The 54,372-nt window shown below is 70.1% G+C and carries 55 protein-coding genes (1 of these 55 only partly in view); 15 read left to right on the forward strand and 40 right to left on the reverse strand.

Annotation, left to right across the window (positions count from 1 at the left end; all coding sequences use genetic code 11):
• Window positions 1-256: 256 nt before the first annotated feature.
• The 14 genes from ACY0MJ_RS11065 to ACY0MJ_RS11130 all read right to left on the reverse strand — a co-directional run bounded on the left by ACY0MJ_RS11065 (window position 257) and on the right by ACY0MJ_RS11130 (window position 16,562).
• Window positions 257-1,666, reverse strand: coding sequence for an enolase C-terminal domain-like protein (locus tag ACY0MJ_RS11065; RefSeq protein ID WP_462638516.1), 1,410 nt, complete (start codon window positions 1,664-1,666; stop codon window positions 257-259).
• Window positions 1,659-2,510 carry a sugar phosphate isomerase/epimerase family protein gene (locus ACY0MJ_RS11070; protein ID WP_462638517.1) on the reverse strand — a complete coding sequence of 284 codons (852 nt, stop codon included), beginning with the start codon at window positions 2,508-2,510 and terminating at the stop codon, window positions 1,659-1,661. The genes ACY0MJ_RS11065 and ACY0MJ_RS11070 overlap by 8 nt, the downstream gene beginning before the upstream one ends.
• A 10-nt stretch (window positions 2,511-2,520) precedes the next feature.
• On the reverse strand, window positions 2,521-4,056 hold the full coding sequence (locus ACY0MJ_RS11075; RefSeq protein WP_462638518.1) for a tripartite tricarboxylate transporter permease: 1,536 nt from the start codon (window positions 4,054-4,056) through the stop codon (window positions 2,521-2,523).
• A gap of 35 nt (window positions 4,057-4,091) precedes the next feature.
• Window positions 4,092-4,655, reverse strand: a complete 564-nt coding sequence (locus ACY0MJ_RS11080) for a tripartite tricarboxylate transporter TctB family protein (protein ID WP_462638519.1) — start codon at window positions 4,653-4,655, stop codon at window positions 4,092-4,094.
• A gap of 13 nt (window positions 4,656-4,668) precedes the next feature.
• Entirely contained in the window at window positions 4,669-5,679 is a 1,011-nt protein-coding gene (locus ACY0MJ_RS11085; RefSeq protein ID WP_462638520.1) for a tripartite tricarboxylate transporter substrate binding protein, read from the reverse strand.
• Window positions 5,680-5,888: 209 nt separating this feature from the next.
• Entirely contained in the window at window positions 5,889-6,956 is a 1,068-nt protein-coding gene (locus ACY0MJ_RS11090) for a dihydrodipicolinate synthase family protein (protein WP_462638521.1), read from the reverse strand.
• A gap of 1 nt (window position 6,957) precedes the next feature.
• Complete coding sequence (locus tag ACY0MJ_RS11095; protein ID WP_462638522.1) at window positions 6,958-7,995, reverse strand: NAD-dependent epimerase/dehydratase family protein; 1,038 nt, start codon at window positions 7,993-7,995, stop codon at window positions 6,958-6,960.
• A gap of 74 nt (window positions 7,996-8,069) precedes the next feature.
• Window positions 8,070-9,752, reverse strand: a complete 1,683-nt coding sequence (locus tag ACY0MJ_RS11100) for a cation:proton antiporter domain-containing protein (RefSeq protein ID WP_462638523.1) — start codon at window positions 9,750-9,752, stop codon at window positions 8,070-8,072.
• Between the two features lie 95 nt (window positions 9,753-9,847).
• Complete coding sequence (locus tag ACY0MJ_RS11105; RefSeq protein ID WP_462638524.1) at window positions 9,848-10,930, reverse strand: TRAP transporter substrate-binding protein; 1,083 nt, start codon at window positions 10,928-10,930, stop codon at window positions 9,848-9,850.
• 161 nt (window positions 10,931-11,091) lie between these two features.
• Window positions 11,092-12,171 carry a TRAP transporter substrate-binding protein gene (locus tag ACY0MJ_RS11110; protein ID WP_462638525.1) on the reverse strand — a complete coding sequence of 360 codons (1,080 nt, stop codon included), beginning with the start codon at window positions 12,169-12,171 and terminating at the stop codon, window positions 11,092-11,094.
• Between the two features lie 137 nt (window positions 12,172-12,308).
• Window positions 12,309-13,391, reverse strand: a complete 1,083-nt coding sequence (locus ACY0MJ_RS11115; RefSeq protein ID WP_462638526.1) for a TRAP transporter substrate-binding protein — start codon at window positions 13,389-13,391, stop codon at window positions 12,309-12,311.
• Window positions 13,392-13,558: 167 nt separating this feature from the next.
• Window positions 13,559-15,442, reverse strand: a complete 1,884-nt coding sequence (gene dxs / locus ACY0MJ_RS11120; protein WP_462638527.1) for a 1-deoxy-D-xylulose-5-phosphate synthase — start codon at window positions 15,440-15,442, stop codon at window positions 13,559-13,561.
• Between the two features lie 8 nt (window positions 15,443-15,450).
• Window positions 15,451-16,338, reverse strand: coding sequence for a polyprenyl synthetase family protein (locus tag ACY0MJ_RS11125; protein WP_462638528.1), 888 nt, complete (start codon window positions 16,336-16,338; stop codon window positions 15,451-15,453).
• Entirely contained in the window at window positions 16,335-16,562 is a 228-nt protein-coding gene (locus tag ACY0MJ_RS11130; RefSeq protein WP_462638529.1) for an exodeoxyribonuclease VII small subunit, read from the reverse strand. The genes ACY0MJ_RS11125 and ACY0MJ_RS11130 overlap by 4 nt, the downstream gene beginning before the upstream one ends.
• A gap of 139 nt (window positions 16,563-16,701) precedes the next feature.
• On the opposite strand from ACY0MJ_RS11130, the gene ACY0MJ_RS11135 reads away from it, so the two are divergent.
• From ACY0MJ_RS11135 to ACY0MJ_RS11145, 3 genes are read left to right on the forward strand one after another with little or no spacing between them, the layout of a single operon-like run.
• Window positions 16,702-17,847, forward strand: coding sequence for an aromatic ring-hydroxylating oxygenase subunit alpha (locus ACY0MJ_RS11135; RefSeq protein ID WP_462638530.1), 1,146 nt, complete (start codon window positions 16,702-16,704; stop codon window positions 17,845-17,847).
• Window positions 17,848-18,510 (forward strand): 3-isopropylmalate dehydratase small subunit, encoded by a 663-nt coding sequence (leuD, locus tag ACY0MJ_RS11140; protein WP_462638531.1) that lies wholly within the window; start codon window positions 17,848-17,850, stop codon window positions 18,508-18,510. It begins immediately after the preceding gene.
• A 10-nt stretch (window positions 18,511-18,520) separates the two neighbouring features.
• Window positions 18,521-19,408 carry a sulfurtransferase gene (locus tag ACY0MJ_RS11145; protein WP_462638532.1) on the forward strand — a complete coding sequence of 296 codons (888 nt, stop codon included), beginning with the start codon at window positions 18,521-18,523 and terminating at the stop codon, window positions 19,406-19,408.
• 99 nt (window positions 19,409-19,507) lie between these two features.
• Here ACY0MJ_RS11145 and ACY0MJ_RS11150 read toward each other — a convergent pair whose 3' ends face one another.
• A complete protein-coding gene (locus ACY0MJ_RS11150; protein WP_462638533.1) occupies window positions 19,508-19,921 on the reverse strand; it encodes a hypothetical protein in 414 nt (137 codons plus the stop codon).
• Window positions 19,922-19,930: 9 nt separating this feature from the next.
• Between ACY0MJ_RS11150 and ACY0MJ_RS11155 the strand changes: the two genes are divergently transcribed.
• Window positions 19,931-20,332, forward strand: a complete 402-nt coding sequence (locus tag ACY0MJ_RS11155) for a hypothetical protein (protein WP_462638534.1) — start codon at window positions 19,931-19,933, stop codon at window positions 20,330-20,332.
• Window positions 20,333-20,439: 107 nt separating this feature from the next.
• Here the strand turns inward: ACY0MJ_RS11155 and ACY0MJ_RS11160 are convergent, their stop codons facing one another.
• The 16 genes from ACY0MJ_RS11160 to ACY0MJ_RS11235 all read right to left on the reverse strand — a co-directional run bounded on the left by ACY0MJ_RS11160 (window position 20,440) and on the right by ACY0MJ_RS11235 (window position 35,571).
• The gene (locus tag ACY0MJ_RS11160; protein WP_462638535.1) at window positions 20,440-20,940 is read right to left on the reverse strand and encodes a hemerythrin domain-containing protein; all 501 of its coding nucleotides are present in this window, start codon (window positions 20,938-20,940) and stop codon (window positions 20,440-20,442) included.
• Between the two features lie 33 nt (window positions 20,941-20,973).
• Entirely contained in the window at window positions 20,974-21,138 is a 165-nt protein-coding gene (locus tag ACY0MJ_RS11165) for a hypothetical protein (RefSeq protein WP_462638536.1), read from the reverse strand.
• A gap of 81 nt (window positions 21,139-21,219) precedes the next feature.
• The gene (locus ACY0MJ_RS11170; RefSeq protein ID WP_462638537.1) at window positions 21,220-22,038 is read right to left on the reverse strand and encodes an alpha/beta hydrolase; all 819 of its coding nucleotides are present in this window, start codon (window positions 22,036-22,038) and stop codon (window positions 21,220-21,222) included.
• A 22-nt stretch (window positions 22,039-22,060) separates the two neighbouring features.
• The gene (locus ACY0MJ_RS11175) at window positions 22,061-22,558 is read right to left on the reverse strand and encodes a hypothetical protein (protein WP_462638538.1); all 498 of its coding nucleotides are present in this window, start codon (window positions 22,556-22,558) and stop codon (window positions 22,061-22,063) included.
• Between the two features lie 144 nt (window positions 22,559-22,702).
• The gene (locus ACY0MJ_RS11180) at window positions 22,703-23,410 is read right to left on the reverse strand and encodes a tyrosine-protein phosphatase (protein WP_462638539.1); all 708 of its coding nucleotides are present in this window, start codon (window positions 23,408-23,410) and stop codon (window positions 22,703-22,705) included.
• Window positions 23,411-23,412: 2 nt separating this feature from the next.
• The gene (locus tag ACY0MJ_RS11185) at window positions 23,413-25,803 is read right to left on the reverse strand and encodes a DNA/RNA helicase domain-containing protein (protein ID WP_462638540.1); all 2,391 of its coding nucleotides are present in this window, start codon (window positions 25,801-25,803) and stop codon (window positions 23,413-23,415) included.
• On the reverse strand, window positions 25,800-26,147 hold the full coding sequence (locus ACY0MJ_RS11190; protein WP_462638541.1) for a nucleotide pyrophosphohydrolase: 348 nt from the start codon (window positions 26,145-26,147) through the stop codon (window positions 25,800-25,802). Before ACY0MJ_RS11190 ends, ACY0MJ_RS11185 begins: the two co-directional genes overlap by 4 nt.
• A 66-nt stretch (window positions 26,148-26,213) precedes the next feature.
• Window positions 26,214-26,528 (reverse strand): helix-turn-helix domain-containing protein, encoded by a 315-nt coding sequence (locus ACY0MJ_RS11195; RefSeq protein ID WP_462638542.1) that lies wholly within the window; start codon window positions 26,526-26,528, stop codon window positions 26,214-26,216.
• Complete coding sequence (locus ACY0MJ_RS11200) at window positions 26,512-26,823, reverse strand: type II toxin-antitoxin system RelE/ParE family toxin (protein WP_462638543.1); 312 nt, start codon at window positions 26,821-26,823, stop codon at window positions 26,512-26,514. The genes ACY0MJ_RS11195 and ACY0MJ_RS11200 overlap by 17 nt, the downstream gene beginning before the upstream one ends.
• 113 nt (window positions 26,824-26,936) lie before the next feature.
• On the reverse strand, window positions 26,937-28,148 hold the full coding sequence (locus ACY0MJ_RS11205; RefSeq protein WP_462638544.1) for a formate dehydrogenase subunit gamma: 1,212 nt from the start codon (window positions 28,146-28,148) through the stop codon (window positions 26,937-26,939).
• Window positions 28,132-28,365: a hypothetical protein gene (locus tag ACY0MJ_RS11210; RefSeq protein WP_462638545.1), complete on the reverse strand. Its 234-nt coding sequence runs from the start codon at window positions 28,363-28,365 to the stop codon at window positions 28,132-28,134. The genes ACY0MJ_RS11205 and ACY0MJ_RS11210 overlap by 17 nt, the downstream gene beginning before the upstream one ends.
• A complete protein-coding gene (gene fdh3B / locus ACY0MJ_RS11215) occupies window positions 28,362-28,979 on the reverse strand; it encodes a formate dehydrogenase FDH3 subunit beta (protein WP_462638546.1) in 618 nt (205 codons plus the stop codon). The genes ACY0MJ_RS11210 and fdh3B overlap by 4 nt, the downstream gene beginning before the upstream one ends.
• A 1-nt stretch (window position 28,980) precedes the next feature.
• Window positions 28,981-31,944 carry a formate dehydrogenase subunit alpha gene (locus ACY0MJ_RS11220; RefSeq protein ID WP_462638547.1) on the reverse strand — a complete coding sequence of 988 codons (2,964 nt, stop codon included), beginning with the start codon at window positions 31,942-31,944 and terminating at the stop codon, window positions 28,981-28,983.
• A 20-nt stretch (window positions 31,945-31,964) separates the two neighbouring features.
• Complete coding sequence (locus tag ACY0MJ_RS11225) at window positions 31,965-32,171, reverse strand: formate dehydrogenase (protein WP_462638548.1); 207 nt, start codon at window positions 32,169-32,171, stop codon at window positions 31,965-31,967.
• 209 nt (window positions 32,172-32,380) lie between these two features.
• On the reverse strand, window positions 32,381-34,204 hold the full coding sequence (locus ACY0MJ_RS11230) for a sensor histidine kinase (protein WP_462638549.1): 1,824 nt from the start codon (window positions 34,202-34,204) through the stop codon (window positions 32,381-32,383).
• Window positions 34,189-35,571 (reverse strand): sigma-54-dependent transcriptional regulator, encoded by a 1,383-nt coding sequence (locus ACY0MJ_RS11235; RefSeq protein WP_462638550.1) that lies wholly within the window; start codon window positions 35,569-35,571, stop codon window positions 34,189-34,191. Before ACY0MJ_RS11235 ends, ACY0MJ_RS11230 begins: the two co-directional genes overlap by 16 nt.
• 135 nt (window positions 35,572-35,706) lie before the next feature.
• On the opposite strand from ACY0MJ_RS11235, the gene ACY0MJ_RS11240 reads away from it, so the two are divergent.
• On the forward strand, window positions 35,707-36,288 hold the full coding sequence (locus tag ACY0MJ_RS11240) for a DUF488 domain-containing protein (RefSeq protein WP_462638551.1): 582 nt from the start codon (window positions 35,707-35,709) through the stop codon (window positions 36,286-36,288).
• The gene (locus ACY0MJ_RS11245) at window positions 36,285-36,578 is read left to right on the forward strand and encodes a hypothetical protein (RefSeq protein WP_462638552.1); all 294 of its coding nucleotides are present in this window, start codon (window positions 36,285-36,287) and stop codon (window positions 36,576-36,578) included. Before ACY0MJ_RS11240 ends, ACY0MJ_RS11245 begins: the two co-directional genes overlap by 4 nt.
• A 4-nt stretch (window positions 36,579-36,582) precedes the next feature.
• Here the strand turns inward: ACY0MJ_RS11245 and ACY0MJ_RS11250 are convergent, their stop codons facing one another.
• A complete protein-coding gene (locus ACY0MJ_RS11250; RefSeq protein ID WP_462638553.1) occupies window positions 36,583-36,834 on the reverse strand; it encodes a hypothetical protein in 252 nt (83 codons plus the stop codon).
• Between the two features lie 73 nt (window positions 36,835-36,907).
• Between ACY0MJ_RS11250 and ACY0MJ_RS11255 the strand changes: the two genes are divergently transcribed.
• Window positions 36,908-37,180: a hypothetical protein gene (locus ACY0MJ_RS11255; RefSeq protein WP_462638554.1), complete on the forward strand. Its 273-nt coding sequence runs from the start codon at window positions 36,908-36,910 to the stop codon at window positions 37,178-37,180.
• A 207-nt stretch (window positions 37,181-37,387) separates the two neighbouring features.
• On the opposite strand, the gene ACY0MJ_RS11260 is transcribed toward ACY0MJ_RS11255, so the two are convergent.
• Window positions 37,388-39,460, reverse strand: a complete 2,073-nt coding sequence (locus ACY0MJ_RS11260) for an ATP-dependent helicase (protein WP_462638555.1) — start codon at window positions 39,458-39,460, stop codon at window positions 37,388-37,390.
• Between the two features lie 22 nt (window positions 39,461-39,482).
• Here ACY0MJ_RS11260 and ACY0MJ_RS11265 point away from each other — a divergent pair, with 22 nt between their 5' ends.
• Together ACY0MJ_RS11265 and ACY0MJ_RS11270 are read left to right on the forward strand one after the other, a co-directional pair.
• Entirely contained in the window at window positions 39,483-40,388 is a 906-nt protein-coding gene (locus tag ACY0MJ_RS11265) for a DUF72 domain-containing protein (protein ID WP_462638556.1), read from the forward strand.
• A gap of 71 nt (window positions 40,389-40,459) precedes the next feature.
• The gene (locus tag ACY0MJ_RS11270; RefSeq protein WP_462638557.1) at window positions 40,460-40,951 is read left to right on the forward strand and encodes a DUF4019 domain-containing protein; all 492 of its coding nucleotides are present in this window, start codon (window positions 40,460-40,462) and stop codon (window positions 40,949-40,951) included.
• Here the strand turns inward: ACY0MJ_RS11270 and ACY0MJ_RS11275 are convergent.
• The 3 genes from ACY0MJ_RS11275 to ACY0MJ_RS11285 form a co-directional block, all read right to left on the reverse strand.
• Window positions 40,936-41,517: a DUF4142 domain-containing protein gene (locus tag ACY0MJ_RS11275; protein ID WP_462638558.1), complete on the reverse strand. Its 582-nt coding sequence runs from the start codon at window positions 41,515-41,517 to the stop codon at window positions 40,936-40,938. The genes ACY0MJ_RS11270 and ACY0MJ_RS11275 overlap by 16 nt on opposite strands.
• A gap of 38 nt (window positions 41,518-41,555) precedes the next feature.
• Entirely contained in the window at window positions 41,556-42,140 is a 585-nt protein-coding gene (locus tag ACY0MJ_RS11280; RefSeq protein ID WP_462638559.1) for a DUF4142 domain-containing protein, read from the reverse strand.
• 62 nt (window positions 42,141-42,202) lie between these two features.
• Entirely contained in the window at window positions 42,203-43,735 is a 1,533-nt protein-coding gene (locus ACY0MJ_RS11285) for a hypothetical protein (RefSeq protein WP_462638560.1), read from the reverse strand.
• 214 nt (window positions 43,736-43,949) lie between these two features.
• Here ACY0MJ_RS11285 and ACY0MJ_RS11290 point away from each other — a divergent pair, with 214 nt between their 5' ends.
• On the forward strand, window positions 43,950-44,303 hold the full coding sequence (locus ACY0MJ_RS11290) for a thrombospondin type 3 repeat-containing protein (protein ID WP_462638561.1): 354 nt from the start codon (window positions 43,950-43,952) through the stop codon (window positions 44,301-44,303).
• Window position 44,304: 1 nt separating this feature from the next.
• Here the strand turns inward: ACY0MJ_RS11290 and ACY0MJ_RS11295 are convergent, their stop codons facing one another.
• Complete coding sequence (locus ACY0MJ_RS11295; protein WP_462638562.1) at window positions 44,305-45,138, reverse strand: ZIP family metal transporter; 834 nt, start codon at window positions 45,136-45,138, stop codon at window positions 44,305-44,307.
• A 54-nt stretch (window positions 45,139-45,192) separates the two neighbouring features.
• Entirely contained in the window at window positions 45,193-46,038 is an 846-nt protein-coding gene (locus tag ACY0MJ_RS11300) for a dienelactone hydrolase family protein (RefSeq protein ID WP_462638563.1), read from the reverse strand.
• 60 nt (window positions 46,039-46,098) lie between these two features.
• Here ACY0MJ_RS11300 and ACY0MJ_RS11305 point away from each other — a divergent pair, with 60 nt between their 5' ends.
• Window positions 46,099-46,332, forward strand: coding sequence for a 4-oxalocrotonate tautomerase (locus tag ACY0MJ_RS11305; protein ID WP_462638818.1), 234 nt, complete (start codon window positions 46,099-46,101; stop codon window positions 46,330-46,332).
• A gap of 75 nt (window positions 46,333-46,407) precedes the next feature.
• Here the strand turns inward: ACY0MJ_RS11305 and polA are convergent, their stop codons facing one another.
• Window positions 46,408-49,236 (reverse strand): DNA polymerase I, encoded by a 2,829-nt coding sequence (gene polA / locus ACY0MJ_RS11310; RefSeq protein ID WP_462638564.1) that lies wholly within the window; start codon window positions 49,234-49,236, stop codon window positions 46,408-46,410.
• A gap of 34 nt (window positions 49,237-49,270) precedes the next feature.
• Between polA and ACY0MJ_RS11315 the strand changes: the two genes are divergently transcribed.
• The 4 genes from ACY0MJ_RS11315 to ACY0MJ_RS11330 are packed head-to-tail and all read left to right on the forward strand — an operon-like array spanning window position 49,271 to window position 52,107.
• A complete protein-coding gene (locus ACY0MJ_RS11315; RefSeq protein WP_462638565.1) occupies window positions 49,271-49,579 on the forward strand; it encodes a hypothetical protein in 309 nt (102 codons plus the stop codon).
• A gap of 1 nt (window position 49,580) precedes the next feature.
• The gene (locus tag ACY0MJ_RS11320) at window positions 49,581-50,552 is read left to right on the forward strand and encodes a homoserine kinase (RefSeq protein ID WP_462638566.1); all 972 of its coding nucleotides are present in this window, start codon (window positions 49,581-49,583) and stop codon (window positions 50,550-50,552) included.
• A 29-nt stretch (window positions 50,553-50,581) separates the two neighbouring features.
• Window positions 50,582-51,370, forward strand: coding sequence for a BPSS1780 family membrane protein (locus tag ACY0MJ_RS11325; RefSeq protein ID WP_462638567.1), 789 nt, complete (start codon window positions 50,582-50,584; stop codon window positions 51,368-51,370).
• A complete protein-coding gene (locus ACY0MJ_RS11330) occupies window positions 51,367-52,107 on the forward strand; it encodes a FecR family protein (protein ID WP_462638568.1) in 741 nt (246 codons plus the stop codon). The genes ACY0MJ_RS11325 and ACY0MJ_RS11330 overlap by 4 nt, the downstream gene beginning before the upstream one ends.
• Before the next feature lie 50 nt (window positions 52,108-52,157).
• Here the strand turns inward: ACY0MJ_RS11330 and ACY0MJ_RS11335 are convergent, their stop codons facing one another.
• A protein-coding gene (locus ACY0MJ_RS11335; protein ID WP_462638569.1) for a UvrD-helicase domain-containing protein crosses the window boundary here: on the reverse strand, window positions 52,158-54,372 show its 3' portion. The gene runs 164 nt beyond the window's last position; only the last 2,215 of its 2,379 coding nucleotides appear in the window; its start codon lies beyond the right edge, outside the window — the gene reads right to left on this strand; the stop codon is at window positions 52,158-52,160.

Here is a 54,372-nt window from a genome sequence, read left to right on the forward strand (position 1 = left end):
TCCCGAGCTCAGTCCGCTTTTCCGTTGTGCCGGAACGACTTGGCGCACCCTGGCGGATTTATCCCGGACAGCAGTGCCTTCTGCTGCGGAAGACGGCTGCGGGCGTTCGAAGAGTGGAACGCAGAGTGCGCAAAGGTTACGCAGAGAACGCAGAGGAAAACCATTCAAGGATGTTCTCTGCGTCCTCTGCGTAACCTCTGCGTCCTCTGCGTTCTCCTCCTTCGCCGCTCCGGACCTCGATCCGGCCGCCGCCCGCCTACAGGCGCTGCATCGCCGCGAAATCCGGCAGCGCCCCGCTCGCGAATCCCGGCGCCGCCAGCGAGCCGATCGCCAGCTCGCCTTCGCGGATGCGCACGCGCACCGCGCCGTGGCTGCGCTCGTACAGGTCCGGGTGCGCCTGCAGGAAGGCGTCCTGCTCCGCCTGCGGCAGCGCCGCCATCCCGTTCACGTAGTGGTGGCCGTTGCGCTCCACGTGCCGGATGCCCAGCAGGTTCACCAGCGCGAGGTCCTGCTGCACCGACAGCCCCGCCTGCGTGGTGAGGTCCTCGGCCGAGAGGAAGTAGCGCGGCGCGCCCTCTTCCCGGTTCCAGGCGGCGCAGCGCGCCGCGTTCAGCACCGACTTGTAGAAGCCCTTGCAGGTCTTGGAGGAGATGCCGTCGTAGCCGCGCTCGCGCGCCTGCACGAAGCTTTGCAGCTCGCCGTCGGATTCGTCCACGATCACCGGCTTGCCGAGGGCCGCCGCGCGCAGGTCGACTTCCAGCGCCAGCTTGCGCGCGATCGGCTGCTCGATGAAGAGGATGGAGTCCCACAGGCGCGCGAGCGCGGGCCGGCCCTGGATGCCGCGCACCAGTTCCTGCACGCCTTGGGCGCTGTCGTACTGCTCGTTGCCGTCCAGCGAGGCGTAGTAGGGATGCGGCGCGCGATCGAGCACGCCCGCGATCCGCTCCAGCCGCTGCAGGTCCGCGGCCACCTGGCCGCCCACCTTCAGCTTGAAGTAGCGGTGGCCGTAGGCCCGCACCACCTCCTCCAGCGTCTCCGGCAGGCCGTCGCCGACGCGCTCCTGCTGGTCGGCCGCCGTGATGGCGTCCACCAGGCCCACGGTGTGGCGGGCGTGGATGTGCGTGGCCGGCTCCAGGGTCGCGAGGAAGGCGTCGAAGTCGAATCCGGCGAAAGCGGGATGCGCGCCACCCATGCCGGGCAGGTTCGCGCGCATCGCGTCGTAGAAGGACACGCCCAGCGCGCGGCACAGCGCGTCGAGGACGGCGCGGTCGACCAGCGCCGGCCCGTAGCTGGCCAGCAGCGGGTTGAAGCCCTCGCCCGCGGCGGCGCGCGCATGCGCGTCGTGGTGGCGGGCGAAGTGGCCGAAGGCCGTGGCCGGCCGCGCGTCCGAGAGGTAGGCCGAGCGCGCCATGCGCAGCACGCTGCGCAGCTGCTCGAAGTTGTCCTCGTTCGTGAGCGCCAGGTTCTTGTCGAACCACTTCGGCGCCATCAGTTCGGCGGCCGCGCCCCAGGCCGTGCGGCCATCGGCGAGTTCGACCTGCACGCGGGCGAAGGCCTGCGGCGCCTCGCGCAGCGTCACCACGCCGAAGCGGAAGGGCATGCGCAGCTGCACCGGCCGTTCGTACAGCTCGATGGCGCGCAGGGAAAGGAGGGGAGCCTCAGTCATTCGCATGCAACCCGGAAAGCACGCCGCGCAGGTAGCCGAGCGAAAAGGCGGCGCAGCCGGGACCGTCGGGCACGTAGTCGAAGGGTTCGACGCCGACGATGCCCGGGAAGTGCCCCTCGGCCTCCAGCCAGGCGAGCGCGTCCAGGATGGGCGCGAAGTCCAGCGCGCCCTGGCCCGGTCCGCGCCGGTTCGGGTCGTTCACCTGCACGTGGCCGATCACGCCGCGCGGGATCCACTTCGTCATCACTTCGTCCACCGGCAGCGACTCGGTCTGGCCGGCGGCGCTGCAGTCGATCATGGTGCGCAGCGCCGGGCTGCCCACCTCGTCGACCATGCGCACGCATTCCTCCACGGTGTTGAACAGGTCGGTCTCGCGCCGCGACAGCGGCTCCAGGCAGTAGGTGACACCGCAGCGCTGCGCCGCCTCCGCGGCCGCCCGGAGGCACTCGCGGGCGCGCTCCCAGGCCTGCTCGCGCGTGCTGCCCTCGGGCACCTTGCGCTGCTTGGGCGAGCCGTGAACGAGGTAGCGGCCGCCGAAGCCCGCGCACAGTTCCACCAGGCGCACCATCACGTCGCTCGTGCGCCGGCGCAGCGCCGCATCCTCGGAGACGATGGACAGGCCCGCGGGCGCCACCAGCAGCCAGTGCAGGCCGAAGATCGCGAGGCCGTGGTCTTCGGCGACCCGGCGCGCCTGCGCCACCTCGGCATCGGTGAGCTTCGTCGGATCCTCGGCGAGCGTGAAGGGCGCGAGCTCCAGGCCGTCGTAGCCCAGGCCGGCCGCCAGCTGGCACTGCTGCGCGAAGGGCAGCGGCTGCAGCACTTCGTTGCAGAGCGCGAATTTCATGGCAGCGAGCTTACGCGCGGCGCGCGAACAGCAGGCGCAGGCCGCCGGCGATGCCGAACTTCAGGCGGGTGACGCCCTTCTTGAACGCCGGCACGTACAGGAGGATGGTGAAGATCGTCACGGCGGCGAAAGCCATGGCGATCGGCCGCGTGAAGAAGGGACCGAGGCTGCCGTCCGACAGCACCAGGCCGCGGCGCAGGCTCTTGTCCAGCAGCGGGCCGAGCACCAGGCCCAGCACCAGCGGCGCCATCTCGTAGCCGCGCTTGCGCAGGAAGAAGGCGCCGACGCCGATGGCGATCATCACGTAGATGTCGAACAGGCGCGAGGCCGTGGCGAAGGCGCCGACCGTGCACAGCAGGAACACGATGGGCATCAGGATGCCGCGGCGCACCTTCAGCACGTGCAGCAGCGGCCGCACGCCGAACAGGCCGAACAGCAGGATGGTGATCGAGGCGAGCGTCGTCATCGCCACCACGTGGTAGACGAAGTGCGGGTGCTCGATCATGAGCATCGGGCCCGGCTGCACGCCGTGGATGATCATCGCGGCCATGAGCACGGCCGACGGCGCGGAGCCGGGGATGCCCAGCGCCAGGCAGGGAATGATGTGGCCCGGCACCGAGGACATGTCGCCGGTCTCGGCGGCCATCAGGCCGTCGATCGAGCCCTTGCCGAACTGCTCCTTCTCCTTGCTCACGGCCTTGGCCGCGGCATAGGACATCCAGGCGCCGGCGTCCTCGCCCACGCCGGGCAGCAAGCCGGTCAGCACGCCGATCACGCCGGAGCGCAGCACCGTCCAGCGGTACTTGATGATCTCGCGCCAGCGCGGCAGCACGGAGTCGTTCAGGTCGGCGATCTTGCGCTCGATGGGATCCGACAGCGTCGTCAGCACCTCGGCCAGGCCGAAGGCGCCGACCAGTGCCGGGATCAGCGCGATGCCGCCGGAGAGCTCGTCCCAGCCGAGCGTGAAGCGGTTGTAGGCGTACAGGCTCTCCTGCCCCACCTGCGCGATGAACAGGCCCAGCAGGCCCATCAGCCAGCCCTTGAGCGGGTCGCCGCCGACGATGCTGCCGGACATGGTGACGCCGAACAGGGCGAGCCAGAAGAATTCGAAGGCGCCGAACTGCAGCGCGACCTCGGCGAGCAGCGGCGTGAACAGCGCCAGGCAGACCACGCCGATCAGCGTGCTGATGAAGGCGCCGGAGGTGGCGATGCCGATCGCGCGGCCGGCCTGCCCCTGCTGCGCGAGCGCGTAGCCGTCGGCGCAGGACGCGGCGTTCGCGGCCGTGCCGGGGATGTTCAGCAGGATCGCTGTGCGCGAGCCGCCGTACAGGGCGCCGACGTAGGAGCAGATCAGCACCAGGATCGCGTCGTTGGTGCCCAGCTTGATGGTGAGCGTGGTCAGCAGCGCGATCGCCAGCGTGGCCGACAGGCCCGGCAGGATGCCCATGATGATGCCCACGAACGCCCCGCCCAGCCCGTACAGCAGGGTCATGGGGTTCATGAAGCTGACGTAGGCAGCGCCGAGGTCTTGCAGTCCTTGCAACATTCGAGGGCCTTGGAGGCGGGTACTTCAGGAAGCGGTCAGGGCAGGCGGACCAGGAACACGCGCTCGAACACGAGCCACGTGATCACCGAGGCGCACACGCCGATCAGCAGCGCCTTGCCCCAGGCGCGCGCGCCCAGGCGCCGCTCGGCCGGGTCGCGGCTGATGCGCTGGAACACGAGGATGGAGGCCGTGACGTAGATCGTGGAGGCCAGCCAGAACGGCAGGCCGTGGCCCACCAGCACGATGGCGTAGCCGGCGCACAGCGCGATCGCGATCCACACGCGCTTGCGCTCCTCGCGCTGGTCGGCGCTGGCCGGCGGCAGCGGCTGCACGAGCGCGCCACGGCGCCAGCTGCGCAGGCCCAGCACCGCGCCCAGCAGGATCATGGCGATCCCGAGCAGGCCGGGCAGCAGGCCCGGCACCGTCACGGGGTTGATGTGCTGGTGCTCCAGCCGGTCCATCGTGATGGAACCGACCAGGACCACGATGCCGAAGACGATCCAGCCCACCGCGTCCTTCAGGTCGGAACGCGGCGGCCTCGTTTCCGGGTCCAGGCCCTGGTCAACGGAGTGCTCGGGGACGAGCGCGGGATCGGTCATCGTCTCGCTTCGCTCAGGGCTTGGGGATGCCGACCGTGTCGGGCGAGACCTTGGTCTTGCCGCTGGCGTGCAGGTTCCACACGTTGGTCTGCACCGCCGGCCACACGGCCTTCTGCGCCGCCTCGCCGTACAGCGGGTTGAACAGGGCGCCGCGGCTGGTGGCGTACTTCTTCAGCGCCGGGCTCTTGCTGATGTTCTCGGCCCAGATGCGCTCGACGGTCTTCACGACTTCGTCCGGCACGCCCTTGGGGATGAAGATGCCGAAGTAGTTGGCCGGGGCGGTGAAGCCCGGGATCACGGTGGAGAGCGCCGGGATGGTGCCGTAGCCTTCCAGCTCCAGCGGCTTGTCGCTCACGGTGGCGAGCGGGCGCAGGCGCTTGCCGCGGATCATGTCGGCCTGCTCCACGGCCAGCTGGGTGGTCATGTCGGTCTCGCCGGCGACGGTGGCGACCACGGCGGGGTTGCCGCCGTCATAGGAGACTTCCTTGTACTTGACGCCGGTGGCCTTGACGATCTGGTCCATGGCGGCGTGGGCGGCGGAGGTCACGCCGGCAGTGGCCACGCTGATCTGGCCCGGGCGCTTCTTCATGTCGTCCAGCAGTTCCTTGGCGTTCTTCCAGGGGCGCTGCGGGTTCACGCCGATCACCTGGATGTTGGCCACGTTCAGGAACAGGTGCCAGTCCTTCTGGATGTTGGTGTCGACCGCGCCCAGCGCCTGGTAGGCGCCCAGGTCCTGCGCGGCGCCAGCCGTCCAGGTGTAGCCGTCCTTCGGGGCGTCGAGGGCGCTCTTGGTGCCGATGGCGCCCGAGGCGCCCGGCTGGTTGACGATCACGATCGTCTGGCCCAGCGCCTTCTCCAGTTCCGCCGCGGTCACGCGGGTGACCTGGTCGGTGGAGCCGCCGGCCGCCCAGGGCACGATCAGGTTGATCGGCCGCGTGGGCTTCCAGTTCTGGGCCGCCGCGGGCAGCGACACGGCCACGACCGCAGCGGCGGCCAGGGTCTGGAGGAAGAAACGCTTTTGCATGAAGGTGTCTCCGAGGGGGTTAATTCTCTAAACAGTTAATTAGCGCACTTTAAGGGCACGGCTGCCCGGCTGTCAACGCGGGATGTCCGGGGGAGCGGTGGGGTTCGGTGGGGTTCGCTGCGCTCACCGCCACCCTACGGGCGCGGGCTCTCGTAGGGTGGCGACGGCCGCAGGCCGTCGGACGGTGAGCGCAGCGAACCCCACCGACCTCACGCGAGCCAGCGTTCCTTGTTCTCGGCCACGAACGCGTCGTCCGTCAAGTGCGGATAGTCCTTCTGCACCCGCGAGAGCTCCGCCGCCTGGCCTTCGCTCAGGCCCTCGTGCGGGTCCAGGCACCAGGTGCCCTGCAGGATGCCTTGCCGGCGCAGGATCTCGTGGCAGCCGGCGATGCAGCCGTGGAAGTCGTGCGCCACGTCGAAGAGCGCCGCATTGCAGTCGGTCACCTGGCTGTCCAGCGCGAGCAGGTCCAGCGGCACCTGGCCGGCGTCGACCGCGGCGTGGATGCGCTCCAGCAGCTGCACGGCCGCGCGGGTCCACACGCTCCAGTGCCCCAGCAGGCCGCCGCGGATGCGCACCGTCACCGGCTCGCCGTCGCGCACGAAGCGGAAGGGCGCGACCAGGTCGTTCACGATGTGGTCGTCGTTGCCCGTGTAGAGCGTGACGCGTTCCTCGGCGCGCGCGGCGACCACGCCGCGGATCACGTCCAGCGTGCGGTAGCGGTTGAACGGCGCCATCTTGATCGCGACGACGTTGTCGATCTCGGCGAAGCGGCGCCAGAAATTCATCGGCAGGTGGATGCCGCCCACCGCCGGCTGCAGGTAGAAGCCCACCAGCGGCATCACCTCGGCGACGGCGCGGCAGTGCGCCACCAGTTCGTCCTCGCTCGCGCCCTTCATGGCCGCGAGGCTCAGGAGCGCGCCGTGGTAGCCCAGGCCGCGGGCGATGCCCGCTTCGCGCACCGCCTGTTCCGTGCGGCCCGCGAGGCCCGCCACCATGAACAGCGGCCGGCGGCCGCCCAGCGGCTCCCATTCCTGCGCCGTCTGCATCGCCAGCTCCAGCACGGGCTGGTACAGGCCGACATCGCGGATCGCGAACTGCGTGGAGTGCACGCCGACGGCCACGCCGCCGGCGCCGGCATCGAGGTAGTAGCGCGTCATCGCGCGCTGGCGGCGCGCATCGAGGTGGCGTTCGGCGTCCAGCGCCAGCAGGTGCGCCGGGATGGCGGCGCCACGGCGCAGGACGGCCAGGCTGTCGCGCGGCAGGTCGGACCAGTGCATGTCAGTACTTTCCGTCGCGGGCTTCGTAATGGGTCGGCTTGTTCAGCGAGGCGCCGCCGCGCTGCACCCAGTCGGCCGTCCAGTCCAGCATGCGCTGCAGGTCCACCTGCGGCGGGCCGAACAGGCGGAAGGCTTCGCTGCAGTCCACCAGCCAGGCGCTGGGCGCCTCGTGGCCGTGGAACACCGGGTTGACGCCCAGGCGCTCTCCGAAGCCGCAGGCCAGCTCACGGATGCTCACCTTGGGGCCGCTCAGGTTCAGCGCGCTGGTGGGCGTGGTGCAGTGCGCGAGCGAACGCAGCGCCCAGTCGTTGGCCTCGCCCTGCCAGATCACGTTGGCGTAGCCCATGGTGAGGTCGATCGGCTCGCGCCGCAGCACCTTCTGCGCGACGTCGTGCAGCACGCCGTAGCGCATGTCGATCGCGTAGGACAGCCGCAGCAGCCGGCCCGGCGTGCCGAGCGCGTGCGAGAAGTGCTCGAACAGGCGCTCGCGCGCGACGCAGGAGTTGGCGTACTCGCCCGAAGGCGCCGTCGGCGCAACCGATTCCGGCGCGCCCTCGCCTTCCACGTCCACGAAGGGGTACACGCAGGCAGTGGAGAAGGCCACGATGCGCGAGCGCGGGAAGCGCTCGGCCACCAGCGCCGGCACGTGCGCGTTCATCGCCCACGTCAGCCATTCGCTGCCGGTGGAGCCGAACTTGCGTCCGGCCATGAACACGATGTTGGGCACTTCCGGCAGCGCCGCGATCGCCTCGCGCGACAGCAGGTCGGCGGCGATGCATTCCACGCCCGCGGCCTCCAGCTTCTCGCGCAGGCCGGCCTCCGAGAAGCGCGCGACGCCGATCACCCGGCGGCCCGGCACGGCGCGCTTGGCCATGCAGGCCAGCGTCGGCCCCATCTTCCCGCCCACCCCCAGCACCATGATGTCGCCCGGCGCGCGTTCCAGCGCCTCGACCAGCTGCGGGGAGGGGCGGCTCATCAACTCTTCCAGCGCCGCGAGGTCCGCGATGCGCGCCGGCAGGTCCTTGGCAGATTCCGTCATCCCGCGACTATTCACCAAATGGTGAATTAATGCAATACCCTCGCCCCCTCCCGCGAGCGGGAGAGGGAGGAATTTCAGGCGCGGCAGCGTTCCAGCACGTGGCGCGACATCGCGAGCGCCAGCTCCTGCTCGCCCACGAACACCTTGCCGGCGACCTCCTCCTCCAGCCGCCGGGCCTCCTCCGCGTTGTGCGAGCGCACGACGATCTCGATGGCGGGGTTGAGCAGCCGCGCGTGGCTGACCATCTGCCGCACGCCGATGGTGTCGGGAATGGCGATCACCAGCAGCCGGGCGCGCGCCACGTGCGCCTGCACCAGGACCTCGGGCCGGCTGGCGTCGCCGCTGACGGCCGGGATGCCGTGGGCGCGCAGGGATTCCACCAGCTCGCGGTTGGCCTCGGCCACCACGAAGGGCAGCCTCGCCTCCTGCAGCGCGGCCGCCACCTGGCAGCCGACGCCGCCGTAGCCGACCAGCACCACCTGGCGCGAGAGGTAGCGCGGGTCCGTCGTCATGGGCAGTTCGGCCAGCGGATCGTCGCGCGCCGCCAGCTGGCGGGCAAGCCGCGAGCGCGCCAGCAGCCACTGCTGCACCGGCGCGATGGCGCGGAACACCAGCGGGTTCAGCGCGATGGAGATCAGCGCGCCGGCCACGATCAGGCTCTGCGCCTCGCGCGGCAACACCCCCAGCGCGCCGCCCAGCGTGACCAGGATGAAGGAGAACTCGCCGATCTGCGCGAGGCTGGCCGACACCGTCAGCGCCGTGTGCAGCGGATAGCGCAGCAGCAGCACCAGCGCCGCCGCCGCGAGCGACTTGCCGACCAGGATCACGCCCAGCACGGCCAGCACCCGCCCGGGCTGCTCCACCAGCACGCGCGGGTCGAACAGCATGCCGACGGACACGAAGAACAGCACGGCGAAGGCGTCGCGCAGCGGCAGCGTCTCCTCGGCGGCGCGATGGCTGAACTGCGACTCGCGCAGCACCATGCCGGCGAAGAAGGCGCCCAGCGCGAAGGACACGCCGAACAGCAGCGTCGCGCCGTAGGCGATGCTCACGGCGGCCGCGACCACGCACAGGGTGAAGAGCTCGCGCGAGCCGACCTTCTGCACCTGCCACAGCAGCCAGGGGAACAGGCGCCGCCCGACCAGCAGCATCAGCGCGACGAACAGGCCCACCTGCAGGAGCGTGCGGCCCAGCTGCAGCCAGACGGCGCCGGCGGCCACGTTCGCGCCGCCCAGCGCGCCCGCCAGCGGCGGCATCAGCACGAGCACCAGCACCATGGCGAGGTCCTCGACGACCAGCCAGCCGATCGCGATCCGCCCGTTGAAGGTGTGGAGCAGCCCCAGCGTGTCGAGCGCGCGCAGCAGCACGACGGTGCTCGCGCAGGACAGCGCCAGCCCGAAGACCAGCGCGGCCGGCAGGCTCCAGCCCCACCAGCTCGCCATGCCCATGCCGAGGGCGGAAGCGGCGGCGATCTGCACGATGGCGCCCGGCACGGCGATGCGGCGCACGGCCAGCAGGTCGCCCAGCGAGAAGTGCAGGCCGACGCCGAACATCAGCAGCATCACGCCGATCTCGGCGAGTTGCGAGGCGAGGTGGGTGTCGGCGACGAAGCCGGGCGTGAACGGGCCGATGAGCACGCCGGCGAGCAAGTAGCCCACCAGCGCCGGCAGGTGCATGCGCGCCGCGGCAAAACCCAGCACCAGCGCCAGCCCGAGGCCGGCGGCGATGGTGGTGATCAGGGGCAGGTTGTGGTGCATGCGCCCGGATCATGATAAATGCCGCATGGCGCGGCGACCGCCGGCCCGCGCAAAAAAAAGGCCCGCCGAAGCGGGCCCTTTCCGGCGCGGACGCCTCAGACCTTCACGGTCGTCATGTACGTGTCGTAGCGGTACTCGGAGAAGCGGCTCCACAGGATCTGGTCGCGCTGGAAGGCGCGCATGTCCTGGTGGATCTTCTTGAACTCGGGCGACTTCGCCTCGTGCTCGGCGAACACCTGCATGGAGGCCTTGAAGCCGGCGTCCATGATCTCCTTGGAGAAGGGCATCAGCTTGGTGCCGGCGGCCACCAGGCGCTTGAGCGCCGGCGGGTTCACGGCGTCGTACTTGGCCGTCATGTCGCGCGCGGCGACCTTGGTGGCGGCCGCGAGGATCGCCTTGTTCTCGGCGGACAGGGCGTCGTAGGCCTTGATGTTCACGAAGAACTCCAGCTCGGCGCCGCCTTCCCACCAGCCCGGGTAGTAGTAGAACGGGGCGACCTTGTTGAAGCCCAGCTTCTCGTCGTCGAAGGGGCCGACGAACTCGGTGGCGTCCAGGGTGCCCTTCTCGAGCGCTTGGTACACGTCGCCGGCCGGCATGTTCTGCGCCACCACGCCCAGCTTGGCCATCGCCTCGCCGAACAGGCCGCCGCCCATGCGCATCTTCAGGCCCTTCAGGTCGTTGACGGTCTTGATCTCCTTGCGGTACCAGCCGCCCATCTGGGTGGTGGTGTTGCCCGCGCTGAAGCTCTTCATGTTGTACTTGGCGTAGAACGCGTCCATCAGCTTGCGGCCGTTGCCGTGCTCCATCCAGGCGTCCATCTGGCGCGCGTTCAGGCCGAAGGGCACCGCGCAGCCGAAGGCGAAGATCGAGTCCTTGCCGGTGAAGTAGTACGGCGCGGTCTGGCCCATCTCGATGGTGCCGTTCTGCAGCGCGTCCACGTTGGCGAAGGCGGGCATCAGCTCGCCGCCGGCATGGATGGAGATCTCGAACTTGCCGCCCGAGAGGTCCTTGACGGTCTTCTGCAGCATCTCGGCGCTGCCCCAGATGGTGTCCAGCGACTTCGGGAAGCTGGAAGAGAGGCGCCAGCGCACGGCGGCCTGGGCATGCACCGCGGGAGCGATGCCGGAAGCGAGCACGCCGGCGATGCCGGCGCGCTTCATGAGGGAACGACGATCCATGGGAAGCTATCTCCTGACTTTTTCAGCCCGAGCATGATGAGCCTGCCAGCCGCCCGAAGCTTGCAGAAGCCTTGCATCCTTCCCTCGTGCAGGTACCTGAGGCCTCGTTCCGGGCGAAAAAAAAGCCGCACGACGTGCGGCTTTTGGCATGAGGTCGCGCTCTACAGCTTCTGCGCCTGCATGAAGCGGTCGAAGGTGCCCTCGGTGAAGCGGAACCAGAGGTTCTGGTCGGCGCGGAATTTCGAGTAGTCCGCGTAGATCTTCTTCCAGTCGGGGTTCTTGTCGTTCAGCTCCGAGTAGACCTCCATCGACTCCTTGAAGGCCGCCGACATGATCTGGTTGGAGAAGGGACGCAGCTTGGTGCCCTGCGCCACCAGCTGCTTCAGCGCCGCCGGGTTGCGCGCGTCGTAGCGGGCCTGCATCGCGATGTGGGCCTCGGCGGCGGCCGCCTCGACGATCGCCTTGTTCTCCGACGACAGCGCGTTGTACGCCTTGTCGTTGATGAAGAAGTCCAGCTGCGGGCCGCCTTCCCACCAGCCGGGGTAGTAGTAGTTGGGCGCGACCTTGGCGAAGCCGAGCTTCAGGTCGTCGTACGGCCCCACCCACTCCGCCGCGTCCAGCGTGCCCTTCTCCAGGGCCTGGTAGATCTCGCCGCCGGGGATGTTCTGCGGCACGCCGCCCATGCGCTCGATCACCTTGCCGGCGAAGCCGCCGACGCGGAACTTCAGGCCCTTGATGTCGGCGACGGTCTTGATTTCCTTGCGGTACCAGCCGCCCATCTGCGCCCCGGTGTTGCCGCCGGGGAAGTTGATCATGTTGTACTTGGCGTAGAACTCGCGCATCAGCTTCAGGCCGTTGCCCTCGACCATCCACGCGGTCATCTGCCGGCTGTTGAGGCCGAAGGGGATCGCGCAGCCCAGCGCGAACACCTCGCTCTTGCCGAAGAAGTAGTAGGGCGCCGTGTGCGCCACTTCGATCGTGCCCTGCTGGACCCCGTCGACCACGCCGAAGGCGGGCATCAGTTCGCCGGCCGCGTGCACCGAGACGTCGAACTTGCCGCCGGACATGGCCTTCACCTTCGCGGCGAACACCTCGGCCGCGCCGAAGATGGTGTCGAGCGACTTGGGGAAGGACGAAGCCAGGCGCCAGCGCAGCGCCTGCTGGGCGTGCACGGCCGGTGCGATGCCGGTGGCCAGCACTCCCGCGATGCCGGCCTGCCTGATGAGGGAACGACGATCCATGAACACTCCTCGGATTGAGAAAAAACGTTGAATGGCTTGACCCCGCCGGCCGACCAGGGATCGGCCGGGCAAGGTCGCCCATTCTCATGACTGACAGTTTCCTGTCAGCCCCGTGTTTTCCCGTGGAGTGCGCGGGTTCAGGCCAGCTTCTGCGCCTGCATGAACCGGTCGAAGGTCATCTCCGTGAAGCGGAACCAGAGGTTCTGGTCGGCGCGGAATTTCGAGTAGTCCGCGTAGATCTTCTTCCAGTCCTCGTTCTTGTCGCTGATCTCCTGGTACAGCGCCATCGCCTCCTTGAACGCGAGGCTCATGAGGTCGTTGGAGAAGGGACGCAGCTTGGTGCCCTGGGCCACCAGCTGCTTCAGCGCCGCCGGATTGCGCGCGTCGTAGCGGGCCTGCACCATGATGTGGGCGTCGGAGGCGGCGGATTCGATGATGGCCTTGTACTCGTTCGGCAGCGCGTTGTAGGCCTTTTCGTTGACCAGGATGTCCAGCTCCGGGCCGCCTTCCCACCAGCCGGGGTAGTAGTAGTAGGGCGCGACCTTGGCGAAGCCGAGCTTCAGGTCGTCGTACGGTCCGACCCACTCCGCCGCGTCCAGCGTGCCCTTCTCCAGGGCCTGGTAGATCTCGCCGCCGGGGATGTTCTGCGGCACGCCGCCCATGCGCTCGACCACCTTGCCGGCGAAGCCGCCGACGCGGAACTTGAGGCCCTTCATGTCGGCGGCGGTCTTGATCTCCTTGCGGTACCAGCCGCCCATCTGCGCCCCGGTGTTGCCGGCCGGGAAGTTGAGCATGTTGTACTTGGCGTAGAACTCGCGCATCAGCTTCAGGCCGTTGCCCTCGTGCATCCACGCCGTCATCTGCCGGCTGTTCAGGCCGAAGGGGATCGCGCAGCCCAGGGCGAAGACCTCGCTCTTGCCGAAGAAGTAGTACGGCGCCGTGTGCGCCACTTCCACCGTGCCGCCCTGCACGCCGTCGACCACGCCGAAGGCCGGCATCAGCTCGCCGGCCGCGTGGGTGGAGATCTCGAACTTGCCGTTGGACAGCGCCTTGACCCGGGCCGCGAAGAGCTCGGCGCCGCCGTACAGGGTGTCGAGCGACTTCGGGAAGCTGGAGGCCAGCCGCCATCGGATCGAGGCCTGCGCGTGCACGGCCGGTGCGATGCCCGAGGCGAGCACGCCGGCGATGCCGGCGTTCCTGAGTAGCGATCTGCGATCCATGGTGTCTCCTGGAATGGGATCAGGCTGCCCATTCTGGGAGTGACAGCTTTCTGTCAGGAAAGGGGTTTTCCCGGGGAGTCGCTGGGGTTCGCTTCGCTCACCGCCAGCCTACGAGGTTGGATGCCCGGGGTTCGTAGGCTGGCGGTGAGCGCCAGCGAACCCCAGCATCAACCAACCACCTTCAGGTTCGGCGCCCGTTCCAGCAAGTCACCGAAGCGCCCGCGGATCGAGGCCTCGATGCCCGCGGCGTCCAGCCCCTGCAGGGCCAGCAGCCGCGCCGGGTCGCCGTGCGGCGCGTATTCGTCGCGCAGGCCCAGCTGCAGCACGGGCTTGGTGACGGACGCCTGCGCCAGGGCCTCCAGCACCGCGCTGCCAGCGCCGCCCATGATGGCGCCCTCTTCCACCGTCACCAGCGCCTCGTGCGTCGCGGCGACCTGAAGCAGCAGCTCGGTGTCGAGCGGCTTCGCCCAGCGCATGTTCACCACGGTCGCGTCGAGCCGCTCCGCCGCCTGCAGCGCGGGATAGAGCAGCGTCCCGAAGGCGAGGATCGCCAGGCGCTGGCCCTTGCGGCGGGTCTCACCCTTGCCGAAGGGCAGTGCCTGCAGGCCGGGCTCCACCGCGATGCCGACGCCCGCGCCGCGCGGATAGCGCACGGCCACCGGGTGGTCCTGCTGGAAGGCCGTCGTCAGGAGCTTGCGCGTCTCGTTCTCGTCGGCCGGGCAGGCGATGCTCACCTGCGGGATGCAGCGCAGGTACGCGATGTCGTAGGCGCCCGCGTGCGTGGGCCCGTCGGCGCCGACCAGGCCGGCGCGATCGAGCGCGAACACCACCGGCAGGTTCTGCAGCGCCACGTCGTGGATCAGCTGGTCGTAGGCGCGCTGCAGGAAGGTCGAATAGATCGCCACCACGGGCTTGAGGCCCTCCGCGGCCAAGCCGGCGGCGAAGGTCACGGCGTGCTGTTCGGCGATGCCGACGTCGAAGTAGCGGTCGGGGAAGCGCTGGTGGAATTCCACCAGGCCCGAGCCTTCGCGCATCGCCGGCGTGATGCCGACCAGGCGCTGGTCCTGCACCGCCATGTCGCACAGCCACTTGCCGAACACCTGCGTGAAGGTGGGCTTGGGCGGCGTCGCGGGCTTCACGAGGCCCACGGCGGGATCGAACTTGCCCGGGCCGTGGTAGGCCACCGGATCCGCCTCGGCCAGCTTGTAGCCCTGCCCCTTCTTCGTCACGACGTGCAGGAACTGCGGGCCCTTCAGCTGGCGGATGTTCTCCAGCGTCGGCACCAGCGAGTCGAGGTCGTGGCCGTCGATGGGGCCGATGTAGTTGAAGCCGAACTTCTCGAACAGCGTCGCCGGCACCACCATGCCCTTGGCGTGCTCCTCGATGCGCTTGGCCAGCTCGAAGAGGGGCGGCGCCACGTTCAGCACCTTCTTGCCGATGTCCTTCGCGGCCGCGTAGAAGCGTCCGCTCATGAGCTGCGCGAGGTAGCGGTTCAGCGCGCCCACCGGCGGGCTGATCGACATGTCGTTGTCGTTGAGGATCACCAGCAGGTCGGTGTCGGCCACGCCCGCGTTGTTGAGCGCCTCGAACGCCATGCCGGCGGTCATCGCGCCGTCGCCGATCACCGCGATGCAGTGGCGCTGCTCGCCCTTCTGCTTCGCGGCCACCGCCATGCCCAGCGCCGCGGAGATGCTGGTGGAGGAATGCGCCGTGCCGAAGGCGTCGTACTCGCTCTCGGCGCGCTGCGGGAAGCCGGCCAGGCCGCCCAGCTGGCGCAGCGTGCCCATGCGCTCGCGCCGGCCGGTGAGGATCTTGTGCGGATAGGTCTGGTGGCCCACGTCCCAGACCACGCGGTCGCGCGGCGTGTCGAAGACGTAGTGCAGCGCGATGGTGAGCTCCACCGTGCCCAGGTTGGAACTGAGGTGGCCGCCCGTGCGGGCGACGGACTCGAGCACGTAGCTGCGCAGCTCGTCGGCCAGCTGGGGCAGCTGGGCCCGCGCGAGCCGCCGCAGGTCGGCGGGGTCGTTGATGGATTCGAGCAGCGTTGGCATGGAATTCTTCAGTTGTCCCGGTGCACCACCGTCTCGGCCAGCGCCCGGAGGGCCTGCGTGCGGGCCAGCCCGGTGCTCGCAAGAGCGGCGCGCGCCTGTTCCAGCAGTTCGGCGGCGTAGGCGCGCGCGCGGGGCAGGCCCAGCAGCGACACGTAGGTGGGCTTGTCCTGGGCCGCGTCCTTGCCGGCCGTCTTGCCGAGGGTAGCCGAATCCGCGGTGACGTCGAGGATGTCGTCCACGACCTGGAAAGCGAGCCCCAGCGCGCGGCCGTAGGCCTCGAGGCCCGCGGCGGCTGCAGCGTCGGGCTCGCCGCACGCGGCGCCCATCATCACGCTGGCCTGCAGCAGCGCGCCGGTCTTCAGGCAGTGCATCCGGCGCAGCTCGGATTCGGTCAGCGACTTGCCCACGGCCGCGAGATCGATCGCCTGGCCGCCGGCCATGCCCGCGTGGCCCGCGGCCTGCGCGAGCAGGCGGCACAGGCGCGCCTGCACGCGATCGGGGATCTTCCCGCCTCCGGGCGCCAGCAGCTCGAAGGCCAGGGCCTGCAGCGCATCGCCCGCCAGCAGCGCGGTCGCCTCGCCGAAGGCCACGTGCACCGTCGGCTTGCCCCGGCGCAGCACGTCGTTGTCCATGCAGGGCATGTCGTCGTGCACGAGAGAGTACGCGTGGATCAGTTCGACGGCGCAGGCCGCGCGCAGGGCCGCTTCCTCGTCGCCGGCCACCGCCTCGGCAGCACCGAGCACGAGCAGCGGACGCAGGCGCTTGCCGCCATCGAGCACGGAGTAGCGCATCGCGGCGCCGAGCTGCGCGGGCGCGTCCGCGGGCACCCACGCGGACAGGGCCTGCTCCACGCGTTCGAGTCGTTCGGACGACCAGTCCCGCAGGTCGACGCTCACTCGTTCGCCCACGGCTTCAGCACGCCGGCGTCGAGCACCTTCACCTGCTCCTCGACGGCCTGCAGCTTGTCGCGGCAGAACTTCAGCAGTTCGGCGCCCCGCTGGTAGCCGGCGAGCAGTTGCTCCAGCGGCAACTGCCCCGATTCGATGAGGCCCGTGAGCTTCTCGAGTTCTTCCATCGCCGCTTCGTAGCTGGCGGGGGCCTGGGGGGACGTTGGGGACATGCAATTTCTCGGCAATCTGTACTGGATTTTAGGCGACGGCCCCCCAAGTGGACCCGGGGGTTAGAATCGCCCCCTTTTCGCTGTCGCGCTTCGAGCGTGGCCCTGCCCCTTCATAGGGGGAGTCTCTAGGTCAGGTGAAATGTCTGATTTAAGTCTTCAGCTACAGCAGGCCGCAAGCCAACTTCCCGTTTCCAGCTACTTCGACCAGGCGCTGTTCACGCGCGAGCAGGAGCTCATCTTCGAGCACGGTCCCCGCTACCTGGGGCACGAACTCGCGGTGCCCCAGGTCGGCGACTACTACGCCCTGCCGCAGGAAGGCGAGGGGCGCGCGCTCGTGCGCACGCCGCAAGGCGTCGAGCTGATCTCCAACGTCTGCCGCCACCGGCAGGCCGTGATCCTGCGCGGGCGCGGCTCCGTGAACGAGAAGCCGTCCTCGGGCGGGAACATCGTGTGCCCCTTGCACCGCTGGACTTACAGCGCCGGCCAGGGCGCGAAGGCCGGCACGCTGCTGGGCGCGCCGCACTTCGCGACCGACCCGTGCCTGGACCTCGACAACTACCGGGTGCAGAACTGGAACGGCCTGCTGTTCGAGGCCAACCGGTTCGACGTCAACCGCGTGCTCGCGCGCCTGGGCCCCAAGGCGGACCTGGACTTCTCGGGCTACGTGTACGACCGCACGGAACTGCACGAGGTGGACTACAACTGGAAGACCTTCATCGAGGTCTACCTGGAGGACTACCACGTGGGGCCGTTCCACCCGGGACTGGGCAACTTCGTCACCTGCGACGACCTGCGCTGGGAGTTCGGGCGCCACTACTCGGTGCAGACCGTGGGCCTCGCCGGCAAGCTCGGCAAGCCCGGCTCGGACGTGTACCGCAACTGGCACGACGCCGTGCTGCGCTACCAGGACGGCCGCCTGCCCAAGCACGGCGCGGTGTGGCTCACGCTGTACCCGAACGTGATGGTGGAGTGGTACCCGAACGTGCTGGTGGTCTCCACGCTGGTGCCCAAGGGCCCGCAGAAGACGCTGAACGTCGTGGAGTTCTTCTATCCCGAGGAGATCGCGGCCTTCGAGCGCGAGTTCGTGGAAGCCCAGCAGGCGGCCTACATGGAGACGTGCGAGGAGGACGACGAGATCGCGCTGCGCATGGACGCGGGCCGCCGGGCACTGATGGAACGCGGCGACAACGAGGTCGGCCCCTACCAGAGCCCGATGGAAGACGGCATGCAGCACTTCCACGAGTGGTACCGCGAGCGCATGGGCCCGCAGCCGCTCCTGCGCTGAGTGCCCTCCTTCCCGCAGGGCCGGCACAGCGGCACCGTGGTGCCGCTGGACCGGCGCAACGTCGACACCGACGCGATCTTTCCCAAGCAGTACGGCCGCTCGACCGCGAAGAGCGGCTACGGCCCCGTGCTGTTCGACAACTGGCGCTACCTCGACCCGGGCGACCTCGACAGTGATCATTCGCTGCGGCGGCCCGACCCGGACTTCGTGCTGAACCAGCCGGCGCTGCGCGGCGCGACCGTGCTGCTGGCCGGCCCCAACTTCGGCTGCGGCTCCAGCCGCGAGCACGCCGTGTGGGCGCTGCGCGACTACGGCTTCCGCGCCGTCGTGGCGCCGAGCTTCGGCGACATCTTCCGGCAGAACTGCGCGCTCAACGGCGTGGCGCCCATCGCTCTGGCGGAGCACGAGGTGCGCGCGCTGTTCGCGCTCGCGCAGGCCGGCGTGCTGTCCGTCACCATCGACGTGAACGAAGGCCTGCTGTGGGCCGGCCCGCGGTCCTTCCGGTTCCAGCTCACGCCGCGCCAGCGCCTGCTGCTGACGCAGGACGTCGACTGGATCGGCGCGACGCTCGCCCAGCGCGAGCGCATCGCCGCCTTCGAAGCGGCGCGCCTGGCGCGCCAGCCGTGGCTGGATCGGGTCTTCCCGCGCGCGCCGGAACGATGAAAATAGCGTCATGTACACGACGCTCATCTCCGCCGCGCAGCTGAAGGCCTTGCAGGCGGGCAAGGACCGCCTGATGGTGTTCGACTGCAGCTTCGACCTGGCCGATCCGGCCGCCGGGGAGAAGCAGTACCTCGAGGCGCACATCCCCGGCGCGGTCTACGCGCACCTCGACGACGACCTGAGCGACAAGGGCACGGCCGATGCCCACGGCGAGGTGAAGCCGCATCCGGGCGCGGCCTCGGGCGGCCGCCATCCGCTGCCGCGGCGCGAGAAGTTCGCGATGTGGCTGTCCGGCGTGGGCTTCGCCAACGACATGCAGGCCGTCGTCTACGACCGCAACGGCGCCAACTACTGCGGCCGCCTGTGGTGGATGCTGAAGTGGGCCGGCCACGAGGCGGTGGCGGTGCTCGATGGCGGGCTGCAGGCCTGGCAGGCCGCCGGCGGCGAGGTCCGCGGCGGCACCGAGCCCTCGCACTTCCAGACCAACTTCGAACTGCGCGAGCCGCTGCGCGCGCTGGTGGGCACGGAGCAGGTGGCGCGCCGTCTGGGCGACGCGGCGCAGACGCTCGTGGACGCGCGTTCGCCGCAGCGCTATCGCGGCGAGGTGGAGCCGCTCGATCCGGTGGCGGGTCACATCCCCGGCGCGCTGAACCGGCCCTTCAGCCAGAACCTCGGGCCCGACGGCAAGTTCAAGCCGCCGCAGCAGCTGCGCGCCGAATTCGAGCAGCTGCTCGCGGGCCGCGATCCGTCGACCGTGGTGCACCACTGCGGCAGCGGCGTGAGCGCGGTGCCGAACCTGATCGCGATGGAACTCGCGGGCATGGGGCCGACGGCGCTCTATGCGGGGAGCTGGAGCGAGTGGAGCCGGGATGCGAAGCTGCCGGTGGAAAAGGGCTGAAGACAGCCCTCACCCCGGCCCTCTCCCGCAAGCGGGAGAGGGCGCAATCCCGAAAAAAAATCCGCCACGAGGGCGGATTTTTTTTGCGAGCACGGAGGCTCAATCGCGGTTGCCCACGGAGCTCTTCGTCGTCCTGTTGGGGCTGCCGTCCGGCACCGGCGCGGCGCCCATCGCATTCGCGCCGTCGGCCGGGGTGTTGCCCAGGCCGCCATCGAGGCCCGCGCCCGGACGCGCGGCGAGTTGCCCGGAGGCGGCGCCGGTGGCGTCCGAGCCGGTCGCGCCGGCCACTGCATCGCCCCCGGAGGAACCGGGGTGCGGCAGCGAGCCGGTGATGCCGGACGGGCCACCCGGCGGGGTGTCGGCCGCCTGGGGCTGCACGACTTCCGCGCTGTTGCCGGGATCCGGACGGCCCGGCGCCACCGCGTTGTCGTCGGCCTGCTTGCTGCACCCGCCCAGCGCGAGCGCGCCGGCGGCTGCGAGCGTGGCGAGGACCCAGGAGGCGCGCATCGTCATCACTGCGTCGTGGTGGCCGTGCTGGGCGTGCTGGAGGTCGCGGAGCCCGACAGGTCGGAGCTGCCCGAGGCCGCGCCGCTCATCGTGCCCGTGGCCGAGCCGGAGGCGCCCATGGAGGTGCCGCTGCCCGTGTCGGTCGAGGTGCTGCTGCTGGCCGTCGCGTCGGTGCTGGGCATCGTGGTGCTGGGCATCGTGCTGGCCGAGCTGCTGGTGGTGTCGCTCGGGGTCGTGGTCGACGGCATCGTGCTGGAGGTGGAGGTCTCGCTCGAGGTGGACTCTTCCTTGCTGCAGGCGCCCAGCGACAGGGTCAGGGCGGCAACCACGGCCACGGCGGCGCATTGGGCGATCGGGGACTTGATCATCAGGAACTCCTTCAAGGGGTTTCGTTTCGGATTGCATCGGGTGCACTGACAGCGTTCCCGCTGCCTGCGGCTCACTTTAGTGGTTACCCTAATGCGGCTTGTCGTCTGGCACTGTCGAAGGGTGTAGGACAAGTCACGGCTGTCCTTGCCGCGCCCTCAGGCGAGGGCGGATGCGAGGGCGTCCTCCCGCAATGCGTCGGCCACGGCCTTCAGTTCCTCGCGCCGCACGTTGATCGTGCGCGCCAGCGAGGCGAGGTCCAGGCGCGCCGCCAGCGCGCGGTTGAACACCTGCTCGCGCTCCTCGCGCACGTGCCGCGCGACCTGCTCCGCGAGCAGCGCCACGTGCCTGTCGTACTGCGCGTCGTCCGGCGAACCGGCGAGGATCCGCGCCACGATCTCGCGCTGGCTGCCGTGCTGCTCCTCGGCCCCGTCCACCAGGTCCTCGTCGTGCAGGGCCTCGCGTATCGCGGGGTAGAACAGTTCCTGCTCGAGCTTGGCGTGGATGGTCAGCTCCAGGCAGATCTCCTCCGCGAGCGTGCGGCGCTGCACGGCGGATGCGCGCGTGCGCACCAGCTCGCGATAGGCCTGGAACAGCGCGTGGACGGCCAGGTGGTCGGCGTCCAGCAGGTCGATGGCATCGGGCGCTTGTTTTTTCATGGTGTGTGCGTCTCGTGTCTGCGGGCGCGGCGCTCAGGAACGCTCGCCGCTCTCGCGCCGGGTCTTGGAAAACTGCTTCATCACGGGAGCGGCCGGCGAGGCCGCGTGCGCGCCGGTGGGCGGCGGCTGCGTCTTCGCCGCCGCGCGCGCCTTGGCAGGCGGCGCCGCGTCGGCGGGCTTGCTGCGAGGTTTGTTCATGCGCCTACTCTAGAGATGCGGCGCGCGGGCGGTGTCAGCGCCGCGGCGGGCGCCGTGTAGGCACGGAGCCCGTCCGCCGCTTCAGAGCCGGCCGAGGGCCGACATCAGCGCCTTGCGCACCGTGGGGAACTGGTGCACGTCGCTGTGGCCGGCGCCGTCCACGCGCACCAGCTGCGCGGAACGGAAGGCGCTGCACAGCTGCTCGCTGTGGTGGATGGGGATCAGTTCGTCCTTCTCGCCGTGGATCAGCATCACGGGGCCGAGCAGCTTGGCGGCGTGCTCCAGCGTGTGCAGCGGATAGCGCAGCACCTGCATCGGCACCCACGGATAGAGCTCCGCGGCCAGCGCCTTCATGCTGCTGTAGGGCGAGACGAGCAGCGTGAGGTCCGGCGCGTGGCCGTCCGAGCACAGCTGCGCGGCCAGCCCCGCCGCCAGGCCGGTGCCCAGCGACTGGCCCGAGATCACCACGCGCTTGCCGGCGTAACGGGGCGCGAAGTGCTGCCACACCGCTGCGACGTCGGCGCGCAGCTGCTCCTCGCTCTCAATGTGGCCCGTGCTCTTGCCGAAGCCGCGGTAGTCGAACATCACCACGTCGAAGTTGGCCTGCCGGAAGGCATCCAGGTCCACGAACCACTTCTTCAGGTTGCCGGAATTGCCGTGCAGGAAGAAGAACACGCCGCGCGGCTCGGGCAGCGCCATGTGCGCCACCGACAGGCGCGCGCCGGGCACGTCGACGAACAGCTCGTGCGTGTCGGGGTCCTGGCAGACGGGCTCGTCGGGCGCCAGCGGATCGGGTTCGAACAGCAGGCGCTCCTGGCGGAAGTAGAGCCAGCCCACGGCGCCCGCGTAGATGGCGCCGATGGCCAGCAGGACCGACGCGGAGAACAGTGCATAGACCATGTTGCCTCCGCCGCGCACGGCCTTAGCGATTGCGCTTGGCATCGGGGTCGCTCGGGCCGTTGCGGTCGGACATGCCCGCGCCGGGCGCGCCGAGGTCGCCCGCGTCGCTCGGGTTCTTCTCGTTCCAGGTGCGGCCCGCGCCGGTCACCTTGCCGCGCGGATGGACCATGTCGGTGCCGTCGTCGAAGTCCAGCGTGCCGCCGGCCGAGGGCGCGTCCCCGGCCGCGCCGTGGTCGCGCTGGTTCACGCCCGAAGGCGCCACCAGGTCGGGCTGGTCGTCGCTCGTGAGGCCGACCTTGCCGGGGCCGTCGCCGCGGTAGTCCTGGCCTTCGGGCGACTCCGTCGTCATCGGCATGCCCTTTTCCTCGCCCGCCATCGGGCGGTTGCCCATCTTCTGGCCGACCCCCGGCGGGTCGCCGGAACCACGGGGAGAGGCCTGCCCTTGCCGCTCCACGTCCGGCGAGGGGCGGTCCTTGTCGACGCGCGGAATACCGTCTCGGGATTGTTCCTGGTTGGGCATCGCGGACTCCTTTGCTCTGTCAGGGGGCAAGTGTTCGCCCGCGCCCAAGGCAGACCTGTAGTCGGGCCCCAAGGACTCGCGTAGGAGGCTGGCGCAGCAGCCGGCAGGATGGATGGCGCGTCGCGGAGGGCGGCGCGCGTGCGCTCAAGCTGCGCAATAGAGCGCGCGCAGGCGTTCGCGCTGCGCGTCGCCCAGCCCGAGGCCTTCGCGCAGGTAGGCGTCCAGCGAGCCGTGGCGCGCCTGGATTTCGGCGAAGGCGGCCTGCAGGAAATCCGGCTGCACGCGCCACAGGACTTCCGCCGCCTCGCGCGTGAGGCCGGGGCGCGGCGTGTCCGGCAGGCACAGGCGCTCGTTCGTGAGCAGGTAATCGTGCATCACCAGGTCGTCGGGCGCGCCCACCGCCTTGAGCAGCAGGGCGGCGGCGAAGCCGGTGCGGTCCTTGCCGGCGGTGCAGTGGAACACCGTCGGCTCGCCCGAGGCGAGCAGGTGCGCGAAGAACTCCGCGAAACGCGGCGTGCCGTGGCGCACGAAGCCGCGGTAGGTGTCCTGCATGTGGGCGGTGACTTCGGCGGCCGTGAGGCGGTGGCCTGCCGCGATGAGCTCGGAGAGCTTCTGGACGATCGTGGGCTCGATGGCGAGCGAATGCACCGTGACATCGGGCAAGCGGCAGACGGCGCCGCAGCGTTCCTCGATGCCGCGGAAATCGAGCACGCGGGTGATGCCGAGGGCGCGGATCCGGGCGATGTCGGACGCGTCGAGGGCGCCGAGGTGGTCGGAGCGGAAGAGGACGGGGCGCAGCGGCCCCACCGTACGGAAGTTGCTGGGATTGGAGAGATGGAATGCAGTGGACATCTTCAGAGCACCTGGACCAGTTCGGCGACGATGCGGAGGTCTTCCGCTTCGGCGGGATCGAGTTCGATCGGCCGGAAGCGCGGATCGTCGCTGTTGGGCCGCAGGAGGATGCGTGTGTGCCGCCAGCCGTCCTCGTCGGCGCGCTTCTCGCTCGCGTACTGCTTGATCGTGAAGCTGCCGCCGTGCTCGGGATCCGAAATCGACCGGTGCTGCGCGACCACCACCTTGCCCTGGCGCGTGCCGGGCGGATGGAGCCGGAACAAGCACCAGGCGCCGTTGGGGATCTGCCGGTTCATGGATTCGCCGACCACCTGGGCGACGAAGAAGCCGTCCTGGGGCTTCAAGTGCGCGGGCAGTTCCACCCAGTCCATCGCGCCTTGCTCGAATGACTGGGCCTCCCCGAATCCCCCGGCGGCGAACTTGAGGTCGACCAGGGGGACGGCGTTGCGATAAGGGCGGATCTCGCGGGCCGGCACGCGGCGGAACGGCAGCACGGTCGCGCTCGGCGCGGGCGCTGGGGCGGTTTCCGCCGCGGATGCGAGGTGGCCGCGGAACCAGGCGGCCGTCTCGGGGTCGGTGCAGTAGATGTAGCAGCCCTTCATGCCGCGCGTCATGAGCGTGCGATACGTGTTCCTGATGACGCGGTCCACCAGCGCCGCGCCTTCCGGCGTGCCGAGCAGGGACTTGTACCCGCGGATGGTCTTGTCGGCACGAGCCCTGCGCTCCGGCCGGGTCTGCACGCGGCCGTCGCGCACCACCAGATCGTCCCCGACGATCACGCCCACGTAGTCGACCTCCAGGCCCTGGCAGGTATGGATGCATCCCACCTGCTCCACCGACTCCGGTGAAATGATCCAGAGGCTGCCGTCGCGCGTGAGGTTCCACTGCTTCGCGTAGCCGAACCCGGGAATCACGATGTCGGCGGCCGCGGCGTCCTTCTTGCTGGCCCATTCCCAACAGTAGCCGGCGACGACCCGGGCCCGGTTGCGCTCCCTGTTCCGCTCGGTGATCAGCGCGTGCAGTTCGACCGGTGAATCGAGGACCCGGAAGTCGAACTCCTCGCTCGACAGGAGCTTGTTGGCGGTGCTGCGCAGGCCCAGCACGGCATCGAGCCATGCGAGATAGCCGTCGGACCCGTTGCAGCGGAATTGCGACGCGAGTTCCATGCGCGTGACCTGCGCGCCCGCGTCCCGCGCCAGGCGTTCGATCGCTTCCCGCGTGCCGATGTCCTTGATGGTGACCCGCTGGTCCTCGTCCAGGAAGAACACCGCGCACCGGGCCGCGCCGATGATTTCCCGGACCTGGTTGTTCCCCAGGTTCCCGTAGAGGCCGGACTTCTCGTTGAGCCGATGCGCCTCGTCCACGATCAGGGTGTCGAACTCGTTGCCTTCCGCCTCCGTGAAGCTGCCGGATCCCCGGAACAGGTTCGCGATGTGCGACTTGCGGAAGCTGCCGGTGAGCCGGGCCTGGAAGACTTCGCGGGGCGCCGCGTTGCGCGACACGTACTGGCACAACTGGCCGCGCCGCGTGAGTTCCACCAGCAGGTTCACCGCCACGACCGACTTGCCCGTGCCCGGCCCGCCTTCCACGATGACCACCTGCTTCGCGCCGGCCACGCCGAGGTCCGCCTTGCGCAGCACCGTCTCGTAGACCACCTTCTGCTCGTCGACCAGCACGAATTCCTCGTTGCCCTTGAGCATGCCCGTGATGCTGTCGGCCAGGCTCTTCGACGGGCGGATGCGCCCGTGCTCGATGCGGTACAGCAAGGCGCCCGCATCGCCGTGCCGCACGTGCCGCGCGATGAACTCGCGCAGGCGCCGGCGCTCCGCCTCGCCCTTCAGGAACAGCGGGGCACGTTCCATCCACGGCTGGTAGCGGGGGTCGGACACGGCGCCCGCGGGAGGATGGTTGTGCAGGTAGGCGCAGGGCAGGAGGTCCACGTCGCTGCCGTCGTCCACCTCCTCGTTGAAGTTGCGCAGCAGCGCCGCATAGGACCACGCCTGGTAGGAAGGATGGCTCACCTCCTGGTGGCCTCCGCCGATCCAGGTGGACACGATCCCGTCCTTCTCCGTCGCCGCGGCGGACGACCACTGCTTCAGTTCGACGATCACGAGGTTCGGCGCCCGATCCTCGCCGCAGCCGCTGACGATGAAGTCGATCCGCTTGGACATCTGCGGCAGGTGGTATTCGATGGCCACGCCGGCGTCATCCGGAATCGCGGGATCGTGCAGCACCTTCGCCATGCATAGCAGCGATTCGCGCCAGGAGCGCAACTCGGCGCGACCCACGCCGTGCCCCTTGTTCTTCAGGTACGCTGCTTCGACGACCTCCTCGATGTCGCGATCGAAGGCATCGCGCAGGAAGCCCGCCTTGGTCTCCTGGTAGACGATCATCCGCCTGCCTTGCGGCTCGACCCCTTGGCCAGTTCGACCGGATAGCGGACGGCGTTGCGTTCCAGCTTGCGCAGCGCCGCCTGCGCGATGTCGATGCCCACGACATCCGCGAAGCGCACCAGGTACAGGAAGACGTCGGCGACCTCCTCCTCCACCGCCTGCCTCTTCTCCGGGTCCAGCTGGCGGCTCTGCTCCTCGGGCATCCACTGGAAGTGCTCCAGCAGTTCACCCGCCTCCACGACCAGGGCGGCCGCGAGGTTCTTGGGCGCGTGGAACTGCTCCCACTCGCGTTCCCGCGCGAACTGCCGCAGGCGCGCGGCGAAATCATCCAGGTCGGGGTTCATGGGCAACGGAGGAAGGTTCGAAGCCCGACCTTACCACCGGGCTGGCGCCGCTGCGGGTGCTTCCCCCTACTTGTCGGCAACTGCCAGGAGTGCCTTGGGATTGCTGCGCGCGATCGCGAGCAGCGTCCGGGCTGCCCCACTTGGCTGCTTCCGGCCTTGTTCCCACCCCTGCAATGTTCGGACCGAGACGCCAAGGAGCTTGGCGAACTGCGACTGCGACAGGCCGGTTCGCTCGCGCGCCTCGATGGCAGGGGAAGAAACAACCTCGGTCTTGCCGGTCTTCATCTGCTGCACCGACTCCAGCAACTCCGCCGCCAGGTCGCGTTTCGCTTCGTACGCGCGCAACTGCGCATCACCCAGCGGCTTACTCTTCGAGGACACGACGAATCTCCTTCAACTTCGCGCCGGTGAGGTTGTCTGTCTTCGACTTTGCATACATCGTCAGCAAGACGATGTCTTCCTCCGCACTGCGAACGTAGTAGATCACCCTGACGCCACCGGACTTGCCCGTACCCGCCCGGCTCCATCGCACCTTTCGTATGCCGCCTGAGCCAGGCACCACATCTCCGGCCTCCGGGTGCTCCGCAATGAACACTGCGAACGCACCCCGCTCCTCCTCGGTCCAGTAGAGCGGCCACTGCTTCTGGAAGAGGAGGGTCTCGACGACCGTGAGCATGCGTGAACTATACGCCTAAGGCGCATAGTTGTCCAGCGATGATCCGGATGGGCGACGCGTCAGGGAGGAAGGCTCCCGGGGTCGCGATCTCCTCCGGCTCGGGACGGAGTCGCTCAGCCGGCCGGACCGCTGGCCCCCACCGGCGTCTCGGCAGCCGCGGGTGCGGTACTTGCCGCCCCGCTGCGCTGCACCGGCACTTTCCCCGAACGCACGTCCTCGTACCAGTACGCGTGGTGCTCGCGCGCCCACGCATCGCCCACCCAGCCCTTGCGCATGGCCGCGTAGGCCCCGCGCATGCCGACCGTGCCCAGGTAGATGTGGCCGGCGAACAGGCACAGCATCAGCACCGCGCTCGCGTTGTGCACCATATGCGCCATCTGCATGGTGCTGCGCGGATAGGCGATGCCCGGCACCAGCTGGTTCATCACCAGGCCGGAGGCGACCACCAGCGCGCCCAGCAGCAGCACGCCGCACCAGAACACGATCTTCTCGCCCGCATTGAAGCGGTGCGAGGGCGGCGCCTCGCCGCCGGACTTGCGCAGCAGGCCGCCGCCCCGCAGCAGCCAGCGCAGGTCGCCGCGCTGCGGCCAGTTGTCGCGCAGGAAGGTGAGGAACACGACCAGGAGCGACACGGCGAACAGCGGGCCGGCGAAGTTGTGGAGCGTCTTGAGGCCGTAGGTGAGATAGCCGAACAGCACCTGCCCGATCAGCGGCAGCAGGAAGAACTTGCCGAAGGCCATCACGACGCCCGAGAGGCCCAGGACCACGAAGGCGATGGCGTTGGCCCAGTGCGCCGCGCGCTCGAAGGGCGTGAAGCGCTCGATGCGCGTGCGGCCGTCCTCCACGCCGTGGCGGCCCACCGGGCCGCGCCCCGTGTAGAAGATGGCGAGCGCGCCCAGCACGATCAGGAACAGCGCGCCGCCGTAGGGGATCAGCCACTGGTTGCGCACCTGCCGCCACGCCTCGCCGGCCGTCACGAAGCGCGAACCGGGATACTGCACCGAGGCCTGGATCAGGTTGCCCGCTTCCGGCGCCTGGCTCGCGGGCAGCGTGGTGGTGCCGTTCACGCCCCGCTGCACCATGCGCCACAGCGGCGCGTTGTTGCCCGGCTGCACGGCGTTGCGCTGAGCGTTGTTTTGCTCCATGTAGCCCGGCAGCGAGGACGCATCGGGCTTCACGTCGAAGATGTTCTGGCCCTGCACGCCCGGCAGCGCCCGCGCCGGCGGCGCGGGGTCGTCGGGCACCTTGGGCGCTTGCGCGTACGCCGCGCCGCAGAGCGCGACGCCCAGGACGAGGGCCGCGAGGCGTTCAAGGGATGCGGACATATTCGTTCTGCCCGTTGACGGTGCGCACCTTCATGTGCTGCTCCCAGCTCGCGCGGTCGCCCGGCTTCCAGTCGGCGGCCATGTAGGGCGGCTGCCGGTCGGTGCCCAGGTGCGGGGCGGCATCGCTCTTGATGCCGGCGGCGGTCTGCTCGCGCTCGGCGCAGGCCGTCAGCGCGAAGGCCGCGGCCGCGAGGGCGAGGATGGCGAGGCTTCTCATGACTTCCCTCCGTTCGGCTGGCCGGCCTGCTGCGAGCCGTAGGCCGTGCCCCAGCCCCACACCTCGGCGCCCTTGCCGCGCTTGAGCACGCGGTTGCGGAAGATGTCGGCGATCACGTCGCCGTCGCCGCCCAGCAGCGCCTTGGTGGAGCACATCTCGGCGCACGCGGGCAGCTTGCCCTCGGCCAGGCGGTTGCGGCCGTACTTCTCGAACTCCGCCTGCGTCCCGTTCTCCTCCGGGCCGCCGGCGCAGAAGGTGCACTTGTCCATCTTGCCGCGCACGCCGAAGGTGCCGGCCGCCGGGAACTGCGGCGCGCCGAAGGGGCAGGCATAGCTGCAGTAGCCGCAGCCGATGCAGGTGTCCTTGTCGTGCAGCACCACGCCCTCTTCGGTGCGGTAGAAGCAGTTGACCGGGCACACGGCCATGCAGGGCGCGTCCGAGCAGTGCATGCACGCCACGGAGACCGAGCGCTCGCCCGGCACGCCGTCGTTGAGCGTGACGACCCGGCGGCGGTTCACGCCCCAGGGGATCTCGTGCTCGCTCTTGCAGGCCGTGACGCAGCTGTTGCATTCGATGCAGCGCTCCGCGTCGCAGATGAATTTCATGCGTGCCATGTCAGGCCCTTTCGACGTTGCAGATGGTCGTCTTGGTCTCTTGCATCATCGTGACGCTGTCGTACCCGTAGGTCGTGGCCGTGTTGACGGCCTCGCCGCGCACGACGGGGTGCGCGCCTTCCGGGTAGTGCGGCAGCAGGTCCACGCCCTGCCAGCGCCCGGCGAAGTGGAACGGCATCCAGCAGGTGTCGGGACCCACCCGCTCGGTGACCAGCGCCATCACGTTCAGGCGGGCGCCGGTCGGCGTCTTGAGCCAGACGCGCTCCCCGTGGCGGATGCCGCGCTCGGCCGCCGCCTTGGGGTTGATCTCGACGAAGGCTTCCTGCTGCAGCTCCGCCAGCCACGGGTTGGAGCGCGTCTCGTCGCCGCCGCCCTCGTACTCGGTCAGCCGCCCGGAGCTGAGGATCAGCGGGAACTTCTCGTGCACCTTGTCCTGCAGGTTCTTCTGCTGCAGCGTCTTGTACAGCGTGGGCAGCCGCCAGAACGCCTTCTTGTCGTCGTGCGTCGGGTACTTGGCCACCAGGTCGGGGCGCGGGCTGTAGATCGGCTCGCGGTGCTGGGGCACGCCGTCGGGGAAGTTCCAGACGACCGCGCGCGCTTTCGCGTTGCCGAAGGGATAGCAGCCGTGGTTCTTCATGACCACGCGGATGATCCCGCCCGAAGGGTCGGTCTTCCAGTTCTTGCCTTCCGCGAGCGCCTGTTCCGCCGGCGTGAGCTCGTTCCACCAGCCCAGCTTCTTCAGGAAGACGTGGTCGAACTCGGGGTAGCCCGTCTGGATCTCCGCCCCCTTGGACGCCGAGCCGTCCTCGGCCAGCAGGTTGACGCCGTTGCGCTCCACGCCGAAGTTCGCGCGGAAGTTGCCGCCGCCCTCCATGACGTGCTGCGACGTGTCGTACAGGTTGGCCGAGCCCGGGTGCTTCAGCTCGGGGTTGCCCCAGCACGGCCAGGGCAGGCCGAAGGTGTCGCCGGTGAGGTCGTAGCCGGTCTCCTTGTCCTTCACGCCCGGCTTCGCCCGCAGCGTCTTCACGTCGAAGGCCGCCATGTTGCGCATGTGCGCCTTCAGCCGCTCCGGGCTCTGGCCCGTGTAGCCGATGGTCCACACGCACTTGTTGATCTCGCGCAGGATCTCCTCCGGCATGGGTTCGTCCATGCCCTTGACCTTCTGCATCTTGTAGTTCTTCGACAGCTCGTTGCCGAAGCCGAGCTTCGTGGCCAGCTGGTGCATGATCATGTGGTCGCTGCGGCTTTCCCACAGCGGCTCGATCACCTTCTCGCGCCACTGCAGCGCCCGGTTGGAAGCCGTCACCGAGCCGCTGGTCTCGAACTGCGTCGCGGCCGGCAGCAGGTACACGGCGCGCTTCGGGTTCAGCTCGCCCGGCTTGCCGGGCATCGCGGCCATGGCCGCCGTCGCGGAAGGGTACGGGTCGATCACGACGAGCAGGTCCAGCTTGTCCATCGCCGACTTCATCTCCAGCCCGCGCGACTGCGAGTTGGGCGCGTGGCCCCAGTAGACGACGCCGCGCAGGTTGGTCGGCTGGTCGATCAGCTCCTTCTGCTCCAGCACGCCGTCGATCCAGCGCGAGACCGTGATGCCCGGCTTGGACATCAGCGCCGGGCTGGCGAAGCGGCTCTTGATCCACTCGTAGTCCACGTTCCAGGCCCGGGCGAAGTGCTTCCAGGAGCCCTCGGAGACGCCGTAGTAGCCGGGCAGCGAGTCCGGGTTGGCGCCGATGTCGGTCGCGCCTTGCACGTTGTCGTGCCCGCGGAAGATGTTGGCGCCGCCGCCGGACACGCCCACGTTGCCCAGCGCCAGCTGCACGATGCAGGAGGCGCGCACCATCGCGTTGCCGATCGAGTGCTGCGTCTGGCCCATGCACCACACCAGCGTGGAGGGCCGGTTCTTGGCCATCATCTCGGCCGCCTTGTAGATGTCGGCCTCCGGCACGCCCGAGGCCTCGAACACCTTGTCGGGCGTCCAGTTGGCCAGCACGTCCTTCTTCACCTCCTCCATCCCGTAGACGCGGTCGTTGATGTACTTCTTGTCTTCCCAGCCGTTCTTGAAGATGTGGTACAGGATGCCGAACAGCACGGGGATGTCGGTGCCGGAGCGGAACCGGATGTAGTGGTCCGCCTTCGCCGCCGTGCGGGTGAAGCGCGGGTCGCACACGATCATCTTGGTGCCGTTCTCCTTGGCATGCAGCATGTGCAGCATCGACACCGGGTGCGCCTCGGCGGCGTTGGAGCCGATGTACAGCGCGCACTTGCTGTTCTGCATGTCGTTGAACGAGTTCGTCATCGCTCCGTAGCCCCAGGTGTTGGCGACACCGGCGACCGTGGTGGAGTGGCAGATGCGCGCCTGGTGGTCGCAGTTGTTGCTGCCCCAGAGGCTCACGAACTTGCGCATCAGGTAGGACTGCTCGTTGGAGTGCTTGGACGAGCCGATCCAGAAGATGGAATCCGGCCCGCTCGCCTTGCGCAGCTCCTCCATCTTCGCGGCGATCTCGTCCAGCGCCTGGTCCCAGGAGATGCGCTGGTACTTGCCGTCCACCAGCTTCATCGGGTAGCGCAGGCGGTACTCGCCATGGCCGTGCTCGCGCACCGCCGCGCCCTTGGCGCAGTGCGCGCCCAGGTTGATGGGCGAGTCGAACACCGGCTCCTGGCGCACCCACACGCCGTTCTCCACCACCGCGTCGACCGCGCAGCCGACGGCGCAGTGCGTGCAGACGGTGCGCTTCACCTCGACCCGGCCCGCCCCGACGGCCGGGCCGCCCTTGTCGGCGGCCTTCGCCTTGCGCAGCATCACCAGGCTGGAGCCGGCGAGGCCGACCCCGACGCCCATGCCCGAGCGGCGCAGGAAGGCGCGCCGGTCCATGGTGGGCAGCGCGCCCGAGAGCCCGCGCTGCAGGCTGCGGACCAGGGGGGTCCCGCTCTCGTGGCGGGCGCCGGATTTCTTCGTGAGCAACATGGCGGTCTCCGGGGGATGGGTCAGAGGCGGGTGGTGCGGTAGTAGTGCCGCACGTGCTCGGTGAGGCGGTAGCCGCCGCCGCGGGCGGGCGGTGGGGTCCGCGCCTCGCTCGCGTTGTCCGGCGGCGGCGTGCGCTGCAGGAGGTGGAGCGCGGCGGCGAGGGCGCCGGCGCCGGCGGCTGCAGCGGCGAGGCCCCTGCGTGTCAGTGCGAGTGCGGATCGATCCATGCGGGTTCTCCGGTCGGGAAGCACAACGACATCTCTTCGACGCGGCGAATGTAGGAGCCGTCTTGCAAGCCGGCAAACAAGCATGAGCAGCCGGAAAAGGGAGCGAGATCCGTGCCAGCGCGCGCCGCGCCGGCGCTTCACTGGAGCCAGGCTTCGTGGAGCCTCGAAAATGCGTCAACTTGTCGCGCCGGGCGCGACAGCTTGACGCGTCATCCGGGCGAGGCGCCCGCCAGCCGCACGCGGAACACCGCGCCGCCTTCGGGCACGTTCTCCACCTCGATGGCGCCGCCGTGCCGTTCCACCAATGCCTGGCTGAGCCAGAGGCCCAGCCCGTTGCCTTCGCGGCGCGTGGTGAACATCGGCAGGAACAGCTGGTCGCGGATCGCGGGCGGGATGCCGGCGCCGCTGTCCTGCACTTCGGCGATCGCGCCGTGCTGCGCGCCTTCGGCGTCGCGCGTGCGCACAGTGAGGCGGCCGCCCGAGGGCATCGCCTGCACGGCGTTGGAGACCAGGTTGACCAACAGCTGCTGCAGTTCGTGGCGGTTGAAGCGCACGTGCTGCGTGGCGGCGTAGTCGCGCACCACCTGCACCTTGCCGTCGGCGAGCAGGTGCGACGAGAGCACCAGCGACTCCTCCATCACCTGCCCCAGGTCCAGCGCTTCCGCCTCGCCCGCGTACTCGGACGGGCGCGCGAAGCGCAGCAGCTCCGCGACCATCGTGCGCATGCGCTCGACCTGCTTGTCCAGCAGCTGCAGCTCCGCCTCCACGGTGGCGGCCTGCTCGCCGAGCAGCGCGCGCAGCAGGTCCAGGTTGCCCTGCATCACGGCCACCGGGTTGTTGATCTCGTGCGCGATCGCGGCGGTCAGCTGGCCGATGGCGGCCAGCTTCTCCGACTGCTGGCGCTTGTCCTCCACCTGGTCCAGCAGGTGGTCGAACTGCGCGGCCAGCCGGCCGATCTCGTCCTGCGCCGCCACCGGCCCGACGCGCGCGAGCCCGTCGCCGCGCTCCACCTGGCGCATCACCTGGTGCATGCGCTCCACCGGCCGGAAGATGCTGCGCGCCCAGCGCAGCGAGAACCCGAGCACGAGGCAGGTGCCCGCGAGGAAGATCAGGCACATCAGGCCCAGGATGCCCCACTTGGCGAGCCGGAAGGGCTCTTCCAGGTAGCCGACGTACAGCATGCCGACGCGCCGGCCCGCGCCATCGAGCAGCGGCTCGTAGCCGGACATGTACCAGGCGTTGACGACGTAGGCGCGATCCAGCCAGGTGCGGCCCTGCACCAGCACCGCGTCGCGCACCTCGGGCGAGGCGCGCGTGCCGATCGCGCGCTCGTCGGGGAACAGGCGCACGTTGGTGCTGATGCGCACGTCGTCCATGAACAGCGTCGTCGTGCCGTGGCTGCCCAGGGGCAGCGCGCCCTCGGGGTAGACGATGCTGTTGATGCGGTCCACCAGCGCCAGGTTGCGATTGAGCAGGATGCCGCCGTGCAGGGTGGCCACGCGGCGGCCGCCCTCCACCACGTCGGCGCGGGTGGCGACCACCAGCGCGCGCATGCCGGCACCGTCGGCGCCGGGATGCACGCGCGCCTGCAGCAGCGGCGCGACCCGCTGCAGCTGCGCCGCGTCCCACAGCATCACCTGGCCCGCGGGCTCGCCCGGCGCCGCGGCGTCGTCGGCGTGCACGGGCACGAGGGTGAGGAAATCGAGTTCGAGCCGTCGCCGCTGCTGCTCCAGGAACCAGGCCATCGCGTCCTCGTCCTTCGCCTGCAGGCGCTCGCGCAGCGCCTGCGAGCCTGCCACCGCGCGCGCGCCGGTGGCGACCCGCTCCACCACCTGGCCGAAGTAGCCCCGCGCCACCGCGAGGTCGCTGCGCACCTTGGCGACCAGCAGCTTGTCGTAGACGTAGTCGCCCCACCACAGCAGCGCGCCCACCACGAGCGGCAGCATCAGCAGCATGGGCAGCAGCGCGATCGCGAGCAGCTTGCGGCGGACCGAGCGGCCCAGCCAGGCGCGCCAGCTCAGGACGCGGCCCATGCGGCGCAGCGGCGTTCCAGCGTGCGGCGGGACACGCCCAGCAGCTGCGCCGCCCGCGTCTTGTCGCCGCCCACGGCGTCCAGCACCGAGAGGATGTGCTGGCGCTCCAGCGACTGCAGGTCCGATGCCGGCGCCGCCGCCGTACGGATCGCGGGCGGGCGCGGATAGAGCGCCGAGACGTTCAGCTCGCCCAGGATCAGCGAGCGCTCCACCAGGTTGCGCAGCTCGCGCACGTTGCCCGGCCAGTCGTACTGCATCAGGTAGGCGAGTTCCGCCTCGCTGACCGCGAGCCGCTCCACGCCCAGCGCGGGCGCGAGCTGCGCGACGAAATGCTCCACCAGCGCCGGGATGTCCTCCTTGTGCGTGCGCAGCGGCGGCATCTCCACCTGCAGCACCTGCAGCCGGTAGTACAGGTCGCGCCGGAAGCGGCCGGCCTCCACCTCCTCGGGCAGCGAGCGGCTCGTCGCGGCGACGATGCGCACGTTGACGGGCACCTCCTGCTGGCTGCCGACGGGACGGATCTTCAGGTCCTCGGTCACGCGCAGCAGGCCCGCCTGCACCGTGGCCGGCAGTTCGGCGATCTCGTCGAAGAACAGCGTGCCGCCCTGCGCGTACCAGAAGAGGCCGTCGCGCGCCCTGGCCGCGCCGGTGAAGGCGCCCTTGGCATGGCCGAACAGCTCGCTTTCCATCAGCTCCGGCGAGACCGAGGCGCAGTTGACGGGCACGAAGGGGCCCTGCGCGCGCGGGCCGAGCGCGTGCAGCGCGCGGGCCGCCAGTTCCTTGCCGGTGCCCGACTCGCCGTGCAGCAGCACGGTGCTCTGCACCGCGGCGATGCGGCGCAGCGAGTCCGACAGCTGCCGCATCGCCGGCGAGTGGCCCACCAGGCCGAGCGGGTGCGTGGGGTCCGCCGCGAGGCTGCGGCGCAGCACGTAGTTCTCGCGGGCGAGGCGGGCGCGCTCGTGGCAGTGCTTCACCGCGTGCATGATCTGCGGCACGCGGAAGGGCTTCAGGATGAAGTCGGAGGCGCCCGCGCGCAGCGCCTCGATCGCGGTCTCGAGCTTCGCGAAGGCCGTGATGAAGATGACGTCGCCGGCGTAGCCCTGCTCGCGCAGCTCCTGCAGCCACTGGAGGCCGTTCTTCCCCGGCAGCGAGATGTCCAGGATGATCAGGTCGACGCGCCGCTGCCGCAGCAGCTCGGCGCCCTCCTCGGCGCTCGCGGCCGCGGCGACGTACTGGCACTGCGGCAGCAGCGTCTTGCGGAGGAAGTGGCGCATGCCCTCTTCGTCGTCGACGATCAGGACGGACCACATCGGCCACTCGCCGGCGGGGGCTGCCGGCGTTGCGCGCGGGTCAGTGAGGAGGGCCACGCGGAAATTCTAGCCCGCGGACCTCTTCGCGGCCCCCGGCGCATGCCCGCGCGACAAGTTGTCATGGACCCGCGACAAATTGTCGCGCGGCGACGTCCGACTGCGCACCGGCGGGTGCAGGGATAGAGTGCGGGCGTGGCTGCGCGCGAACCCGACCCATCCCCGCCCGGATCCGACCCGCCCCGGATCTGGACCATCGGCCATTCGACGCGCACCCAGGAGGAATTCCTGCAGCTGCTGCAGGCGCACGGCATCGAGGACCTGGCCGACGTGCGCCGCTATCCCGGCTCGCGCCGCTCGGCGCACTTCCACACCGATGCGATGCGGCAGTGGCTGCCCGCCGCGGGCATCCGCTACCACTGGCTCCCCGCCCTGGGCGGGCGCCGGCGGCCGCGGCCGGATTCGGTGAACACGGCGTGGCGCAGCGAGTCGTTCCGCGGCTATGCCGATTACACGGCGACGCCCGAATTCGCGGAGGGCATGGAGCAACTGCTCGCGATCGCCTTCGGCGCCCGCACGGCGATCATGTGCTCCGAGCTGCTCTGGTGGCGCTGCCACCGGGCGCTGGTCTCCGACGTGCTGCTCGCGAGCGGCATCGAGGTGCTGCACATCCTGGACGCGGGACCGCCGCAGCCACACCCCTTCACGCCGCCGGCGCGTGTCGTGGACGGGCGGCTCAGCTACGCCGCCGGACCCGAAGAAGGAGCGCGACGATGATCCACCAGCCCGTCTCCCCGCCCGCGCAAGCGGCCGGCGACCTCATCGACAAGGCCCTGCCCTTCCTGTCGGTGCTCACGATGGCGATGACGGTCCCGCAGGTCTGGACGATTTGGGTCGAGCACAACGTCGGCGGCGTCTCGGCACTGTCCTGGGGCGCCTACCTGCTCGCGTCCTGCGTGTGGCTGGTGCACGGGCTGCGCCGGCACGACCCGAAGATGTGGGTGGCGTGCATCGGCTGGGTGGCGCTGGATGCGGCGGTGGTGGCGGGCGTGCTGGTGTATCGGTGAGGGGTCAGCGCTCGCTGCCTGGGTCGTTCTTCGAACGGCTGCTTTCGCTGGAGACGCCGCCGCCGCCCTGGGCGCGTGCGTCGCGGAGGTCGGGGCCCTTCGGGCCGTCGTCGGGGACCGCGCGGCCGTCGCCTTCGGTGCTGTTGCCCGCCTGCGCGCCGCTGTTGGCGGCGCCGCGGCTGCCGCGCGCACCGGCGTTGCCGGGGCTCTTGCTGTCGGGGAGGGTCGCGTCGTCTTCGCGTCCTGCTTCTGCCATGGTGGACTCCTGAAAAGAAGAATGCCTGGCGGCTCGCGCCGACCAGGCATTCGGGTGGGGCGTGGCGCCTTATTTGCTGCTGCTCTTGGAGGAGCGGCTGCTGCTGGAGCTGCTGCGGCTGCCCGAACGGCTGCCGCCGCGGGCGCTGGCGCGCTCGCTCTGGGCCTTGCTGTTCTGGGTGCTGGCCTTGCCGCCCTTGCTCGCGGCCTGGGCGCGGCTCGAGCGGCCCGACGACGGCGAGGATTTGGAGGAAGAGGAAGAACTGCGAGATGCCATAGCTTGCTCCTTGGGTCGGTGGTTGGACGGCCGCCAGGCAAACACGCCTGCAGCCACGTGGTCAATCTAGGCAGGCCCTTCGCGGCGACTGTCGGTTTGCACAGCCCGTCCGCGTAGGAATCGCCCTGCCCTGTGACGCACCTGATGACGATGGCGCCGACCGTGCCGCCACCGGATTCCGCACTCGCGGGTTGATCCCGTCAAGTGCGGCACTGTAAGGAGCGCACGGAAGGAAGTTGTCGGAGAAGCGGCGCGCCGGGTGTAGGACGGCGCCGTTTCATCGCCAGGCCGCGCGGGCCCGCGCGCGCACCTGGATCACGGGCGCCTGCGGCTGCGCGCCGGGACCGGGGCGCAGCGGGATCGCCTCCGGCCAGGCGACCTGCTCGAACTGCGCCAGCATCGCCTCCGAAATGAAGCGCGTGCGGCCGGCGTACACGTGGCGGTCCCCGCCGCCCGCCTGCTGCGAGACGTAGAAGCGCTGGGGCACGAGCAGGTGCAGGTGCTCCTTCGCGCGCGTCATCGCCACATAGAGCAGGCGCCGCTCCTCTTCCAGCTCCTCGGTGGTGCCCGTGGCCATGTCGCTGGGGATGCAGCCGTCCACCACGTTGAGCACGTGCACGGCCTGCCATTCCTGGCCCTTGGCGCTGTGGATGGTGGACAGGATCAGGTAGTCCTCGTCGCGCAGCGGCGGCCCGCTCTGGTCGCTGGTCACCTCGGGCGGGTCCAGCGTGAGTTCCGTCAGGAAGCGTTCGCGGCTGGCGTAGCCGGCGGCCAGGCGCACCAGCTGCTCGAGGTCCAGGCGACGCACCTGCGCGTCGTCGTGCATGCGTTCCAGCTGCGGCAGGTACCAGGCCTTGGCCAGCTCGATGTCGGCCGGCCAGGCGAGCCCCGGTGCGTTCAGCTGCGCCAGCAGCGCGGCGAGCTGCGTCCACTCCTCCTTCGCGGCGGCGGGCGGCTCGAAGGCCTGCAGCGCCCCGTGCGGGTCGCCGGCCTCGCCCATCGCGTCCAGCAGGCGCGTCGCCGTCGCGGCGCCCACGCCGGGCACCAGCTGGGCGACGCGGAAGCCCGCCATGCGCCCGCGCGGGTTCTGCGCGAAGCGCAGCACCGCCAGCAGGTCCTTGATGTGCGCGGCCTCCAGGAATTTCAGGCCGCCGAACTTGACGAAGGGGATGTTGCGCCGCGCGAGCTCCAGCTCGAGCGCGGCGCTGTGGTGGCTGGCGCGGAACAGCACGGCCTGCGACTTGAGCGTGCTGCCTGCCTCGCGCTGGCGCAGCACCTGGTCGGCCACCCACTGCGCCTGCTGCGCCTCGTCGGGCACCAGCACCAGCTGCGCGCGCCGGCTGGATGCCTTGTCGCTGAACAGGTCCTTCGCGTGGCGCTCGCGCGCCGCGGCGATCACCGCGTTGCTGGCGGCGAGGATGGGCTGCGTGCTGCGGTAGTTGCGCTCCAGCGTGACGATGCGCGCCTCCTGCGCGAACTGGCGCGGGAAGTCGAGGATGTTGCGCACCGTGGCGCCGCGGAAGGAATAGATGCTCTGCGCGTCGTCGCCCACCACGGTCACGCCCTGGCCCGTGGGCTTCAGCGCCAGCAGGATCTCCGCCTGCAGCCGGTTGGTGTCCTGGTATTCGTCGACCAGCACGTGGTCGAAGCGGGCGCCGACCTCCGCGGCGAGCGAGGGCTCGGCCATCATGTCGGCCCAGAAGCCGAGCAGGTCGTCGTAGTCCAGCACGTTCTGCTGCTGCTTCGCCTCCACGTAGGCGCCGAACAGCTTCTTCAGCTCGTCCTCCCACTGCGCGCACCAGGGGTAGACCGACTGCAGCACCAGCGGCAGCGGGTCGCGCGTGTTCAGCACGCGCGAGTAGATGCCCAGGCAGGTGCCCTTGAGCGGGAAGCGCTTCTTCGTGTCCGAGAAGCCGATCTCGTGCCGCACGAGGCCCATCAGGTCCTCGGCGTCGCCACGGTCGTGGATGGTGAAGTTCTCGTCCAGGCCGATGCGCGGCGCGTATTCGCGCAGCAGCCGCGCGCCGATCGCGTGGAAGGTGCCGCTCCAGGGCAGGCCCGGCAGCGCCTGCGTGCCGGCGCGTCCCAGCGCCTGCTGCAGCACGCCGCCCACGCGCCGCTCCATCTCCTGCGCCGCGCGCCGGCTGAAGGTCAGCAGCAGCAGCCGCTGCGGGTCGGCGCCGTGGCGCACGAGGTTGGCGACGCGGTGCGCCAGCGTGTTGGTCTTGCCCGAGCCGGCGCCCGCGATCACGAGCAGCGGCCGCGTGTCGCCGGCCTCGTCCCCGATGCCGTGGGCCGCCGCGGCGCGCTGCTGCGGATTGAGCGATTCGAGCGGGTCGGGGTACTGCATGCCGCTGTATATTAATCCAGTGATGGACAACGTCCTCGTCGGCACCGCCTCCTGGACCGACAAGACCCTGGTGGCCTGCGGCCGCTTCTACCCGCCCTCGTGCAGGACGGCGGAAGAGCGCCTGCGCTTCTACGCGCGGCAGTTCCCGCTGGTGGAGGTGGACTCCAGCTACTACGGCATGCCGACGCCGCAGAACGCGGCGCTGTGGGTCGACCGCACGCCGGCGGGCTTCACCTTCAACATCAAGGCCTTCCGCCTCTTCACCGGCCACCAGACCCCGGTCACGGCGCTGCACCGCGACGTGCAGAAGGCGCTGGGGACGGACGTGCCGCGCACGCTGTACTACGAAGGCCTGCCGGCGGAAATCCGCGACGAGCTCTGGCGGCGCTTCCGCGAAGCGCTGGCGCCGCTGCAGGGGGCCGGCAAGCTGGGCGCGGTGCACTTCCAGTTCGCGCCCTGGCTGCTGCGCAATCGCGCGAGCATCGCGCACGTGGAACACTGCGTCGAGCGCATGCAGGGCTTCCTGCTCGCCGCCGAGTTCCGCCATGCCACCTGGTTCTTCGGCGAGCACCTCGAACGGACGCTCGCATGGGAGCGCGCGCTCGGCCTCGTCCACACCGTCGTCGATTCGCCGCAGGGCTTCGCCAACTGCGTGCCCTGCGTCTGGGACGTGACGAATCCGCGCCTGGCCATCCTGCGGCTGCACGGGCGCAACAAGGAGACCTGGAACAAGAAGGGCCTGGCCGCGTCGTCGGCCCGCTTCGACTACCAATACAGCGCGGACGAACTCGCGGCCATGGTGCCGGAGATCGAACACCTGGCCGCGCAGGCGCAGCGGGTGCACGTGGTCTTCAACACCAACAACGAGGACCAGGGCCAGGTCGGCGCGCGCATGCTGCGCCAGCTGCTGCGGGTCAACGCCCGGTAAAGCGCGGACCCGCGCACGGATGAGGCAGCGCGAGCCGCTAGACTGCGCGCTGAAGCATCCTGGAGTACCCGATGAAGCCGAGTTTCCGCCTCCTCCTGCTGGCCGCCGGCCTCGCTGCCGCCGCGGGCGCGGCACAGGCGCAGCTCAAGCCGCCCTCCGGCCGCGCGCCGATCAGCGCCGCGCCTTCGCCCCTGGAAGGCGCGATTCCCAACCCGGAATACGAGAAGGCCGGCCAGATGTCCGCGCACGCGTGGCTGCTGCTGCTCGATCGCAAGGACTGGGGCACGGCCTGGGACACGTCCAGCCAGGTGTTCCGGCAGGCCGTGCCGCTGGCGACCTGGATGGACAACATCCCCAAGCTGCGCGATCCCTTCGGCGCCCTGGTCGAACGGCAGCCGGCCGAGGCCGTGTACAAGAAGACGCTCGCCGGCCGCCCGGACGGCGACTACGTGAGCGTCGTCTTCGTCAGCAAGTTCGCCAAGAAGGACCAGGTGGTGGAGACGGTCACCACCGTGCGCGAGCCGGACGGCCGCTGGCGCGTCACGGGCTACACCGCGCGCTGACCGCGCAGGGCGGCGCTCGGCAGCGCCTTGCCCGCCTTGGTGAGGTGGAAGCGCAGGGTCGGCAGCTGGCGCTCGATCCAGGCCTTCAGCACCGGGTCCTCGGCGTGCGCCGCCACCTTCTCGTAGTTGGCGACGTCCGCCTGGCAGGAGCGCTGCACCACCTCGTCGACGTAGAGCCGGTCGAACTTCGCGCCGTCCAGGCGCGCGAGCCGCTTGAGCGTCTTGACGTGCACGTTGGTGGTCATGGGGAGGGCCATGCCGCGTGCGTGCAGCAGCCGCACCAGCTCCGGCTGAACCGTCTGCTGGCGCGCCAGCAAGGTGTTGGCCAGGTCCTTGACCGCCGGGTTGTTGGAGCGCGCCAGCGCCAGGCGTGAAGCCTCGGACTGGAAGCGCAGGTTGGCCGCCGTGATCTGCAGGAAGCGCCGCTCCAGCCGCTGCACGGGCGGCAGCGGTTTCGCCTCGGCCGCGGCCGCAGCCGCATAGATCCCGGGCCGCGGCGTCCCGGCCAGGCAGGCGCCGGCCGCCAGCGAGGCGGCGACGCAGACGGCGAGCGTGAGCGTGCGCATGATGTCCTCCTCTCCCCGGCGTGCGCGCGGCGCGGGCGCTACTTGCCGGCGGCCTGCGGCAGCTTCCTCGCCGCCGCCAGGTGGTCCTGCAGCACCGGCAGGGTCTTGTCGACGAACGCCTTCAGGTCCGGATCCTTCACGTGCTTGCGGGCGTCCTGGAACAGCTTGATGTCCTTCTCGTGGGCCTCGATGCCGACTTCGCGCACGAAGGCGCGGTCGAAATCGTCGCCGGATTTCTTGCCCAGCTTGTCGATCTCGCGGCGCAGCGAGCGCTTGGGCGCGGCGGGCAGTTCCACCTTCTTCGCGGTCGCGATGCGCACCAGTTCGTCGTTGGCGGCCTTGTGCTGGTCCACCAGCATGCTCGCGAAGTTCCGGACGTTCAGGTCGTTCGCCTTGCTCACGGCGAGCTGCGCCACGTGCACTTCGAACATGCCGCTGCCGGCGGCCGCGTCGATGAACTTGCGGTCCGCGCGGGCCAGGCGCACCGCCTTGCCCGCCGGTGCGGCCGCGGCCAGCGCCGCCGCCGCCGCCGGGTTGGCGGCGCCCTGCGCCCGCGCCTGCGCAGCGCCGAGGCCCAGGGCCAGAGCGACCAGCGACGCCAGCATCGCGGAACGTGGATTCATGGAATCTCCCCCGTGCGGGAAGCGGCGGCGCCGCGTGCAGCGCCGCCGCCTTCGTGCATCGCCTACTTGCGGCTGCTGCCGGAGCTGCCGCTGCCCGAGGTGGAGCCGGTGCTGCCGCTGCTGCCGGAGCTGCTCGAGCCGCTGCTGCCGCTGCCGGAACCCACGTTGCCCGGGTTGGCGTTGCCGCCGCTCATGCTCGTGCCGGCACTGCCCATGCCGCTGGAGCCCGAGAGGCTGCTGGAGCCGCTCTGGCCGGTGGAGCCGTAGCCGCCCGAACTGCCGGAGGACGATCCCGATCCGCCGGTGCCGGCCACGGTGTTCTGGCCCTGGCCGCCGCTGCGGCTGTTGCGCCAGTTCGTGAATTCATCGCTGAATTTCTTGTAGCGCTCCTGCCGCCAGGACTGGTAGTCGTTGTCCAGGTTGCGGATCTGTTCCTCGCGCCACTGGTGGTACTCGGGGTCGTTGTGGCCCTGGTTGCCGTAGCCCTGCCCCGAGCCCTGCCCGTAGCCGCCGCTGCCGCCCCAGCTGCCACCCTGGCTCTGGCTGCCGCCATAGCCGGTCTGGCCGTAGCTGCCCATGCCGCCGCCGCCGAAGTGGCCCTGGCTGCTGCCGTAGCCGCCGCCCTGGCCGCCGCCATAGCCCTGCCCGCCGGAGCCGTAGCCCTGGCTGCCGTAGCCCTGGTTGCCGCCGTAGCCGTAGCCTTGGCCGCCGTAGCTCTGCCCGCCGCCGTAGCTGCCCTGGCCCATGCTGCCCATGCCGCCGCCGCGGCTGCCGTAGCTGCCCTGGTTGTAGGTGTCGCCCTGGCCGCCGTAGCCCGGCTGGTTGTGGCCCTGGCCACCCTGCCAGCCCTGCGTGCTGCCGTAGCCGCCGCCGCTCTGGCCGTAGCCGCTGCTGCCGCCATAGCCGCCGCCCGCCTGGCCGTAGGTGCCGCCACCCATCTGGCCATAGCTGCTGTTGCTCATGCCGCCGCCCATCTGGCCATAGCTGCTGCCACCCATGCCGCTGCCCTGGCCGTAGCTGCCATGCATGCCGCCGCCCTGGCCGCCACCCCAGCTGCCTTGCTGGCCGCCGTAGCGTGCCCAGTCCGTCTGACCCGCCTGCCCGCCCCAGCTGCCCTGGCCGCCGTAGCCCTGGCCGTACGACTGGCCGCCGCCCTGGCCGTAGCCCTGGCCGCCACCGCCGTAACCTTGGCCGCCATAGCCGCCGCCCTGGCCATAGGTGCCGCCGGCGCCGCCGAATCCGGACGACTGCATGCCGGCCGCGTTGCGTCCGCCGCCGAACTCGCCGCCGTATTCGCCGCGGCCCCAGCTGCCCTGGCCACCCTGGCCGCCGTATTCCTGCCCGCCGCGGCCGTAGCCGTGGCCTTCGCCGCCGTAGCCACCGTAGCCGGACGACTGCTGCGAGCCGAACTCCGTGCCGGAACGCCCGTAGCCGCCCTGCGTGCCCTGCGGCCCGTGCGAGCCGCCGGCCTGCTGGCTGCCCCAGCTCCCGCGCGACTCGCCGCCGCCGTAACCCTGGCCGCGTTCCTGCTGCTGGTCGCTGCCGCTGCCCCAGCGGCTCTGCCGGTCGCGTTCCTCGTCGTCGCGAGAAGCCATGTTCATTCTCCTTTTCGAATGGGTGTGGGGTCGCTCAGCGTAGGTCTGCGCCGATGGCGGACCTGTCGGACAACTTCCGGTGGCATGTAGGACGCGGCGGTGACGTCTGCAACGAAAGGCAGCGAAGCTTCACAAGGGCTTTGCACGACGGTGCGCCGCGCTTGACATGGGCGCGGCAGGATGGGCCCACCGAGTCCACGAAGAAGGAGACCCCATGAGCAAGAAAACCTGGATCGCCGTGCTCGGCGGCGCGGCTGCCGCGCTGGCCCTGGCCCCCGCCGCGCATGCCGGCGCGTCCGTGCACCTGAACATCGGCGTGCCCCTCTACGGCGGCGCCTACTACGCTCCGCCCGCGTACGTCGCACCGGCGCCCGTGTATTACGGTCCGCCCGCGTACGTCGTCCCGCGGACCTACTACCACGTCGGTGGCCACCGCTACTACGGCCATCGCTCCTTCCGCCACGACCGCGACCGCGACGGCATCCCGAACCGCTGGGACCGCGACCGCGACGGGGATGGCGTGCCGAACCGGTGGGATCGCCGGCCGGGGAATGCGCACCGGCGCTGAGTCAGTGGGCGTGGGCTAGCGCGCTGACGGCGGAGACGAGGGCGATGCCGACCAGCAGCCAGGCGATCTGGGCGAGCGTCTCGCGCGCGCCCAGTCGCTTCTGCAGCTGCGGGATGAGGTCGGCCAGCGCCACGTAGATGAAGCTGCTGCTGGTCACCACCAGGAAGAACGGCAGGTAGGCGCGCAGCCAGTCGACGAGCCACCAGCCCAGGAGGCCGCCCAGCGGCGTCACGGCGCCGGCGAGCGACACCTTCACCAGCGCGGCGCGCCGGCTGCCGCTGGTCTGGCGCAGCACCGCGAGGTCGCCGATGTGGTGCGGCACTTCGTGCGCCAGCACCGCGAGCGCCGCGACCACGCCCAGGCGCGGACTCGCCGCGAAGGCCGAGGCGATCAGGATGCCGTCGCCGAAGCAGTGCACGCTGTCGCCGGTGAGCACGGCCCAGCCGCCGGAGCGCAGGCGCGGCTCCTCGTGCGCATGATGGCCGTGGTGGTGGTGCGCGTGGTCGTGCCCGCCTTCCCCGCCGTGATGGTGCTCGTGCCCGTGGTGCCAGAGCTCCGCCTTGTCCAGCAGGAAGAAGAACACCAGGCCCACCAGCAGCGTCGCGAACAGGCGCTCCGCGCTGTTGCCGCTTTCCAGCGCCTCGGGCAGCAGGTGCATGAAGGCCGTCGCGAGCAGTGCGCCCGCCGCCAGGCTCAGGAGATGCTGCTCGCCGAGGCCGCGGGCAGCCGCGCCCGTGCCCGCATCCTGCCAGCCCACGCGCATGAGGGCCGCGGCGACCCAGACGCTGCCGATGCCGGCAACGAGCGTGGCGAGGAGGATGGAGATCAGGTTCACGGACCGAAAGCCGCGGCGCGCGCGGCTCCTTGCATTGTTGTTGTGGTGCGGGTGTCAGGCCACGCCGTTCGCGCGCAGCCAGGCGAGCGCACGGTTCCATCCGTCCTGCGCCGGGCCCGCGCGGTAGCTGGCCCGGTAGTCGGCGTGGAAGGCGTGCGGCGCGTCGGGATACACGACGAACTGCGATGCCTTGGCGGCAGGGGAACCGGTCGCCAGGGCCGATTTCATCTTATCAACCGTGTCAAGCGGGATGCCGGTGTCGGCGGCGCCATAGAGCCCCAGCACCGGCGCGCGCAGCTGGCCCGCCAGCTCGATCGGATGGTGGGGCGTGAGCGCGCTCGTGTTGCCCACCAGCCGCCCGTACCAGGCGATGCCGGCCTTCACGGGCGCGTGCGCCGCGTACAGCCAGGTGATGCGCCCGCCCCAGCAGAAGCCGGTGATGGCCGCGCGCCGCGCGTCGCCGCCGTGGGCGGCCGCCCACTTCAGCGCGCCGTCCAGGTCGGCCATCACCTGCGCGTCGGGCACCTTGGACACGACCTCCGCCTGCAGCTTCGCGATCTCGCCGTAGCTGCCCGGGTCGCCCTGGCGCGCGAACAGTTCGGGCGCGATCGCCAGGTAGCCCGCGCGGGCGAAGCGGCGCGCCACGTCCGCGATGTATTCGTGCACGCCGAAGATCTCGTGCACGACCAGCACCACGGGCAGGTTGCTGCCCCCGGCCGGCGCGGCGCGGTAGGCGGGCACCTGGAAGCCGTTCACCTCGTACGTGATCTCGCCGACGGTGAGACCGTCCGAAGGCGTGCGGATGGCCGTCTGCGCCATCAGCGGGCCGGCCGCGGCGGCGTAGCCGGCGCCGAGCGCCGCCTTGAGGGCCGAGCGGCGGGTGAACTCGTTCTGCAGCATGGGTTCCGTCCTCGTGGTGTGGTGGTGGAAAACGCCGCAGTCTAGGGGCGCGCGGGCCGGCTGGCGCAGACTACGGGTTTTTCAGCCAAGGAGGATTCCATGCCCACCATCCGCGTCGACCTGTTCGAAGGCCGCACCCCCGAGCAGAAGCGCAACTTCGTCAAGGCCCTCACGCAGGCCTGCGTCGACACCCTGGGCAGCAAGCCCGAATCCGTGGACGTGCTGCTGTTCGACGTGAAGCCGAGCGACTGGGCGACGGGCGGGGTGTTGTGGTCGGAGAAGGAGAAGAAGTAGCTGGGGTTCGCTGCGCTCACCGCCAGCCTACGAAGTCCGTAGGCTGGCGGTGAGGCGAAGCCGAACCCCAGCAGGTCAATGCGCCTCTTCCCAGTTCGTCCCCACCCCGATCTCCGCCAGCAGCGGCACGCGCAGTTCCGCCACGCTGGCCATCAGGCGGGGGATTTCGGCCTTCAGCCAGTCGACCTCGTCTTCCGGCACCTCGAACACCAGTTCGTCGTGCACCTGCATGACCATCTTCGTGCGGCGCTGCTCGCGGTCGAGCGTCTCCTGCACCTTGACCATCGACAGCTTGATCAGGTCGGCCGCCGTGCCCTGCATCGGCGCGTTGATCGCCTGCCGCTCCGCGCTGCCGCGGCGCGGCCCGTTCGGTGAGTTGATCTCCGGCAGGTACAGGCGCCGGCCGAACACCGTCTCGACGTAGCCGCGGCTCTTGGCCGCGAGCTTCGTCTCGTCCATGTACTGCTTCACGCCGGGGTAGCGCTGGAAGTAGCGCTCGATGTAGTTCTTCGCCGCCGCGTTCTCGATGCCCAGGTTGCGCGCCAGCCCGAAGCTGCTCATGCCGTAGATCAGGCCGAAGTTGATCACCTTCGCGTAGCGCCGCTGCTCGCTCGACACCTGGTCCAGCGGCACGCCGAACACCTCCGAGGCCGTGGCGCGGTGCACGTCCATGTTCTCTCGGAAGGCGCGCAGCAGCGCCTCGTCCTCGCTGATGTGCGCCATGATGCGCAGCTCGATCTGGCTGTAGTCGGCGCTCGCGATGCGGCAGCCCGGCGGCGCGATGAAGGCCTCGCGGATGCGCCGGCCTTCGGCCGTGCGGATCGGGATGTTCTGCAGGTTGGGGTCGTTGCTGGACAGGCGCCCGGTCACCGCCACCGCCTGCGCGTAGTGCGTGTGCACGCGGCCCGTGCGCGGGTGCGTCATCTGCGGCAGCTTGTCGGTGTACGTGCCTTTCAGCTTGGACAGCCCCCGGTGCTCCAGGATCCTGGCCGGCAGCGGGTAGTCCTCGGCCAGCTTCTCCAGCACTTCCTCGTCGGTGCTGGGCGCCCCGCTCGCCGTCTTCTTGATCACGGGCAGCTGCTGCTTCGTGAACAGGATCTCGCAGATCTGCTTGGGGCTTCCGAGGTTGAACGGCTGGCCGGCGAGCTCGTGCGCCTCGCGTTCCAGCTGCATGATGCGCTGGCCCAGCTCGTTGCTCTGCTGCGCGAGCGCCTGCGCGTCGATCAGCACGCCGTTGCGCTCCACGCGGAACAGCACCTCGCTGCACTCGATCTCCAGCTCGTAGATGGAACGCAGCTTGCCGGCGTTCTCCAGCTTGGGCCAGAGGGCCAGGTGCACGTCCAGCGTCTGGTCGGAGTCCTCGCAGGAGTATTCCGCCGCCTTGTCGATCGGCACCTGGTTGAAGGTGATCTGGTGCGCCCCCTTGCCGGCGATGGTCTCGTAATCGATGCCGGTACGCCCCAGGTGGCGCTCGGCGAGGCTGGCCAGGCCGTGCGGCTTGTGCACTTCCAGCACGTAGCTTTCCAGCATGGTGTCGTGCAGGTAGCCGCGCACCTCGATGCCGTGGTTGGCGAACACGTGGCGGTCGTACTTGACGTGCTGGCCCAGCTTCTTCCTGGCGGGGTCCTCCAGCCAGGGCTTCAGGCGCGCCAGCACTTCCTCGCGCGGCAGCTGCTCGGGCGCGCCCTGGTAGTCGTGCGCCAGCGGGATGTAGCAGGCGAGCCCCGGCTCGGTGCTGAAGGACAGGCCGACGATGCACGCCTGCATCTCGTCGAGCGAATCGGTCTCGGTGTCCAGCGCGACGAGCGAGGCCGCCTGGATCCGCTCCAGCCAGGGCTGGAACTGCTCCCAGGTGAACACCGTGTCGTAGTGCAGCGTGGTCGCCTGCGACAGCCCGGAGAGGTCCGGCTCCTCGAACCGGCCGGCCGGCGCGCGCGCGCCCGGCCCCACGCGCTTCTTGCTGCGCTGTTCCTCGATCAGCTCCGGCGGCACGTCGTGCGTCTCGAGCTGCTTCACCAGCCCCTTGAAGCCGTAGCGGTCGTAGAAGACCTTCAGCCGGTCGACGTCCTGGCCGCCGATCACGATGTCCTGCAGGTCCGGGATGCCCGGGATGTGGTCCTTCAGGTCGCAGTCGGTGCGGATCGTCAGCAGCTCGCGCCCCTTGGGCAGCCACTCCAGCGCGCGCCGCAGGTTCTCGCCGACGGCGCCCTTCACCTCGTGGGCGCGCGCGATCAGGTTGTCCAGCGAACCGTATTCCTGCAGCAGCTTCACGGCCGTCTTGGGGCCCACCTTGTCCACGCCGGGCACGTTGTCCACGGCGTCGCCCACCAGCGCCTGGTAGTCGACCATCAGCCGCGGCGGCACGCCGAACTCGGCTTCCACGCCGGCGATGTCGCGGCGCCGGTCGTTCATCGTGTCGATGACCACCACGTGCTCGTTCACCAGCTGCGACAGGTCCTTGTCGCCGCTGGAGATGATGGTCTGCACGCCCTGCTGCGTCGCCAGGCAGGCCAGCGTGCCGATCACGTCGTCGGCTTCCACGCCGGGGACGTTGAGCACCTTCCATCCGAGCAGGCGCACCACCTCGTGGATGGGGTCGATCTGCGTGCGCAGGTCGGGCGGCATGGGCGAGCGGGTCGCCTTGTACTCGGGGTAGAGGTCGTCGCGGAAGGTCTTGCCGGGCGCGTCGAAGACGCAGGCGGCGTAGTCGGCGCGCACGTCGCGCCGCAGCTTCTGCATCATGTTGATCATGCCGCGGATCGCGCCGGTGGCCGCGCTCGTCGGGTCGCCCGGCACCGCCCGCAGGTCGGGCATGGCATGGAAGGCGCGGTACAGGTAGCTGGAGCCGTCGACCAGCAGCAGGACCTTGGGCTCGGGGGTGGGGACTTCGTCCGTCTCGCTCATGGGAAGCCATTGTGCCCGCCCGTACAATCCCGCCATGCGCCTGAGCCTCCTCCTCGCCGCCCTGCTCGCCGCCAGCGCCTTCGCCCAGACCCCCATCGCGCGGGAAGGCACGCTCGAGCCGCGCAAGAACCAGAAGATCGAGCGCATCCGCCTCGAGGACGCCGGCAACCGCATCGACGAACTGCGCGTGGGCGGCCAGTCGCAGAACGTCACCGTCCAGCCCAAGGCGGACGTCCCGCCCTACGAACTCCAGCCCACCGACATGGCGCGCAGCCGGCCGGCCGAGAGCCGCGAGGGTTTCTCCGGCCGCAAGCAGCGCGTCTGGAACGTCTTCGGCTTCTGACATGGCCGTGTTCACCGAGGTCTCGGAAGGCGAGGCGGGCGCGCTGCTGCGCGCCCTGGGCCTGGGCGAGCTGGCGGAGCTGCGCGGCATCCAGAGCGGCATCGAGAACACCAACTACTTCGTCACCGCGCGCGACGTGCTGGGCACGCGCGAGTTCGTGCTGACGCTGTTCGAGCGCCTCACCTTCGAGCAGTTGCCGTTCTACCTGCACCTGATGAAGCACCTGGCGCAGCACGGCATCCCGGTGCCGGACCCGGCGGCCAATGCCGACGGCGACCTGCTGCACACGGTGTGCGGCAAGCCGGCGGCGCTGGTCAACAAGCTGTCCGGCAGGCACGAACTGGCGCCCGGGCCCGAGCACTGCGCGCAGGTGGGCGCGATGCTGGCGCGCATGCACCTGGCCGGCCGCGACTACCAGCGCCGCCAGCCCAACCTGCGCGGCCTGGCCTGGTGGAACGAGACGGTGCCGGTGGTGTTGCCCTTCGTGACGCCGGAGCAGGCGGCGCTGCTGCGCAGCGAGCTCGCCTACCAGAACCACGTGGCCGCCAGCGCCGCCTGGGCGGCGCTGCCCCGCGGCCCCATCCACGCCGACCTGTTCCGCGACAACGTGATGTTCGAGGACGGCCGGCTGACCGGCTTCTTCGACTTCTACTTCGCCGGCGTCGACGCCTGGCTGTTCGACCTCGCCGTCTGCCTGAACGACTGGGCCATAGCCCTGCCCACGGGCGTCCACGACCCCGTGCGCGCCCGGGCCTTCGTCGAGGCCTATGCCCAGGTGCGCCCGCTCACCCCGGCCGAGCGCCAGCTGCTGCCCGCCATGCTGCGCGCCGGCGCGCTGCGCTTCTGGGTCTCGCGCCTGTGGGACTTCCACCTCCCGCGCGAGGCCTCGCTGCTGAAGCCGCACGATCCGGCGCACTTCGAGCGGGTGCTGCGCCAGCGCGTGCTGCACCCGGTCACGGCCGCCTCGCTGTGAGCCGGACCGGCATGGGTTAAATTCAATTCGTGAAACTGAACATCGTTCCCGCGCGCACCGGCCTCACCTGGGTCAAGCTGGGCGTGAAGACCTTCCTGAAGCAGCCGCTGGCCCTGACCGGCCTTTTCTTCATGTACATGGCGGTGGTGCTGGTGATCTCGCAGGTTCCGGTGGTCGGCCCCGTGCTGGGCGCGATGCTCGTGCCGGCGGCCACGCTGGGCCTGATGGCGGCCACCGCCGAAGCGGCGAGCGGCCGCTTCCCCATGCCCACCGTCCTGATCAGCGCCTTCCGCGCCGGCCGCCAGCGCGCCCGCGCGATGCTGATGCTGGGCGCGATCTACACGGCAGGCTCGCTGCTCGCGACCCTGCTGGGCACGCTGCTCACGGGCGACCCCTCGCCGCAGGCCCCGGCCGATCCGCAGGCGCCGCAGGTCGACATGCGCATGCTGGTGGTGCTGCTGCTGCACACGCCGCTGCTGCTGGTGTTCTGGCACGCCCCGGCCCTGGTGCACTGGCATGGCGTGACGCCGGCGAAGAGCCTGTTCTTCAGCGGCGTCGCGTGCCTGCGCAACTTCGGCGCGCTGACGGTCTACAGCCTGGCCTGGCTGGGCGTGTTCCTGCTGGTGGGCTTCGGCCTGACCGCGCTGGGCATGGTGATGGGCGGCGTGGCCGTCGCCCGCAGCATCATGATGCCCACCGTCCTGATCCTGGTGGCGATGTTCTCCACGTCGCTCTACTTCACCTTCCGCGACAGCTTCCGCGCCGACGACGAGGCGCTGCCCGCCGCGGCCGAACCCGGAGGAGGCCTGGCGCCATGACGCAGCACATCCTGCAGGGACGCACCGAGCGCGAGGTGCTCTGGTTCCGCCGCCGCGGCTTCCTGCAGGCGGCCGCGGCCTGGACCGGCGCTGGCGGCTTCGGCGCGGCCCTCGCGCAGCAGCGCACGAACATCGTGGAACTGCGCGGCGACGCGCTGCTGAACGGCCGGCCGCTGCGCCAGGACCAGTTCATCCAGACCGGCGACCAGCTCGAGACCGGGCCGGGCGGCCACCTGGTGTTCGTGATGGGCAACTCCGCCTTCCTCGTGCGGCAGAACTCGCGCCTGGCCGTCGAGCGCGGCCGGACGCTCACCGCCGTGAGCGTGCTGCGGCTGCTGACGGGCGCGGTGCTGAGCGTCTGGACCCGCGGCGACTTCCGCCAGGTCGTCACGCCGACGCTGACGGCGGGCATCCGCGGCACCGGCGTGTACACGGAAGTGCCGGCCGGCCAGGGCGGGCGCAGCTATTTCTGCAACTGCTACGGCACGGTGGAGATCGGCGCCGGGGGCGAGCACGTGACTTCCGTGTCGCAGTACCACCAGTCCTTCTGGGCGGAAGTGCAGCCGCGCGACGGCCGCGTGCTGACGCCGGCGCGCGCGATCAACCACAGCGACGAGGAAGTGGAGATGGTCGCGGCGCTCGCGCACGAACGCACCGCCTGGCAAGTCATGGGCCGCCGCGGCGTCCACGACGGCAGCGGCTACCTCGATCCGCAGCCCGCCGCGCCCGCGCGCTAGCTTGCTCCCTCTCCCGCTTGCGGGAGAGGGCTGGGGTGAGGGCCCGCCGCTCAGGTGACGGGCGTCAGCTTCGCCACCGACAGCGCCAGCCACTTCTGGCCGTGGCGCGGGAAGTTGATGTGGGCGCGCGCGTCGGGGCCCGAGCCTTCCAGCGTCAGCACCGTGCCTTCGCCGAACTTGGCGTGGAACACCTGCATGCCGGGGCGCAGGCCGTGGTCCGGCGCGGCCTTCTGCGGCGCGACGGGCGGGTTGGCGAAGGTTTCGCTGCGGCCCCAGCCGGTGGCATTGGAGTTGCCGGCGCGCGAGGTTGGGTAGCCCATGCCGAAGCCGAAGGCGGAGCCGCCGAAGCTCTGGTTCCTGGGCGTCAGCCACTTCAGCGCGTGCTCCGGCAGCTCGTCGAAGAAGCGGCTCTTGACGTTGTAGCGGGTCTGGCCGTGCAGCAGCCGCGTCTGGGAATGGCTCAGGTACAGGCGCTTGCGCGCGCGCGTGATCGCCACGTACATCAGGCGCCGCTCTTCTTCCAGCCCTTCGTAGTCCGCCAGCGAACGCTCGCTCGGGAACAGCCCCTCCTCCAGGCCCGTGACGAACACGCAGTCGAACTCCAGGCCCTTGGCCGCGTGCACCGTCATCAGCTGCACGGCGTCCTGCCCGGCCTGCGCCTGGTTGTCGCCCGACTCCAGCGCGGCGTGCGTGAGGAAGGCGGCGAGTGGCGAGAGCGTCTCGCCGGTGTCGGCATCGGGCGGCACGTAATCCGGCGCAGGTTCGTTGACTTCGGGCAGGCTGGGATCCAGGCCCTGGCTGGCCGGTGACTGCCGCAGCACCGTCGCGCCCAGTTCGTCCACCGGCAGCGCCACCGCGTCGCGGCCGAAGCCCTCCTGCGTGACGAAGCTCTCGGCCGCGTTGACCAGTTCCTCCAGGTTCTCCACCCGGTCGGCGCCGTCGCGCTCGGCCTGGTAGTGCTCCACGAGGCCGCTGCGCTGGAGCATCACCTGGATGATCTCGCGCAGCGTCAACCCCTCGGTTTCCGCCCGCATGTCGGCGATCTTCTGCACGAAGGCCGCGAGGTTGGCGCCGGCCTTGCCGGTGGTGGACTTCACCGCGTCGTGCAGCGAGGAGCCCGAGGCGCGCGCTGCGTCCTGCAGCTGCTCGATCGTGCGCGCGCCGATGCCGCGCGCCGGGAAGTTCACCACGCGCAGGAAGCTGGTGTCGTCGTTCGGGTTCTCCAACAGGCGCAGGTAGGACAGCGCGTGCTTGATCTCGGCCCGCTCGAAGAAGCGCAGTCCGCCGTACACGCGGTAGGGCACGGCGGCGTTGAACAGCGCCGTCTCGATCACGCGGCTCTGCGCGTTGCTGCGATAGAGCACCGAGATCTCGTGGCGCGGCACGTCGTCGCGAACGAGCTGGCGGATCTCCTCCACCATCCACTGCGCCTCGGCCATGTCGGTGGGCGCCTCGTACACGCGCACCGGCTCGCCGGGGCCCTGGTCGGTGCGCAGGTTCTTGCCCAGGCGTGCCTTGTTGTGCGCGATCAGCGCGTTGGCGGAGTCGAGGATGTTGCTGAAGCTGCGGTAGTTCTGCTCCAGCTTGATCTGGTGGCGCACCTGGAACTCGCGCACGAAGTCGGCCATGTTGCCCACGCGCGCGCCGCGGAAGGCATAGATGCTCTGGTCGTCGTCGCCGACGGCGAACACGGAGTTGTCCGGCCCCGCGAACATCTTGATCCAGGCGTACTGCAGCCGGTTGGTGTCCTGGAACTCGTCGATCAGGATGTGGTGGAAGCGGCGGCGGTAGTGCTCGCGGATCGGGTCGTTGTCGCGCAGCAGCTCGTAGCTGCGCAGCATCAGCTCGGCGAAGTCGACGACGCCCTCGCGCTGGCACTGCTCCTCGTACAGCTGGTAGATCTCGACCTTGCGGCGGTCGTCCTCGCCGCGGGCTTCCACGGCGCCGGGACGCAGGCCCTCCTCCTTCCAGCCGGCGATGGTCCACTGCAGCTCCTTGGCCGGGAAGCGCTCGTCGTCCACGTTGTACTGCTTCATCAGGCGCTTGATGGCCGACAGCTGGTCCTGCGTGTCCAGGATCTGGAAGCCCTGCGGCAGCTGCGCCAGCTTGTAGTGGGCGCGCAGGAAGCGGTTGCACAGGCCGTGGAAGGTGCCGATCCACATGCCGCGCACGTTGACGGGCAGCATGGCCGTCAGGCGCGTCATCATCTCCTTGGCGGCCTTGTTGGTGAAGGTCACGGCCAGCACGTTGCCGGGGCCGATCTGG

The organism is Ramlibacter sp. bp-362 (assembly GCF_054956735.1).

Excerpts from the sequence above, each read along its gene's own strand:
- ACY0MJ_RS11065 (WP_462638516.1), bottom strand. The coding sequence starts at position 1,666 with ATGACTGAGGCTCCCCTCCTTTCCCTGCGCGCCATCGAGCTGTACGAA.
- ACY0MJ_RS11070 (WP_462638517.1), bottom strand. The coding sequence starts at position 2,510 with ATGAAATTCGCGCTCTGCAACGAAGTGCTGCAGCCGCTGCCCTTCGCG.
- ACY0MJ_RS11075 (WP_462638518.1), bottom strand. The coding sequence starts at position 4,056 with ATGTTGCAAGGACTGCAAGACCTCGGCGCTGCCTACGTCAGCTTCATG.
- ACY0MJ_RS11080 (WP_462638519.1), bottom strand. The coding sequence starts at position 4,655 with ATGACCGATCCCGCGCTCGTCCCCGAGCACTCCGTTGACCAGGGCCTG.
- ACY0MJ_RS11085 (WP_462638520.1), bottom strand. The coding sequence starts at position 5,679 with ATGCAAAAGCGTTTCTTCCTCCAGACCCTGGCCGCCGCTGCGGTCGTG.
- ACY0MJ_RS11090 (WP_462638521.1), bottom strand. The coding sequence starts at position 6,956 with ATGCACTGGTCCGACCTGCCGCGCGACAGCCTGGCCGTCCTGCGCCGT.
- ACY0MJ_RS11095 (WP_462638522.1), bottom strand. The coding sequence starts at position 7,995 with ATGACGGAATCTGCCAAGGACCTGCCGGCGCGCATCGCGGACCTCGCG.
- ACY0MJ_RS11100 (WP_462638523.1), bottom strand. The coding sequence starts at position 9,752 with ATGCACCACAACCTGCCCCTGATCACCACCATCGCCGCCGGCCTCGGG.
- ACY0MJ_RS11105 (WP_462638524.1), bottom strand. The coding sequence starts at position 10,930 with ATGGATCGTCGTTCCCTCATGAAGCGCGCCGGCATCGCCGGCGTGCTC.
- ACY0MJ_RS11110 (WP_462638525.1), bottom strand. The coding sequence starts at position 12,171 with ATGGATCGTCGTTCCCTCATCAGGCAGGCCGGCATCGCGGGAGTGCTG.
- ACY0MJ_RS11115 (WP_462638526.1), bottom strand. The coding sequence starts at position 13,391 with ATGGATCGCAGATCGCTACTCAGGAACGCCGGCATCGCCGGCGTGCTC.
- dxs (WP_462638527.1), bottom strand. The coding sequence starts at position 15,442 with ATGCCAACGCTGCTCGAATCCATCAACGACCCCGCCGACCTGCGGCGG.
- ACY0MJ_RS11130 (WP_462638529.1), bottom strand. The coding sequence starts at position 16,562 with ATGTCCCCAACGTCCCCCCAGGCCCCCGCCAGCTACGAAGCGGCGATG.
- ACY0MJ_RS11135 (WP_462638530.1), top strand. The coding sequence starts at position 16,702 with ATGTCTGATTTAAGTCTTCAGCTACAGCAGGCCGCAAGCCAACTTCCC.
- ACY0MJ_RS11145 (WP_462638532.1), top strand. The coding sequence starts at position 18,521 with ATGTACACGACGCTCATCTCCGCCGCGCAGCTGAAGGCCTTGCAGGCG.
- ACY0MJ_RS11150 (WP_462638533.1), bottom strand. The coding sequence starts at position 19,921 with ATGACGATGCGCGCCTCCTGGGTCCTCGCCACGCTCGCAGCCGCCGGC.
- ACY0MJ_RS11160 (WP_462638535.1), bottom strand. The coding sequence starts at position 20,940 with ATGAAAAAACAAGCGCCCGATGCCATCGACCTGCTGGACGCCGACCAC.
- ACY0MJ_RS11165 (WP_462638536.1), bottom strand. The coding sequence starts at position 21,138 with ATGAACAAACCTCGCAGCAAGCCCGCCGACGCGGCGCCGCCTGCCAAG.
- ACY0MJ_RS11170 (WP_462638537.1), bottom strand. The coding sequence starts at position 22,038 with ATGGTCTATGCACTGTTCTCCGCGTCGGTCCTGCTGGCCATCGGCGCC.
- ACY0MJ_RS11175 (WP_462638538.1), bottom strand. The coding sequence starts at position 22,558 with ATGCCCAACCAGGAACAATCCCGAGACGGTATTCCGCGCGTCGACAAG.
- ACY0MJ_RS11180 (WP_462638539.1), bottom strand. The coding sequence starts at position 23,410 with ATGTCCACTGCATTCCATCTCTCCAATCCCAGCAACTTCCGTACGGTG.
- ACY0MJ_RS11185 (WP_462638540.1), bottom strand. The coding sequence starts at position 25,803 with ATGATCGTCTACCAGGAGACCAAGGCGGGCTTCCTGCGCGATGCCTTC.
- ACY0MJ_RS11190 (WP_462638541.1), bottom strand. The coding sequence starts at position 26,147 with ATGAACCCCGACCTGGATGATTTCGCCGCGCGCCTGCGGCAGTTCGCG.
- ACY0MJ_RS11200 (WP_462638543.1), bottom strand. The coding sequence starts at position 26,823 with ATGCTCACGGTCGTCGAGACCCTCCTCTTCCAGAAGCAGTGGCCGCTC.
- ACY0MJ_RS11205 (WP_462638544.1), bottom strand. The coding sequence starts at position 28,148 with ATGTCCGCATCCCTTGAACGCCTCGCGGCCCTCGTCCTGGGCGTCGCG.
- ACY0MJ_RS11210 (WP_462638545.1), bottom strand. The coding sequence starts at position 28,365 with ATGAGAAGCCTCGCCATCCTCGCCCTCGCGGCCGCGGCCTTCGCGCTG.
- fdh3B (WP_462638546.1), bottom strand. The coding sequence starts at position 28,979 with ATGGCACGCATGAAATTCATCTGCGACGCGGAGCGCTGCATCGAATGC.
- ACY0MJ_RS11220 (WP_462638547.1), bottom strand. The coding sequence starts at position 31,944 with ATGTTGCTCACGAAGAAATCCGGCGCCCGCCACGAGAGCGGGACCCCC.
- ACY0MJ_RS11225 (WP_462638548.1), bottom strand. The coding sequence starts at position 32,171 with ATGGATCGATCCGCACTCGCACTGACACGCAGGGGCCTCGCCGCTGCA.
- ACY0MJ_RS11230 (WP_462638549.1), bottom strand. The coding sequence starts at position 34,204 with ATGGGCCGCGTCCTGAGCTGGCGCGCCTGGCTGGGCCGCTCGGTCCGC.
- ACY0MJ_RS11245 (WP_462638552.1), top strand. The coding sequence starts at position 36,285 with ATGATCCACCAGCCCGTCTCCCCGCCCGCGCAAGCGGCCGGCGACCTC.
- ACY0MJ_RS11250 (WP_462638553.1), bottom strand. The coding sequence starts at position 36,834 with ATGGCAGAAGCAGGACGCGAAGACGACGCGACCCTCCCCGACAGCAAG.
- ACY0MJ_RS11260 (WP_462638555.1), bottom strand. The coding sequence starts at position 39,460 with ATGCAGTACCCCGACCCGCTCGAATCGCTCAATCCGCAGCAGCGCGCC.
- ACY0MJ_RS11265 (WP_462638556.1), top strand. The coding sequence starts at position 39,483 with ATGGACAACGTCCTCGTCGGCACCGCCTCCTGGACCGACAAGACCCTG.
- ACY0MJ_RS11270 (WP_462638557.1), top strand. The coding sequence starts at position 40,460 with ATGAAGCCGAGTTTCCGCCTCCTCCTGCTGGCCGCCGGCCTCGCTGCC.
- ACY0MJ_RS11275 (WP_462638558.1), bottom strand. The coding sequence starts at position 41,517 with ATGCGCACGCTCACGCTCGCCGTCTGCGTCGCCGCCTCGCTGGCGGCC.
- ACY0MJ_RS11280 (WP_462638559.1), bottom strand. The coding sequence starts at position 42,140 with ATGAATCCACGTTCCGCGATGCTGGCGTCGCTGGTCGCTCTGGCCCTG.
- ACY0MJ_RS11285 (WP_462638560.1), bottom strand. The coding sequence starts at position 43,735 with ATGGCTTCTCGCGACGACGAGGAACGCGACCGGCAGAGCCGCTGGGGC.
- ACY0MJ_RS11290 (WP_462638561.1), top strand. The coding sequence starts at position 43,950 with ATGAGCAAGAAAACCTGGATCGCCGTGCTCGGCGGCGCGGCTGCCGCG.
- ACY0MJ_RS11300 (WP_462638563.1), bottom strand. The coding sequence starts at position 46,038 with ATGCTGCAGAACGAGTTCACCCGCCGCTCGGCCCTCAAGGCGGCGCTC.
- polA (WP_462638564.1), bottom strand. The coding sequence starts at position 49,236 with ATGAGCGAGACGGACGAAGTCCCCACCCCCGAGCCCAAGGTCCTGCTG.
- ACY0MJ_RS11315 (WP_462638565.1), top strand. The coding sequence starts at position 49,271 with ATGCGCCTGAGCCTCCTCCTCGCCGCCCTGCTCGCCGCCAGCGCCTTC.
- ACY0MJ_RS11320 (WP_462638566.1), top strand. The coding sequence starts at position 49,581 with ATGGCCGTGTTCACCGAGGTCTCGGAAGGCGAGGCGGGCGCGCTGCTG.
- ACY0MJ_RS11330 (WP_462638568.1), top strand. The coding sequence starts at position 51,367 with ATGACGCAGCACATCCTGCAGGGACGCACCGAGCGCGAGGTGCTCTGG.